This is a genomic window from Streptomyces sp. NPDC057302 (genome assembly GCF_042667685.1).
Classification (GTDB): domain Bacteria; phylum Actinomycetota; class Actinomycetes; order Streptomycetales; family Streptomycetaceae; genus Streptomyces.
In genome coordinates, this window is the sequence record NZ_JBHUZJ010000064.1 from 1 (window position 1) to 57372 (window position 57372).

Sequence of the window (57372 nt, forward strand, 5' to 3'; positions counted from 1 at the left end):
CAGACCCCTGCGCCGCAACTGCGCCGCCGCATCCCGCCCGGCGCCCGCGACCATGCCGCCACCACCCCACGGACCCCACGCCACCGCCGTCGCCGCCAGACCCGCCGCCCGACGATGCCCCGCCAACGCATCCAAATACGCGTTGGCCGCCGCATACGCACCCTGCCCACCACTGCCCCACACACCAGCAATGGACGAGAACAACACAAACGCATCCAACTCACGCTCACCCAACAACTCATGCAGGTTGCGCGCGCCATCCACCTTCGCCGACAACACCTCAGCAAACCCACCCAGATCCGCCGGATCCAGATCGGCAAGCACAGCCGAACGCTCAACACCCGCCGCATGCACCACCGCAGTGAGCGACGGGATGCTCCGCAGCAGCTCGGCGACGGACTCCTTGTCCGTCATGTCGCAGGCGGCGAACGTGACGCGCGCGCCGAGGTCGACCAGCTCGGCCTCCAGCTCCGCGGCTCCCGCAGCCGCGCTGCCGCGACGGCTGACCAGCACGAGGTGCTCGGCCCCGTGTCCCGCCAGCCAGCGCGCCACGTGACCGCCCAGGGCGCCGAGGCCACCGGTGACGAGTACGGTGCCGCGCGGCGTCCAGCCCGCGCCGGGGGCTGCCTCGCTCAGCGGGGCGGGCAGCAGCCTGCGGGCGAGGACTCCGTTGCCGCGCAAGGCGATCTGGTCCTCGCCGTTCGGTTCGGCGAGGACGGCCGCGAGAAGGTCTCCGGTCGTCTCGTCCTGCGCTTCGGGCAGGTCGATCAGGCCGCCCCAGCGGCCGGACTGCTCCAATGCGGCGACCCGGCCCAGGCCCCACAGCATCGACTGCTCGAACCCGGTGACCGCATCGTCGGCAGCCGCCGACACCGCGCCGGAGGTCAGGCACCACACCGGCACGTCCGCCTCGCCGAGCGCCTGCAACAGCGCGATGGTCGCCGCGACGCCCGCGGGCACGGTCGAGTCGCCCGCGTCGGCGAATCCCAGCAGCGAGACGACACCGTTCAAGGTGGAGAGTGCGGTGAACTGTCCGGCCCAGTCCGCTGCCTCCGGATCCACGTGCAGGACGCGCACGTCGTCCGCACCCTTCCGGACCAGCGAGTCGCACACCCACTCGGCACGCTCCTCACCAACCGGCGCGACAACCAGCCAGGCGCCGTCCAGGCGCCCGGACCCGGCCGCCAGCGACCGCCATTCGACCCGGTAGCGCCAGCCGTCCACCGTGGAGCGGCCCTGCTGCTCCTTGCGCCACGCGGACAGTCTCGGCAGCACCTCACTCAGCGGAGCATCCGACGACACGTCCAACGTGCGGGCGAGGTCGGCGATGTCGCCGTCCTCCACGACACCCCAGAAACGCGCGTCCACCGGCGACAGAAGTTCGAGGTCCAGGTCGGCGGGGCGAGCGTCCAGCCAGTAGCGCTCGCGCTGGAAGGCGTACGTCGGCAGGTCCACGTGCTGGGTGGTGCGCCCGGCGAAGAACACCTCCCAGTCCACGCGGACACCGCGCACGTGCAGGTGACCCGCGGCGGTCGTGGCGGCCACGGCCTCCGGGCGGTCGTTCCGCAGGACCGGGACGAAGCCGGCGTCCGGCGCGGACTGCTGCCCCAGGGCCGCCAGTGTTCCGCCCGGTCCCACCTCGACGAACGTGGTCACGTCGTCGTTCACGAGCGTGCCGACGGCGTCGGCGAACCGCACCGACTCGCGTACGTGGCGCACCCAGTACTCCGGGGATGCCAGCTCTTCGGCCGTCGCGCGGGCGCCGGTCAGCGTCGACACGATCGGGATCGCGGGAGCCTCGTACGACACGCTCTCAAGGACCTGGCGGAAGTCGTCCAGCATCGGGTCCATCAGCGGCGAGTGGAACGCGTGGCTGACCTTGAGGCGGGTTACCTTACGGCCCGCCTCGCGCCACCGCTCCGCGACTGTTTCGACGTCGTCGGCGGCGCCGGATATGACCACCGCGTTCGGGCCGTTGACCGCGGCGATGCTCACGGTCTCCGGGAGGTCCGGGGCGACCTCCTCCTCGGTCGCCTGGATCGCGACCATCGCGCCGCCGGACGGGAGCGCCTGCATCAGCCCGGCACGCGCCGAGACCACCTTCACGGCATCGGTCAGCGACCAGACACCCGCCACGTGGGCGGCCGCCAGCTCACCGATCGAGTGTCCGGCCAGGGCATCGGGCTGCACGCCCCAGGACTCGAGGAGGCGGAAGAGCGCGACCTCGACGGCGAACAGCGCGGGCTGCGTCACCCCGGTCTCGTTCAGCGCGTCGGTGTTCTCACCGAACAACACCTCGCGCACCGCAGGGTCAAACTCACCCAGCACAGCGTCCAGGGCGTCGGCGAACACCGGGAAACGGGCGGCCAGTTCGCGGCCCATGCCGAGCCGCTGCGAACCCTGGCCCGAGAACAGGAAGGCCAGCCGGCCGGGGGCGTCGGCCACGCCCGTGACCGCGGCGCCGGTCGTGCGGCCCTCGGCCACGGCCGCCAAGGCGGCCAGGAGTTCGGACCGGTCGGCGCCAGCCACCACCGCACGGTGCTCGAGCACCGCACGCGAGGAAACCAGCGCACGGCCGACGTCCGCCACGGCCAGATCCGGCGCCTCGTCGACGAAGGTCTCAAGCCGCGCGGCCTGCTCCCGCAGCGCTTCGGCACTCCGCGCCGACAGCACCCACGGCACAAGGCCGCCGGGCACCGGCTCCGCTGCTTCCGCCCGCTCCACCGCAGAAGCCACAGGAGCCTGCTCGACGATGACGTGCGCGTTCGTACCACTCACACCGAACGACGACACACCCGCACGCCACGGCTGACCCGTCTCGGGCCACGCACGCGCCTCCGTCAGCAGCTCGACGGAGCCCGCGGACCAGTCGACGTGCGACGACGGCTCGTCCACGTGGAGGGTCTTGGGCAGCACACCCTGCCGCATCGACATGACCATCTTGATCACACCCGCCACACCGGCGGCGGCCTGCGTGTGGCCGATGTTCGACTTCACCGAGCCGAGCCACAACGGACGGTCGGCGGGGCGGTCCTGGCCGTAAGCCGTCAGCAGGGCCTGTGCCTCGATCGGGTCGCCCAGCTTCGTGCCCGTACCGTGTGCCTCGACCGCGTCCACCTGGGCCGCGGAGAGCCGTGCGCTCGCCAGGGCCTGGCGGATGACCCGCTGCTGCGAGGGACCGTTCGGGGCGGTCAGGCCGTTCGACGCGCCGTCCTGGTTCACCGCGGAGCCGCGGATCACCGCGAGGACGGGGTGGCCGTTGCGCTCCGCGTCCGAGAGGCGCTCGAGGACGAGCAGGCCGACGCCCTCGCCCCAGCCCGTGCCGTCGGCGGCGTCGGCGAACGCCTTGACCCGGCCGTCCGTGGCCAGGCCGCGCTGGCGGCTGAAGTCGATGAACACGCCCGGCGTCGACATCACGGTGACGCCGCCCGCGAGGGCGATCGGGCACTCGCCGTGCCGCAGCGCGTGCACCGCGAGGTGCATGGCGACCAGGGACGACGAGCAGGCCGTGTCGATGGTCAGCGCGGGGCCTTCGAAACCGAACGTGTAGGAGAGCCGGCCGGAGATGACGCTCGCCGCGTTGCCGGTGCCGAGGTAGCCCTCGTAGCCGTCCGGAGCGCCGCTCAGCAGGCGTGCCAGGTAGTCCTGGCCGTTGGTGCCGACGAACACGCCCGACCGGCTGCCCCGCAGTGCGTGCGGATCGATGCCCGCCCGCTCGAACGCCTCCCAGGAGGTCTCCAGGAGCAGCCGCTGCTGCGGGTCCATCGCGGCGGCCTCGCGCGGCGAGATCCCGAAGAACGCCGGGTCGAACTCCGGCGCGTCGTGGATGAAGGCGCCCTCACGGGTGTAGCAGGTCCCCTGCCGGTCGGGGTCGTCGTCGAAGAGTGCCTCCAGGTCCCACCCACGGTTGGTGGGGAACTCGGAGACGGCGTCCTTGCCATCCTCCAGGAGTCGCCACAGGTCCTCCGGCGAGCGCACGCCACCGGGGAACCGGCAGCCCATGCCGACGATCGCGATCGGCTCGGCCTCGCGCTCCTCGGCCTCGCGCAGCTTGCCCCGCGCCTCCTGGAGGTCCACGGAGGCTCGGCGGAGGTAGTCGAGGTACTTCTCCTCGTTGGACGACATGTGTTCGGACCCTTCAGATGAGTTCATGAGCTCAAGACCTACCGAGTTGTTCGTCGAGCAGCGGGAGCGGCTCGTGCTCAGGAATTGCCGAGTTGTTCGTCGAGCAGCGCGAGCAGCTCATCCGCCGACGCGGTACGCGCGTCCGTTCCGGACTCGGCGGGTTCCGTGCGGTTGTGCGTTTCGTCCCACATGGACAGCAGGGCGCGGAGTCGGTCTCCGACGCCGGCGCTCTGCTCGTCGCCCGGTGTGAGGAGGGACAGCGTGGACTCCAGTCGGTCCAGTTCGGTGTCGATGGTCGGCGTCCCGCCTCCCGGCAACCCGTCGAGCACGTACGCGGCGAGCGCGGACGGCGTGGGGAAGTCGAAGACGAGCGTCGCGGGCAGGCTCAGCCCTGTGATGGCGTTGAGGAGGTTGCGGAACTCGACGGCGGTGAGCGAGTCGAAGCCCAACTCCTGGAAGGCGCGGCCGGGTTCGACCAGCTTGGTGCCCTCGTGGCCGAGGACGGCGGCGGCCGCCTCGCGCACCATGTCGAGCACGGCGCGTTCGCGCTCCTGCCCGGACAGTGCGGTGAGCTTGGCCACCATGTCGGCCGGGGCCGGTGCCTCGGCGGAGCCCTGGGCGCGGTGCACGCCGGGCAGTTCCTGGAGCAGCGGGCTCGGCCGCACCGATGTGAACGCCGGGGCGAACACACTCCAGTCGACGTCCGCCACCAGCGCCGTCGGGTCGCCCTGGCGGACGGCCCGGTCCATCGCGGCGACGGCCTGCTCGGGCTCGAGCGGGGCCAGGCCGCGGCGGCGCAGCTGTTCGCCGAGCTGTCCGTCGGCCATGCCGCCGCCGCCCCAGGGCCCCCACGCGACCGCGGTGGCGGGCAGGCCCGCCGCGACCCGCTGTTCGGCGAGTGCGTCGAGGAAGGCGTTGGCAGCCGCGTAGTTGCCCTGGGCCGCCGCACCGAAGGTGCCGGAGACCGAGGAGAACATCACGAACGCCGACAGGTTCAGGTCGCGGGTCAGCTCGTCCAGGTTGGCGGCGGCGTCCGCCTTCGGCCGCAGCACGGCGTCGAGCCGCTCCGGGGTGAGCGCGGACAGTACGCCGTCGTCCAGGGTGCCCGCCGCGTGGACGACCGCGGTGAGCGGGAACTCGGCGGGAACCGATGCCAGCAGGCCGGCCAGGGCGTCGCGGTCGGCCACGTCGCAGGCCGCGATGGTGACTTGGGCGCCCAGCGCCGTCAGTTCCGCGCGGAGCTCGTCGGCGCCCTCGGCGTCCGGCCCGCGCCTGCTGGTCAGGAGCAGGTGTTCGGCGCCCTTGGCCACCAGCCACCTGGCGACGTGCCCGCCGAGCGATCCGGTGCCGCCGGTGACGAGCACCGTGCCGGTGGGGTCCCAGTCGCTGAGGCGCGCCGAGGTCACCGGCATGAGCCGTCGGGCGTACAGCCCGCCGGCGCGGAGCGCGACCTGGTCCTCCCCCGGTGTTCCGGACAGGACGCCTGCCAGGCGTGCGGCGCCGCGCTCGTCCAGCGTGGCGGGCAGGTCGACGAGTCCGCCCCAGCGTTCGGGCTGTTCGAGCGCGACGACCCGGCCGAATCCCCACACCATGGCCTGGTCGGGCGCCGCGGGCGTGTCGGAGCCGCCGATGGCGACCCCGCCCCGCGTCGCGCACCACAGCGGGGCGGCGAGGCCGATGTCGCTGACGGCCTGGACGAGCGCGAGGGTGGCGTGCAGGCCGCCGGAGGGCAGTTCGGGGTCGAGGGCGAGCAGCGAGAGTACGCCGGCCACGGGCTCGCCGGTGGTAATCCGGGCCGCGAGGGACTCGCGGTCCACCGCGTCGCCGGTCCGTACGGGGACCACCCGCGCGCCGTGCCGGCTCAGCGCGGCGGCGACGGATTCCTCACCGGCGCCGTCCCGGCTGACCACGAGCCAGCTGCCCGTGAGCGCCGCGGTGGGATCGCTCACCGGCTGCCAGGTGACGCGGTAGCGCAGGCCGTCGACCGCGGAGTTCTCCGCCTGTTCCCGCCGCCACGACGACAGCCGGGGCAGCACCGCGCTGATCGGGTCGTCGAGGGACACGGCGAGCTCGTCCGCGAGCTCACCGAGGTCCCCGTCGGCCACGGCCGCCCAGAATCGTGCGTCGACGGACCCCGCGGCCTCGCCCACCGGGGCCTGGGCCAGGGTCGGCCAGAACCGCTGCCGTTGGAAGGCGTAGGTGGGCAGGTCGACGTGCGCGCCACCGGCGGTCAGCGGGGTCCAGTCGACGGCGACACCGAGTACGTGCAGCCTGCCCGCGGCCGTCGCCAGTTCGAGCGCCTCGGACCGGTCGGCGCGCAGCGTGGGCACGAACACGGCGTCGGGTGCGGTCTCCTGGCCGAGCGCGGAGAGCACTCCACCAGGGCCGATCTCCAGGAACGTGTCCACGCCCTGGTCCCGCAGCGTGCCGACGGCGTCGGCGTACCGCACCGAATCGCGCACGTGCCGCACCCAGTATTCCGGCGACGTCAGCTCTTCGACGCTCGCGCGGGCGCCGGTCAGTGTGGACACGATCGGGATGGCCGGAGCCTCGTACGACACTGCTTCCAGCACGCGGCGGAAGTCGTCGAGCATCGGCTCCATGAGCGGTGAGTGGAAGGCGTGGCTGACGCGAAGTCGCGTCACCTTGCGCCCGGTCCCGCGCCAGCGCTCGGCGATGGTCTCGACGTCGGCGGCCACGCCCGAGAGCACCACCGACGTCGGGCCGTTCACCGCGGCGATGCCCACGGTGTCGGTCAGCTCCGGCAGGATCTCGGCCTCGGTCGCCTGGACCGCGAACATCGCGCCGCCGGTCGGCAGCGCCTGCATGAGGCGGCCCCGGCTCGACACCACGGCGGCGGCGTCGGCAAGCGACCAGACGCCCGCCACGTGGGCGGCGGCAAGCTCGCCGATCGAGTGCCCGGCCAGGACGTCGGGCCGCACGCCCCACGACTCAAGAAGCCGGAAGAGCGCGACCTCGACGGCGAACAGCGCGGGCTGCGTCACCCCGGTCTCGTTCAGCGCGTCGGCGTCCTCGCCGAACAGCACCTCACGCACCTGCGGGTCGAACTCGTTCAGCACGTTGTCGATGGCATCGGCGAACACCGGGAAGCAGCCGTACAGTTCGCGGCCCATGCCCAGGCGCTGAGCGCCCTGGCCGGAGAACAGGAACGCCGACCGGTGCCCCGCCGCGACACCGGAGACGAGACCGCCTGCGGTCCGCCCCTGGGCGAGCGCCGTGAGGGCCGTGATCAGCCCGTCGCGGTCCTGCCCGACGACGACCGCACGGTGGTCGAGGGCGGCCCGTGTCTCCGCGAGCGTGGTGGCGGCGTTGAGCGGGTCGAGCTCCGGGTGCGTCACGAGGTGGGCGCGCAGCCGCTCGGCCTGCGCCCTCAGCGCGTCGTCGCCCCGAGCCGAGACCAGCAGCGGCACCGGCACCGGCAGCGCGGACGGTTCCGAGCCCGGGTTCGAAACCGGGGCGGCCTTGGATACGGCGGCGACCGGGGTGTCCGGCGCCTGCTCGACGATGGCATGCGCGTTGGTCCCGCTGAACCCGAAGGACGACACACCGAACCGGCGCGGTCGGCCGGTGTCCGGCCAGGAACGGGCCTCGGTGAGGAGCTCGATGTCGCCGGCCGACCAGTCGACCTGCGGGGTCGGCTCGGCGACGTGCAGCGTCTTGGGCAGCACCCCGTGCTGCATCGCCATGACCATCTTGATGACGCCGCCGACTCCGGCCGCGCCCTGCGTGTGGCCGATGTTCGACTTCAGCGACCCGAGCCACAGCGGCTGGTCGGCGGGCCTGTCCTGGCCGTAGGTGGCAAGGAGTGCCTGCGCCTCGATCGGGTCGCCCAGCTTCGTACCGGTGCCGTGCGCCTCCATGGCGTCCACATCGGCCGACTCCAGTCCCGCGCTCGCCAGTGCCTGGCGGATGACGCGCTGCTGGGACGGCCCGTTCGGTGCGGTCAGACCGTTGGACGCACCGTCCTGGTTCACCGCCGTGCCCCGTACGACGGCGAGCACGCGGTGCCCGTTGCGCCGGGCGTCGGACAGCCTCTCCAGCACGAGCATGCCGACGCCCTCGCCCCAGCCGGTGCCTTCGGCGTCCGACGAGAAGGGCCTGCACCGGCCGTCGGCGGACAGGCCGCGCTGGCGGCTGAAGTCCATGAAGGCGCCCGGCGTCGTCATGACCGCCACACCACCGGCGAGCGCCATCGAGCACTCGCCCGACCGCACCGCCTGTACGGCCAGGTGCAGGGCCACCAGCGACGACGAGCACGCCGTGTCCACCGTCACCGCGGGGCCCTCAAGACCGAAGGTGTAGGACAGCCGACCGGACGTGACGCTCGCCGCGTTGCCCGTACCGACGTAACCCTCGACGCTCTCCTCACTCGCCCCCAGCAGCGTGGCGTAGTCCTGGATGCTGGTACCGGCGTAGACGCCGATGTCGCGCCCCTTCACCGAGTTCGGGTCGATGCCGGCCCGCTCGAACGCCTCCCACGTGGTCTCCAGGAGGAGACGGTGCTGCGGGTCCATCGCCAGGGCCTCACGCGGCGAGATCCCGAAGAACGTCGGGTCGAACAGGTCGGCGTCGTGCAGGAAGCCGCCCTCACGGGTGTAGGTCGTACCCATGTGGTCGGGGTCCGGGTGGTAGATCGCGTCCAGGTCCCAGCCGCGGTTCGCGGGGAACTCGCTGATGGCGTCGCCGCCGTCGGCCACGAGTCGCCACAGGTCCTCGGGCGAGTTCACCCCGCCGGGGTAGCGGCAGCTCATGCCGACGATCGCGATCGGCTCGTCGCTCACGGAGACGGTCGTCCGGGTGCGTGCCGCGGTGACCGGGGCGCCCGCGAGCTCGGCGCCGAGGTGCTCGACGAGCGCGGCAGGAGTCGGGTAGTCGAAGACCAGCGTGGCGGGCAGCCGCAGTTCGGTGGCCGCGTTGAGCCGGTCGCGGAACTCGACGGCGGTCAGCGAGTCGAAGCCCAGCTCCTTGAACGCACGGTCGGGTACGACGGCGTGCGCCGAACTGTGGCCCAGCACCACGGCCACGTGACCGAGCACCAGGTCGAGCAGCGCCTTCTCCCGCTCCGCCGCGGTCAGCCCCGCCAGGGACTGCGCCAACGCGGACGCGGCGGCCCCTGATTCGGCGGTCCTTCGCATGGTGCCGCGCACCAGGCCGCGCAGCAGGTGCGGCACGGGCTGGGAGCGCGCCTGCCGGTGCAGGACCGGCAGGTCGAGGGGGATCGGCACCAGCGCGGCACGGTCCGTGGAGCTTGCCGCGTCGAACAGCGCCAGGCCTTCGGCCTCGCTGATCGGGGCCACACCGGTCCGGAGCATCGGCTGCACGTCGGCCTCGTCGAGGCTGCCGGCCGTGCCATCGGCCGGGGCCCACGGGCCCCAGGCGAGCGAGGTCGCGGGCAGGCCGGTGGCGCGGCGGTGTTGTGCGAGTGCGTCCAGGAAGGTGTTGGCCGCCGCGTAGTTGCCCTGGGCGGGGTCACCGAGGGTGCCCGCCGCGGAGGAGAACAGGACGAACGCGGCGAGGTCGAGGCCCAGTTCGCGGGTCAGCGTGTGCAGGTGCCAGGCCGCGTCGACCTTGGGCCGGAAGACCGTGTCGATCTGGTCCGGGCTCAGCGAGCCGATCGTGGCGTCGTCCAGCACGCCTGCGGTGTGGATCACGGCGGAGACTTCATGCTCGGCGAGCAGCGTCTTCAGAGCCTCGCGGTCGGCCACGTCGCATGCTGCGTACGTCACCTCCGCGCCCTGCGCCACCAGTTCGGCACGCAGCTCATCAGCACCCTCGGCAGCCGCACCGCGCCTGCTGACCAGCAGCAGATTACGTACGCCTCGTTCCGCGACCAGGTGCCGGGCCACGAGACCGCCCAGCGTGCCCGTGGCACCGGTGATCAGCACCGAGCCGGACCCAAACCCAGGGTCGTCGACCACGGACTGCCGGGCCCTGACCAGGCGCGGCGCACTGGCCGCTCCCGAACGCAGGGCCAACTGCGGCTCGCCCGTGGCCAGCGCGGACGGCAGTGCGTCGAGAGAGGCCGACTCGTCGTCGAGGTCGACCAGCACGATCCGGTCCGGGTTCTCCGACTGGGTGGACCGCACCAGACCCCACACCGCCGCCTGCGCGACGTCTCGTATGTCTTCATCGGCGGTAGTAGCTATCGCACCGCTGGTCACGACGACCAGACGGGATGCGGCGAACCGCTCCTCGTCGAGCCAGGACTGGACCGCGCGCAGGGCCCAATGTGCCGCCTCATGCGCTCCGGTGACCGGGGCGGAAGTGGCGGTGACCGGGCACGGCAGAACGACGAAGTCAGGCAGCTCAGCCGACCCCTCAAGAGCCTCCAAGCCGGCCAGGTCAGCCAAGTCAGCCAGTTCGGCCAGTTCGGTCCACTCGATCGTCGGTACGTCGCCTTCGGACGAAGGAGCCGACACCCAGTCGACGCCGAACAGCGACTCCGAGACCTGCCGCGACGGCTTCGCCGCCATGGGCCGCAGCACCAGCGAGTCGACCGTGGCCACCGGAGCACCGGAACCGTCGGCGACCGTCAGGGCCACTCCGTCCGCGCCTGTGGGCGTCAACCGCACCCGCAGCGCCGTCGCACCCGAGGCGTGCAGCCGCACGCCCGACCACGAGAACGGCAGACCGCCGGAGACACCGTCTCCGTCGCCCTCGCCACCCGCCAGGCCGATGGCATGCAGCGCCGCGTCCAGCAACGCCGGGTGCAGACCGAACCCTTCAGCCTTCACGCCGTCCGGCAGGGCGACGTCGGCGAACACCTCGTCACCCTTGCGCCAGGCCGACCTCAGCCCCTGGAACACCGGCCCGTAGCCGAAGCCACCCGCGACCATGCGGTCGTAGTGACCGTCCAGATCCACGGCCTCCGCACCGGTGGGCGGCCACTCGACCAGTGAGGACCCACCAGAACGGCCACCCTCGCGCAGCACGCCGGTGGCGTGCCGGGTCCACGAACGGCCGTCGTCGGTGTCACCCATGCTGGAGTGGAAGCTCAGCTCGCGTCGGCCCGACGAGTCCTCGGCACCGACCCACACCTGCACCCGCACCGAACCGCTCTCCGGCAGGACGAGCGGCGCCTCCAGCGTCAACTCCTCGACCAGGTCGCATCCGACCTGGTCCCCCGCACGCACCGCGAGCTCGACGAACGCGGCGCCGGGCAGCAGCACCGAACCCTGGACGAGGGAGTCAGCCAGCCACGGATGGGTCTGGAGCGACAGCCGACCGGTGAGCAGCACACCGTCCGTGCCACCCACGGTGACCGCCGCACCCAGCAGCGGATGCTCCGCCGAACCGAGCCCGACCGCCGAGACATCACCCATCATCGGCAGCACGTCGGGCCAGAAGCGCTCGCGCTGGAACGCGTACGTCGGCAGGTCCACCCGCCGCGCGTCACGCCCGGCGAAGAACATCTCCCAGTCCACGCGCACGCCACGCACGTGCAGTTGTCCCGCGGCGGTCGTAGCGGCTGCCGCCTCCGGGCGGTCGTTCCGCAGCATCGGTACGAAGGTGGCGTCCGGCGCGGACTCCCGTCCCAGCGCGGCTAGCGTGCCACCGGGGCCGACCTCGACGAACGTGCCGACACCCTCGGCGACCAGAGCCTCGACGGCATCGGCGAACCGCACCGACTCGCGCACATGCCGCACCCAGTACTCCGGCGAGGCCAGTTCCTCGGCTGAGGCACGGGCGCCGGTCAGCGTCGACACGATCGGGGTCGCGGGTTCACCGCACTCGATCCCCTCGACCACCGAGCGGAACGCGTCGAGCATCGGGTCCATCAACGGTGAGTGGAACGCGTGGCTGACCTTCAGCCGGGACACCTTCCGACCCGCCGCACGCCACCGCTCGGCGACCGTTTCGACGTCGTCGTCGACACCGGATATGACGACCGACGTCGGGCCGTTGACCGCGGCGATACCGACGGTCTCCGGCAGATCGGACGCGACCTCGGCCTCGGTCGCCTGGACCGCCACCATCGCGCCACCGGACGGCAGCGCCTGCATCAACGCACCTCGCGCCGACACCACCTTCACCGCATCGGCCAGCGACCACACACCAGCCACATGCGCGGCAGCCAGCTCACCGATCGAATGCCCCGCCAGCACGTCAGGGCGTACGCCCCACGACTCAAGAAGCCGGAAGAGCGCTACCTCGACGGCGAACAGCGCGGGCTGGGTCACCCCCGTCTCGTTCAGCGCATCGGCATCCTCACCGAAGAGGACTTCACGTACGGCCGGGTCGAACTCCGCGAGGACCTTGTCCAGGGCCTCGGCGAACACCGGGAAACGGGCGGCGAGTTCGCGGCCCATGCCGAGCCGCTGCGAACCCTGACCCGAGAACAAGAAGCCCACCCGACCAGGCTCGCCGGCCACACCCGTGACCGCGGCGCCGGTCGCCCGGCCCTCGGCCACAGCCGTCAGAGCGGCCAGGAACTCGTCCCGCTCACCGGCGACCACGACGGCACGGTGCTCCAGCCCCGCACGCGAGGAAACCAGCGCACGGCCGACGTCCGCCACGTCCAGCTCGGCAGTTGTGTCCACGAAGGTCTCAAGCCGTGCGGCCTGCTCCCGCAGCGCCTCGGCACTCCGCGCCGACAACACCCACGGCACAAGACCGCCGGGCACCGGCTCCACGACGTCCGCCTGCTCCACCACAGAAGCCACAGGAGCCTGCTCGACGATGACATGCGCGTTCGTACCACTCACACCGAACGACGACACACCCGCACGCCACGGCTGACCCGTCTCCGGCCATGACCGGGTTTCCGTCAGCAGTTCCACCGCACCGGCGGACCAGTCGACGTGCGACGACGGCTCGTCCACGTGCAGGGTCTTGGGCAGCACACCGTTCCGCATCGACATGACCATCTTGATGACACCCGCGACACCGGCGGCGGCCTGGGTGTGACCGATGTTGGACTTCACCGAGCCCAGCCACAGCGGCCGGTCCGCAGGACGGCCCTGGCCGTAGGTGGCGAGCAACGCCTGGGCCTCGATCGGGTCACCGAGCGTGGTGCCCGTGCCGTGTGCCTCCATGGCGTCCACGTCGGACGACTCCAGGCCCGCACTCGCCAGTGCCTGGCGGATGACCCGCTGCTGCGAGGGCCCGTTCGGGGCGGTCAGGCCGTTGGACGCGCCGTCCTGGTTGACGGCGGATCCCCGTACGACGGCGAGGACTTGGTGGCCGTTGCGTCGGGCGTCCGACAGGCGCTCGACCAGCAGCATGCCGACACCCTCACCCCAGCCGGTGCCGTCGGCGGCATCGGCGAACGCCTTGCACCGACCGTCCACGGACAGCCCGCGCTGACGGCTGAACTCGATGAACGCACCCGGCGTCGACATCACCGTCACACCACCGACCAGCGCCAGTTCGCACTCGCCCTTGTGCAGGGCCTGGCTCGCCCAGTGCAGGGCGACCAGTGACGACGAGCAAGCCGTGTCCACGGTGACGGCCGGACCTTCGAGGCCGAACGTGTAGGACAGCCGACCGGAGATGACACTCGCCGCGTTGCCGGTACCGGCGTAGCCCTCCACGCTCTCCCGCGAAGCCATCAGCAACGTGCCGTAGTCCTGGCCGTTGGTGCCCACGAACACACCGGACCGGCTTCCGCGCAGCGAGTTGGGGTCGATCCCCGCTCGCTCGAAGGCCTCCCAGGAGGTTTCCAGGAGCAGGCGCTGCTGGGGGTCCATCGCCAGGGCCTCGCGGGGCGAGATCCCGAAGAACGCCGGGTCGAAGTCCGCCACACCGTCCAGGAAGGCACCCATGCGGCTGTACGTGGTGCCCGACTGCTCGGGGTCGGGGTCGTAGAGCGAGTCCATGTCCCAGCCGCGGTCGGCGGGGAATCCTGCCACCGCGTCCACACCGGACTCGACGAGACGCCACAGGTCCTCGGGCGACTCGACGCCGCCGGGGAAGCGGCAGCTCATCCCGACAATGACGATCGGCTCGTCGGCCACCATCGCTACGGGCTCGTTGGCCACGACATCGACGACACCACCCAACAGCTCGGCGCCGAGATGCGCCGCGAGTGCGGCAGGAGTCGGGTAGTCGAAGACCAGCGTGGCCGGCAACGCCAGCTCGGTCGCCGCATTCAGCCGGTTACGCAGTTCGACCGAGCTGAGTGAATCGAAGCCGAGCTCCTTGAACGCACGGTCGGGTACGACGGCGTGCGCCGAACTGTGGCCCAGCACCACGGCCACGTGACCGAGCACGAGGTCAAGGAGCGCCTTCTCCCGCTCCGCGACGGGCAGGCCCACCAGCGACTGCGCCAACGCGGACCCGGCAACAACGAGACCGGACTCAACAGTCCTTCGCGTGGTGGCACGCACGAGGCCGCGCAGCAGGTGCGACACGGGCTGGGAGCGCGCCTGCCGGTGCAGGACCGGCAGGTCGAGGGGGATCGGCACCAGCGCGGCACGGCCGGTGGAACCCGCCGCGTCGAACAGCTCCAGGCCTTCGGCCTCGCCGATCGGGATCACACCACTCCGGGTCATGCGCCGCACATCAGCCTCGTCGAGGCTGCCGGCCATGCCATCGGCCGCGGCCCACAGACCCCACGCGAGCGAGGTCGCGGCCAGGCCCATGGCACGGCGGTGTTGTGCAAGTGCGTCCAGGAAGGTGTTGGCCGCCGCGTAGTTGCCCTGACCGGGACCACCGAGGGTGCCGGCCACGGAAGAGAACAGCACGAACGCGGCAAGTTCCAGGCCCAGTTCGCGGGTGAGCTCGTGCAGGTGCCAGGCCGCGTCGACCTTGGGCCGGAACACGGTGTCGATCCGCTCAGGTGTCAGCGAGCCGATGGTGCCGTCGTCCAGCACGCCTGCCGTGTGCACCACGGCGGAGACTTCGTGCTCGGTCAGCAGGTCCCTGAGGCCCTCACGGTCGGCCACGTCGCACGCTGCGTACGTCACCTCGGCGCCCTGCGCGAGGAGTTCATCACGCAGCTCATCGGCACCCTCGGCGGCAGCGCCGCGCCTGCTGACCAGCAGCAGGTTGCGCACGCCTCGTTCCGCGACCAGGTGCCGGGCCACGAGACCGCCCAGCGTGCCCGTGGCACCGGTGATCAGCACCGCGCCGGAACCAAAGCCGGGGTCGTCCGCGACGGAGTGTCGAACCCTCGCCAGGCGGGGCACGCGAACGTCGCCGGACCGCACTGCCAGCTGGGGCTCACCCGTGGCCAGCGCGGACGGCAGTGCGTCCAGTGAGGCCGTCTCGTCGTCGAGGTCGACCAGAATGATCCGGTCCGGATTCTCCGACTGGGCGGACCGCACCAGACCCCACACCGCCGCCTGCGCCACGTCTCGTACGTCTTCATCGGCGGTAGTCGCTATCGCGCCGCTGGTCGCGATGACCAGCCGTGATGCGGCGAACCGCTCATCCGCCAGCCAGGACTGCACCGTGTTCAGCACCCAGTACGCCGCCTCACGCGCACCGGCGGCCAGGTCGGAACCGGCGGTCACCGGGCACGGCAGAACGACGAAGTCAGGCAGCTCGGCGAACTCCGCAAGCGCCTCCAAGTCGGTCCACTCGACCGTCGGGACGTTGCCTTCGAACGAAGGAGTCGACACCCAGTCGACGCCGAACAGCGCATCGCTCTGACCGTCGGCGGCGACCTGCTCCAGCGACACCGGCCGAAGCACCAGCGAGTCGACCGTGGCCACCGGAGCACCGGAGCCATCCGCGACCGTCAGCGCCACTCCGTCTGCGCCCGCAGGTGTCAAGCGCACCCGCAGTGCCGTCGCACCCGAGGCATGCAACCGCACACCCGACCACGCGAACGGCAACCCCTCTGAAGCACCATCCGTCAGACCGACCGCATGCAGCGCCGCGTCCAGCAACGCCGGGTGCAGACCGAATCCCTCAGCCTTGACACCCTCCGGCAGCGCGACCTCGGCGAACACCTCATCGCCCGTACGCCACGCCGACCGCAACCCCTGAAACACCGGGCCATAACCCAAGCCCAGCTCCGCCAACTCACCGTAGAGCCGGTCCAGTTCCACGGCCTCCGCACCCACCGGCGGCCACTCGACCAGCGAGACTCCACCATCAGAACGGTTGCCTGCCGCCAGCACACCGGTGGCGTGACGGCTCCACGAACGGCCGTCGTCGGTGTCACCCATGCTGGAGTGGAAGCTCAGCTCACGACGGCCCGACGAGTCCTCGGCACCGACCCACACCTGCACCCGCACCGAACCGCTCTCCGGCAGAACGAGCGGCGCCTCCAGCGTCAACTCCTCGACCAGGTCGCATCCGACCTGGTCCCCCGCACGCACCGCAAGCTCGACGAACGCGGTGCCAGGCAGCAACACCGAACCCTGCACCACATAGTCAGCAAGCCACGGATGCGACTGAACCGACAGCCGCCCCGTCAGCAACACACCACCATCCGTGCCGCCGAGGGTGACGGTCGCGCCCAGGAGCGGGTGCTCGGCGGCACCGAGACCGGCCGCCGCGACGTTGCCGATCGCCGGCAGCACGTCGGGCCAGAAGTGCTCGCGCTGGAACGCGTACGTCGGCAGATCGATTCGGCGCGCGCCGCGACCGGCGAAGAACGCTTCCCAGGCCACCTGCACGCCGCACACGTGCAGCTGCCCCGCAGCCGTCGTGGCGGCCACCGCCTCCGGCCGATCGCCACGCAGTACCGGTACGAAGGTGGCGTCCGGCGCGGACTCCCGTCCCAGCGCCGCCAGCGTGCCACCAGGGCCGACCTCGACGAACGTGCCGACTCCCTCGGCGACCAGAGCCGCGACGGCATCGGCGAACCGCACCGACTCACGCACATGCCGCACCCAGTACTCCGGCGACGTCAGCTCTTCGGCCGTCGCGCGGGTACCGGTCAGGGTCGACACGATCGGGATGGCCGGAGCCTGGTACGACACACCATCAAGAACCCTGCGGAAGTCATCCAGCATCGGGTCCATCAGCGGCGAGTGGAACGCGTGGCTGACCTTGAGACGCGATACCTTGCGGCCCGCGGCACGCCAGCTCTCCGCAACCGTCTCGACATCGGCGGCAACACCGGAAATGACCACCGAGTTCGGGCCATTGACCGCAGCAATGCCCACGGTCTCAGGGAGGTCCGACGCGACTTCGTCCTCGGTCGCCTGGATCGCCACCATCGCGCCACCGGTCGGCAGCGCCTGCATCAAGCCGGCACGCGCCGACACCACCTTGACGGCGTCGGCCAGCGACCAGACACCGGCCACGTGCGCCGCCGCCAGCTCACCGATCGAATGCCCCGCCAGCACGTCAGGGCGTACGCCCCACGACTCAAGAAGCCGGAAGAGCGCTACCTCGACGGCGAACAGCGCGGGCTGGGTCACCCCCGTCTCGTTCAGCGCATCGGCATCCTCACCGAACAACACCGCACGCACCGCAGGGTCAAACTCACCCAGCACCGCATCCAGCGCCTCGGCGAACACCGGGAACTGGGCGGCCAGTTCACGGGCCATGCCGAGCCGCTGCGAACCCTGACCCGAGAAGAGGAAACCCACCCGGCCAGGCTCATCGGCGATCCCCGCAACCACCGCGCCGGTCGCCCGGCCCTCGGCGACGGCCGCCAAGGCGGCCAGCAACTCCGAACGATCGTCGGCGACGACCACTGCACGGTGGTCCAACGCCGAGCGCGTCGTCGCGAGCGAGTAGCCGACATCGACGAGCGCGTGCTCGTCCAGCATCTCCATCAGCCGCTCGGCCTGGCCGCGCAGCGCACCCTCGTCGCCCGCCGACAGCACCCACGGCACCAAGCCGTCACGTACCGGTTCCGGAGTTTCCTCCTGCTCTACTGCGGGGGCCTGCTCGATGATGGTGTGCGCGTTGGTGCCGCTGAAACCGAACGACGAGACACCGGCGCGCAACGGCTGGCCTGTCTCCGGCCAGGCGCGTGCCTCCGCGAGCAGTTCCACTGCGCCCGCGGACCAGTCGACGTGAGGCGACGGTTCGTCGATGTGCAGCGTCTTGGGCAGTACGCCGTGTCGCATCGACATGACCATCTTGATCACGCCCGCCACACCTGCGGCGGCCTGCGTGTGACCGATGTTGGACTTCACCGAACCCAGCAACAGCGGCTCACCGTCGCGGTCCTGGCCGTAGGTGGCGAGGAGTGCCTGGGCCTCGATCGGGTCGCCCAGCTTGGTGCCGGTGCCGTGTGCCTCGACCACGTCCACGTCGGCCGAGGTCAGGCCCGCGCTCGCCAGCGCCTGACGGATGACGCGCTGCTGCGAGGGACCGTTCGGGGCCGTAAGGCCGTTGGACGCGCCGTCCTGGTTCACGGCCGAGCCCCGCACCACCGCGAGCACCTGGTGACCGTTGCGCTGCGCGTCCGAGAGCCGCTCGACGAACAGCATGCCCACGCCCTCGCCCCAGCCCGTGCCATCAGCACCGGCCGCGAACGCCTTGCAGCGGCCATCCTCAGCAAGGCCGCGCTGGCGGCTGAACTCGACGAACGCACCCGGCGTCGACATGACGGTGACACCGCCCGCAAGCGCAAGCTCGCACTCACCGGACCGCAGCGCCTGCACCGCCAGGTGCAGAGCGACCAGGGACGACGAGCACGCCGTGTCCACGGTGACGGCCGGGCCTTCGAAGCCGAAGGTGTACGACAAGCGTCCCGAGGCCACACTGGCCGCGTTGCCGGTCGCCACGTAACCACCCACGTCATCGGCGGCTGCGCCGAGGACGAGACCGTAGTCCTGCACATTCGAGCCGACGAAGACGCCGACGCGCTCGCCACGCAGCGAGGCCGGGTCGACGCCGGCCCGCTCGAAGGCCTCCCACGAGGTCTCCAGGAGCAGGCGCTGCTGCGGGTCCATCGCCAGGGCCTCACGCGGCGAGATCCCGAAGAAGCTCGCGTCGAAGCCACCTACGTCGGTGAGGAATGCGCCCGAGCGCGAGTAAGAGGTTCCCACTCCGTCCGGGTCGGGGTCGTACAGCGCCTCCAGGTCCCAGCCGCGGTCGTTCGGGAACTCCGACACCGCGTCCCCGCCCGACAGCAACACCTGCCACAAGTCTTCGGGGCTGGTGATACCGCCGGGGTACCGGCAGGCCATCGCCACGATCGCGATCGGCTCGTCGATGACACCGGAGACAGTGGTGCGAGCGGAGGGTGCGGCCACCTCTGCACCGGAGAGTTCGGTGCGGAGGTATGCGGCAAGGACTGCCGCGTTGGGGTAGTCGTAGACCAGCGTCGCGGGCAACGCGACACCCGTGACCTCGCTCAACCGGGCACGCAACTCCACCGCCGTCAGCGAGTCAAAACCCAACTCCCTAAACGCACGGGACGCCGAGAACGCATCACCCGACACATGGCCCAGCACCGCAGCAGCCTCATAACGCACCAACTCGGTGAGCTGCCGCTCCTGCTCCACCTCATCCAGACCCGCAAGACGCTGCGCCAGCTCCGACATCCCACCATCAGTCGTGGTCGCCTCGAACGCGGCACGCACCTGCGGCAGTTCACCCAGCAACGGACTCGGACGCTGCGCCATGAACGTGCCCGCGAACCGCTCCCAGTCCACATCGGCAACCACCACACTGCCATCACCACGCTCCAAAGCAGCGGCCAGACCAGCGATCGCCACCCGCGGATCCATCGTCGGCAGACCCCTGCGCCGCAACTGCGCCGCCGCATCCCGCCCGGCGCCCGCGACCATGCCGCCACCACCCCACGGACCCCACGCCACCGCCGTCGCCGACAGACCCGCCGCCCGACGATGCCCCGCCAACGCATCCAAATACGCGTTGGCCGCCGCATACGCACCCTGCCCACCACTGCCCCACACACCAGCAATGGACGAGAACAACACAAACGCATCCAACTCACGCTCACCCAACAACTCATGCAGGTTGCGCGCGCCGTCCACCTTCGCCGACAACACCTCAGCAAACCCACCCAGATCCGCCGGATCCAGATCGGCAAGCACAGCCGAACGCTCAACACCCGCCGCATGCACCACCGCAGTGAGCGGGAACTCGGCGGGAACCGACGCCAGCACGTCCGCCAGGGCGTCCCGGTCGGCGACGTCGCAGGCCGCGATCGTGACACTGGCGCCCAGCGCGGTCAGCTCCGCCCGCAGCTCCTTCGCTCCATCGGCGTCCAGTCCGCGCCTGTTGGTCAACAGCAGGTGCTCGGCGCCCTTCGCCACCAGCCACCTGGCGACGTGCGCGCCCAGGGCGCCGGTACCGCCGGTGACCAGGACCGTCCCATGCGGCGACCAGCCCGTACCGGATGCCTTGCCCAGCGGCGCGGGCACCAGCCTGCGCCCCAGAACCTCGCCACCACGCAGCGCGATCTGGTCCTCGTCGCCCGACCCGGCAAGCACCGAGGCCAACAGGTCACCGGTCTCGTCGTCCTGCGCATCGGGAAGGTCGACCAGACCGCCCCAACGGCTCGACTGCTCCAGCGCTGCCACCCGGCCAAGGCCCCACAGCATCGACTGCTCGAACCCGGTGACCGCGTCGTCGGCGCCCGCGGAAACCGCGCCCGACGTCAGGCACCACAGCGGCGGTGCGGACACGTCCGCCTCGCCGAGCGCCCGCAACAGACCGACCGTGGCCGCGACACCCGCGGGCACAGTCGAATCACCCGCATCGGCGAATCCCAGCAGCGAGACGACACCGTCCAGAGGCGACAGCTCGTCCAACTGCTCTGTCCAGTCGCCCACTTCCGGGTCCACGTGCAGGATGTGTACGCCGTCCGCACCGTTCCGAGTCAGCGCCTCACCCACCCACTGGGCACGGTCCTCACCAAGCGGCGAGACAATCAGCCAAGCACCGGCGAGGCGTCGTCCGGACCCGGCAGCCACCGACCGCCACTCAATCCCATACCGCCAGCCATCCACCGTGGAGCGGCTCAGCTGCTCCTTGCGCCACGCGGAAAGCCTCGGCAGCACCTCACTCAACGGAGCATCCGACGACACGTCCAACGTGCGGGCGACGTCAGTGAGGTCACCGTCTTCGACGACCTCCCAGAAGCGCGTCTCCGCAGGCGAAAGCCTCTCGGCGCGCTCGCCGGCCGGTGCATCCAGCCAGTAGCGCTGGTGCTGGAACGCGTACGTCGGCAGATCGACGCGCTGAGCCCCGCTGCCCGCGAAGTACGCGGCCCAGTCGACCGTCACACCTCGCGTATGCAGGGCCGCCACCGTGGTCACCAGCGCGGGCTCCTCGGCCCTGTCCGCACGCAACGCGGGCAGGAACACCGCATCAGGCGCACAGCCAAGCCCCAGCGCGGACAGCGTCCCACCCGGACCGATCTCCACGAACACCTCGGCGCCCTGCTCGCGCAACGCCACCACCGCGTCGTGGAATCGTACGGACTCCCGCACGTGGCGCACCCAGTACTCCGCCGAGGTCAGCTCCTCGGCAGTGGCCAAACGGCCGGTCAACGTCGACACGATCGGGATCGCGGGAGCCTCGTACGACACGCTCTCAAGGACCTGCCGGAAGTCGTCCAGCATCGGGTCCATCAACGGCGAATGGAACGCATGGCTCACCTTCAGGCGAGACACCTTCCGACCCGCCTCACGCCAGCCCTCCGCAACCACCTCAACATCAGCATCAACACCCGAGATGACCACTGAGGTCGGGCCGTTGACCGCAGCAATGCCCACGGTCTCCGGCAGGTCGGCGGCGACCTCGTCCTCGGAGGCCTGGATCGCGACCATCGCGCCGCCGGTCGGCAGCGCCTGCATCAGCGCGCCTCGCGCCGACACCACCTTCACCGCGTCCGCCAGCGACCAGACACCCGCCACATGGGCCGCCGCCAGCTCACCGATCGAATGCCCCGCCAGCACATCGGGACGCACACCCCAGGACTGCAACAGCCGGAACAGCGCCACCTCTACCGCGAACAGCGCAGGCTGCGTCACCCCAGTCTCGTTCAGCGCATCGGCATCCTCACCGAACAACACCTCGCGCACCGCCGGATCAAACTCACCCAGCACCGCATCCAGCGCCTCGCCGAACACCGGGAAACGAGCCGCCAGTTCACGACCCATACCGAGCCGCTGCGAACCCTGACCCGAGAACAAGAACCCCAGAAGCCCACCGGCGATGGACCCCGTCACCACACCCGCCGCCGAACCGCCCTCGGCCAGCGCGGTCAACGCAGCCCGCCGCGACTCCGCGTCGTCCGCGATGACGACCGCGCGCTGTTCGAGCGACGCCCGCGTCGTCGCCAGGGAGAAGGCGACATCCACAGGGCTCAGGTCAGTCACACCGGAGAGCAACCGCGTCGCCTGTTCCCGCAATGCCCCGGCACTCCGCGCCGACAACACCCACGGCACGACACCGACCGGTGCGGAAGCCACAGCCGGAGCCAACTCCACGGTCTGCGGGGCCTGCTCGATGATGGTGTGCGCGTTGGTACCGCTGAATCCGAACGACGACACGCCGAACCGGCGCGGCCGGTCGGTGTCCGGCCAGGGGCGGGCCTCGGTGAGCAGCTCGACGTCGCCGGCAGACCAGTCGACCTGCGAGGTCGGCTCGTCCACGTGCAGCGTCTGCGGCAGCACTCCGTACTGCATCGCCATGACCATCTTGATCACGCCCGCGACGCCTGCGGCAGCCTGCGTGTGACCGATGTTGGACTTCACCGAACCCAGCCACAACGGCTCACCGTCGCGGTCCTGGCCGTAGGTGGCGAGCAGGGCCTGCGCCTCGATCGGGTCACCGAGGGTCGTGCCCGTGCCGTGTGCCTCCATGGCGTCCACGTCGGACGACTCCAGGCCCGCACTCGCCAGTGCCTGGCGGATGACCCGCTGCTGCGAGGGACCGTTCGGGGCCGTCAGACCGTTGGACGCGCCGTCCTGGTTGACCGCCGAACCCCGGACCACCGCGAGCACCTGGTGACCGTTGCGCCGGGCGTCCGACAGACGCTCCACGAGCAGCATGCCGACGCCCTCGCCCCAGCCCGTGCCGTCGGCCGCGTCGGCGAACGCCTTGACCCGGCCGTCCACGGCGAGGCCCCGCTGCCGGCTGAACTCGATGAACGAGCCCGGTGTCGACATCACCGACACGCCACCCACCAGGGCCAGTTCACACTCACCCTTGTGCAGCGCGTTCACCGCCAGGTGCAGCGCCACCAACGATGACGAGCACGCCGTGTCCACCGTGACCGCAGGGCCTTCAAAGCCGTACGTGTACGAAAGGCGGCCGGAGATGACGCTCGCCGAGATGCCGGTGCCCGCGTACCCCTCGACCTCCTCCTGCGCGGCCATGAGCAGCGCCGCGTAGTCCTGGCCGTTGGTGCCGACGAAGACACCCGAACGGCCGCCGCGCAGCGAGTTGGGGTCGATGCCCGCCCGCTCGAACGCCTCCCAAGAGGTTTCCAGGAGCAGGCGCTGCTGCGGGTCCATCGCGAGGGCCTCGCGGGGCGAGATCCCGAAGAAGGCCGGGTCGAAGTCCGCCATGCCGTCCAGGAAGGCACCCATGCGGCTGTACGTGGTGCCCGACTGGTCGGGGTCGGGATCGTAGAGGGATTCGATGTCCCAGCCACGGTCGGTCGGGAACTGCGACACCGCGTCCCCGCCACCGGCCACCAGGCGCCACAGGTCCTCGGGCGACTCGACGCCGCCGGGGAAGCGGCAGCTCATCCCGACGATCACGATCGGCTCATCGGCGACCATCGCTACGGGCTCGTTGGCCACGGCATCGACCACGCCGCCCAGCAGCTCCGAGCCCAGATGCGCCGCGAGTGCGGCAGGGGTCGGGTAGTCGAAGACCAGCGTGGCCGGCAACGCCAGCTCGGTCGCCGACTTCAGCCGGTTGCACAGTTCGACCGAGCTGAGTGAATCGAAGCCGAGCTCCTTGAACGCGCGGTCGGGCGCGATGGCCTGCGCCGAGCCATGCCCCAGCACCACCGCCACGTGACCGAGCACGAGGTCGAGGAGCGCCTTCTCCCGTTCCGCGACGGGCAGGCCCACCAATGACTGTGCCAACGCAGACCCGGAAGCCACCGGTCCGGCCGCGACAGCCCTACGCGCGCCGCCACGGACCAGACCACGCATGAGGTGCGGCACGGGCTGGGAACGCGCCTGCCGGTGCAGCACCGGCAGGTCAAGAGGAATCGGCACCAGCGCGGCACGCCCCATAGAGCCCGCCGCATCGAACAGCGCAAGACCCTCGGCCGCGCCGATCGGGATCGCGCCACCGCTGGTGATGCGCCGTACGTCAGCCTCATCGAGGCTGCCGGCCATGCCGTCCGCGTCAGCCCACAGGCCCCAGGCCAACGACGTGGCGGAGAGTCCGGCCACCCGACGGTGCTGGGCGAGGGCGTCCAGGAAGGCGTTCGCCGCCGCGTAGTTGCCCTGCCCCGCGCCACCGAACACACCGGCGGCGGACGAGAACAGCACGAACGCGGCGAGTTCCAGGCCCAGTTCGCGGGTGAGCTCGTGCAGGTGCCAGGCAGCGTCGACCTTGGGCCGGAACACGGTGTCGATCCGCTCAGGTGTCAGCGAGCCGATCGTGCCGTCGTCCAGCACACCTGCCGTGTGCACCACGGCGGAGACGTCATGCTCGGCGAGCAGGTCCCTGAGGGCCTCGCGGTCGGCCACGTCACATGCCGCGTACGTCACTTCGGCGCCCTGCGCCTCCAGTTCGGCACGCAGCTCATCGGCGCCCTCGGCAGCCGCACCGCGCCTGCTGACCAGCAGCAGATTACGTACGCCTCGTTCCGCGACCAGGTGCCGGGCCAAAAGACCGCCCAGCGTGCCCGTGGCACCGGTGACCAACACCGCACCCGAGCCGAAACCGGGGTCGTCGACCACGGACTGCTGGGCCCTGGCCAGGCGCGGCGCACTGACGACGCCGGAGCGCACCGCCAACTGCGGCTCACCAGTGGCCAGCGCGGACGCCAGTACTTCGCGCGACGCCGTCTCGTCGTCGAGGTCCGCCAGCACGATCCGGTCCGGGTTCTCCGACTGAGCGGACCGCACCAGACCCCACACCGCCGCCTGGGCCAGGTTCGGCGCATCCTCCTCAGGCGTGACAGCTATCGCGCCGCTGGTCGCGATGACCAGCCGTGATGCGGCGAACCGCTCATCCGCCAACCAGGACTGCACCGCGCCCAGGGCCCAGTGCGCGGCCTCACGCGCACCGACAACCGGGGCGGACCCAGAAGTGACCGGGCACGACAGAACAACAAAAGCAGGCAGGTCCGCCGACCCCGAGAGCGCCTCAAGATCGGTCCACTCGACCGCCGCGGGAGCACCCTCGTCGGCCAGGGGCACCGACACCCAGTCGACGCCGAACAGCGCATCGCTCTGACCGTCGGCGGCGACCTGCTCCAGCGACACCGGACGCAGCACCAGCGAGTCCACGGTCGCGACCGGGGCACCCGCCCCATCCGCCACGACCAACGACACCCCGTCAGCGCCCGCAGGCGTCAACCGCACCCGCAGTGCCCTCGCGCCCGAGGCATGCAACCGCACACCCGACCACGCGAACGGCAACCCCTCGGCAGCACTATCCGTCAGACCGACCGCATGCAGCGCCGCGTCCAGCAACGCCGGGTGCAGTCCGAACCCTTCAGCCTTCACGCCGTCCGGCAGGGCGACCTCGGCGAACACCTCATCGCCCTTGCGCCAGGCCGACCGCAACCCCTGGAACACCGGGCCATAACCCAAGCCCAGCTCAGCCAACTCACCGTAGAACTCGTCCAGTTCCACGACCTGCGCGCCCACCGGCGGCCACTCGACCAGCGAGACCCCACCAGACCGGCCACCCTCGCGCAGCACGCCGGTGGCGTGCCGGGTCCACGAACGGCCGTCGTCGGTGTCACCCACGCTGGAGTGGAAGCTCAGCTCACGACGGCCCGAATCGTCCGCCGCACCGACCCACACCTGCACACGCACCGAACCGCTCTCCGGCAGAACGAGCGGCGCCTCCAGCGTCAACTCCTCGACCAGATCACACCCGACCTGATCCCCCGCACGCACCGCCAACTCGACGAACGCAGCACCAGGAAGCAACACCGAACCCTGCACCACATAATCAGCAAGCCACGGATGCGACTGAACCGACAACCGCCCCGTCAGCAACACACCATCTGTGCCACCCACCGTGACAGCCGCACCCAACAACGGGTGCTCCGCCGAACCCAGTCCGGCAGCCGTGACATCGCCGACCGAGGGCAGCACGTCCAGCCAGAAGCGCTCGCGCTGGAACGCGTACGTCGGCAGATCGACGCGCTGGGCCCCGCTGCCTGCGAAGTAGGCGGCCCAGTCCACATGAGCGCCCCGTACGTGCGCCTCCGCGAGCGCGGCGGTCAGCGCCACCTGCTCCGGGCGGTCGTTCCGCAGCACCGGCACGAACCCGGCCTCCGGCGCGGACTCCTGGCCCAGTGCCGACAGCGTGCCACCCGGCCCGACCTCGACGAACGTGCGCACACCCTCGGCGACCAGAGCCTCGACGGCATCGGCGAACCGCACCGACTCCCGCACGTGGCGCACCCAGTACTCCGCCGAGGTCAGCTCCTCGGCAGTGGCCAAACGGCCGGTCAGCGTCGACACGATCGGGACGGCCGGAGCCTCGTACGACACACCATCCAGAACCCGGCGGAAGTCCTCCAGCATCGGGTCCATCAACGGCGAATGGAACGCATGACTGACCTTCAGGCGAGACACCTTCCGGCCCGCCTCACGCCAGCCCTCCGCAACCGCCTCAACATCAGCGGCAACACCGGAAATGACCACGGAGGTCGGGCCGTTCACCGCGGCAATGCCCACGGTCTCCGGCAGGTCGGCGGCGACCTCGGCCTCAGAGGCCTGGATCGCGACCATCGCACCACCGGACGGCAACGCCTGCATCAACCCAGCACGCGCCGACACCACCTTCACCGCATCAGCCAACGACCACACACCAGCCACATGCGCGGCAGCCAGCTCACCGATCGAATGCCCCGCCAGCACGTCGGGACGCACACCCCACGACTGCAACAGCCGGAACAGCGCCACCTCAACCGCGAACAGCGCAGGCTGCGTCACCCCAGTCTCGTTCAGCGCATCAGCATCCTCACCGAACAACACCTCACGCACCGCCGGATCAAACTCACCCAGCACCGCATCCAGCGCCTCGCCGAACACCGGGAAACGAGCCGCCAGTTCACGACCCATACCGAGCCGCTGCGAACCCTGACCCGAGAACAAGAACCCCAGCAGCCCACCGGCGACAGAACCCGTCACCACACCCGCCGCCGAACCGCCCTCGGCCAGCGCGGTCAACGCAGCCCGCCGCGACTCCGCGTCGTCCGCGATGACGACCGCGCGCTGTTCGAGCGACGCCCGCGTCGTCGCGAGGGAGAAGGCGACATCCACGGGGTCCAGGCCCAGCACCCCGGAGAGCAGCCGCGTCGCCTGTTCCCGCAGTGCCTCGGCGTTCCGGGCCGACAGCATCCACGGCACCGTGCCGATCGGTACGCCGCTGCCTACGGCGGCGTCAGCAGAGGTCGGTTCCTCGGGCTCCGGGGCCTGCTCGATGATGGTGTGCGCGTTCGTGCCGCTCACGCCGAACGACGACACGCCCGCCCGCCACGGCTGTCCCGTCTCCGGCCACGCGCGCGCCTCCGTCAGCAGTTCCACCGCACCGGCGGACCAGTCCACGTGCGACGACGGCTCATTCACATGCAGCGTCTTCGGCAGCATCCCGTACTGCATCGACATGACCATCTTGATCACGCCCGCCACACCGGCGGCCGCCTGCGTGTGACCGATGTTCGACTTGATCGAGCCCAGCCACAGCGGCCGGTCGGCGGGGCGGTCCTGGCCGTAGGTGGCGAGCAGCGCCTGGGCCTCTATCGGGTCGCCCAGCTTCGTGCCCGTGCCGTGTGCCTCCATGGCGTCCACGTCGGCCGGGGTCAGGCCCGCACTCGCCAGTGCCTGGCGGATGACGCGCTGCTGCGAGGGGCCGTTCGGGGCGGTCAGACCGTTGGACGCGCCGTCCTGGTTGACCGCCGAACCCCGGACCACCGCGAGCACCTGGTGACCGTTGCGCTGCGCGTCGGACAGGCGCTCCACGAGCAGCATGCCGACGCCCTCGCCCCAGCCCGTGCCGTCGGCGCTGTCCGAGAACGCCTTGCACCGGCCGTCGGGGGCGAGGCCACGCTGCCGGCTGAACTCGATGAAGGAGCCCGGTGTCGACATCACCGTCACACCGCCGACCAGCGCCAGCTCGCACTCGCCCTTGTGCAGTGCCTGCACCGCCAGGTGCAGCGCCACCAACGATGAAGAGCACGCCGTGTCCACCGTGACCGCGGGGCCTTCGAGGCCGAACGTGTACGAAAGGCGGCCGGAGATGACGCTCGCCGAGATGCCGGTGCCCGCGTACCCCTCGACCTCCTCCTGCGCGGCCATCAGCAGTGCCGCGTAGTCCTGGCCGTTGGTGCCGACGAACACGCCCGAGCGGCTGCCGCGCAGCGAGTTGGGATCGATGCCCGCCCGCTCGAAGGCCTCCCAGGAGGTTTCGAGGAGGAGACGCTGCTGCGGGTCCATCGCGGCGGCCTCGCGCGGCGATATCCCGAAGAAGCCGGGGTCGAACTCCGTCGCGCCGTACAGGAACCCACCTTCACGGGCGTAGGTGGTGCCCGTGTGGTCGGGGTCCGCGTCGTACAGCGAATCCAGGTCCCAGCCGCGGTCGGCGGGGAACCCGGCCACCGCGTCCGCGCCGGACTCGACCAGACGCCACAGGTCCTCGGGCGACTCGACCCCACCGGGGAAGCGGCAGCTCATGCCGACGATCGCGATCGGCTCGCTGTCCTTCTCCTCGACCTCGCGGAGACGTTGCTTGGTCTGCCGCAGGTCCGCCGTCAGGCGCTTCAGATAGTCGAGGACCTTGTCGTCGTTCGACATGTGCTTTGTACCCCTCTGGGTGAGAGCCCGTACCCCGTGTTGATGAGAGTCCGTACCGGCTGGTCAGGTTGGTGAGAGTCCGTAATCGCTGGTCAGGACTTTCCGAGTTCCTCGTCGATGATGTCGAAGACGTCGTCGAGGGTTGCCGAGATCAAGTCGTCCTTCTCGGGCTCGGGTTCGCCCTCGTCCCAGGCGGACAGGAGCGAGCGGAGCCGCAGGCGGATGTCGCCGGCCAGGGCGTCGTTCGGGTCGAGCTTGGAGATGGTGACCGTCAGCTTGTTCAGCTCGCCGAGCACCGCGGCGGCGGGCGTGCCGTCGCCGGAGAGCACCGTCGTCCGCAGGTGGGCCGCGAGTGCCGTCGGGTTCGGATGGTCGAACACCAGGGTGGCGGGCAGCCGCGATTCGACCTCGGCGTCGAGCCTGTTGCGCAGTTCGACGGCCGTGAGCGAGTCGAAGCCGAGCTCCTTGAACGCCCGTTCCGCCTCGACGGCCTCCGGGCCGGGGAAGCCGAGCACGGCCGCGGTGTGGGTGCGGACGAGCTGCACCAGGGCCCGGTCCTGCTCCGCCTCGGTGAGGCCTGCGAGCCGCTGGGCGAGCGGGACCGTGCCTGATCCGTCGCCGTCGCCGGAGCGTGCGGACCGGCGGTTGGGCGTCGGGATCAGACCGCGCAGCAGCGGCCTCACCTGCTCCGGGTTGGCTCGTAGCGCGGCCAGGCTGAGCGCGGCGGGTACCGCGGTCGCGGTGCCGGTCGTGTGGGCCGCGTCGAACAGCGCCATGCCGTCCGCCGAGGACAGGGGGGTCATGCCGCCCCTGGCCATCCGCTGTACGTCGGCGTCGTCGAGGTGCCCGGTGATGCCGCTCGCCTCGGCCCACAGACCCCAGGCGAGCGAGGTCGCGGGCAGCCCCGCGGCCCTGCGGTGCTGGGCGAGGGCGTCGAGGAACGCGTTGGCCGCCGCGTAGTTGCCCTGGCCGGGGCCGCCGAACACACCGGCGGCCGCGGAGAACAGGACGAACGCCGTGAGGTCCCTGTCCAGGGTCAGCTCGTGCAGGTGCAGCGCCGCGTCTGCCTTGGGGCCGAACACCGCGTCGACGTGCGCCGGGGTCAGGGACTCGATCACGCTGTCGTCCAGGACGCCCGCCGTGTGGACGACGGCGGTCACGGGGTGCTCCGCGAGAAGCGCGGCGACCGCGTCACGGTCGCTGACGTCGCATCGGACGACCGTGACGCGTGCGCCCAGGTCGGCCAGTTCCCGGCGCAGTTCCTGCGCGCCCGGTGTCTCCGGGCCGCGCCTGCCGGTCAGTACGAGGTCACGTACTCCGTGGCGGGTGACGAGGTGCCGTGCGGTCACGCCGCCGAGGACGCCGAGGCCACCGGTGATGAGCACGGTGCTTTCGGGGGTGAAGGCCGGCTGCCGCTCGGGGGCGTCGGCCGGTGCGGTGAGCCGTGCGAGCCTGGCCACCGTGGCGATGCCGTTCCTGACGGCGACCTGCGGTTCTCCGGTCGCCACGGCGGCGGGGAGCCTGCGCAGCGACTTCTCGTCGCCGTCCACGTCGGCGAGCACGAACCGTTCCGGGTGTTCCGACTGGGCCGAGCGCACCAGGCCCCAGGCGGGAGCGCGCACCAGGTCCGGTACGGCGTCCTCCGGCCCGGCCGGTACCGCGCCGCTCGTCAGGAAGACGAGTCGCGATGCGGCGAACCGGTCGTCCGCGAGCCACTTCTGGAGCAGGTCGAGGGTGTGGTGCGTCGCCTCGCGAGGGGTTGTCGCACTCTCACCGGGCGTCACGGTCACACACCGCGGTACGGGCGCTCCGGCGTCGACGGCGGCCAGGAGTGCGGCCAGGTCGGCGTGTTCGTCGACCGGTTCGCCGGCCGCGGTGAGCGCGTGGGCGAGGAGGGCGGTGTCGCCGCCGATGACCGCCCAGCTGCCGGTCTCGGGAGCGGCGTCCGGCATGGGCACCCACTTCACCTCGAACAGCGAGTCGCGGTGGGCGGAGCGCGCCGCGTTGAGCTGGTCGGCGGAGAGGGGGCGCAAACTCAGTTCGTCGATGGCGGCGACCGGTTCGCCGGTCCCGTCGGTGACGAGCACCGCCACGGCGTCCACACCGACCGGCGTCAGCCGAACCCGCAGCTCCGTCGCTCCGGTCGCGAGGAGTCGCACTCCGGCCCAGGAGAACGGAAGCCCGTCCGCGCTCACTCCCAGCCCGACGGCTTGCAGCGCGGCGTCCAGGAGTGCCGGGTGCAGGCCGAAGCCTTCGTCGGCGAGTCCGTCGGGCAGCGCCACTTCGGCGAACACGGTGTCGCCCTTGCGCCAGGCGACCCGCAGGCCCTGGAAGGCGGGGCCGTGGCCGAGGCCGGAAGCGTGGGCGGTGGCGGTGGCGTAGTGATCGTCCAGGGCCACCGGTTCTGCTTCGTTCGGCGGCCAGGCGGCGAGGTCGTCGGTGACCGGGTGCGCGTCGGCCGTCAGGGTGCCGGTGGCGTGACGCGTCCACTCGCCGCCCTCGTCCCCTCGGGAGTCGACGGTGAACGCCCGCGTGCCCGACGCGTCGGGACCGTCGAGGCTGAGCCGTATCTGGACGCCGTCCCGTTCGGGCAGCACCAGGGGCGCTTCGAGGACCAGGTCGTCCAGGGAGGCGCAGCCGACGTGGTCGCCGGCGCGCAGCGCGAGGTCCACGTAGGCCGCTCCGGGGAGCACGGCGGTGTCCCGTACGCGGTAGTCGGCGAGCCAGGGGTGGGTGCGCAGCGACAGCCTGCCGCTGAACACGAGGCTCTCGGAGTCGGCGAGTTCGGTGACGGCGGCGAGCAGGGGGTGCTCCACGCGGCCGAGGCCCGCCGAGGTCACGTCGCCGGACGCGGTGGGGGACGTGGTGGGCCAGAACCGCTTGCGCTGGAACGGGTACGTGGGAAGGTCCACGCGCCGGGCGTCGGGCAGCGGCCAGTCCACCCGGCCGCCGCGTACGAACAGTCTGCCGGCCGAGTTCAGGAGCCGGTCGAGGCCGCCGTCGCCGCGCCGCAGCGAGCCGACCACCAGGCCGTCGGAGCCGGCCAGTTCACCGAGTCCGGCCACCAGGACCGGGTGCGGGCTGACCTCGACGAAGGTGGTGAAGCCTTCCGCCACCAGGGTGGAGACGGCGTCCGCGAACTCCACCGTCTGCCGCAGGCTGCGATACCAGTAGGCGGCGTCCAGGCCACGGGTGTCCAGCCAGCCGCCGGTCAGCGGCGAGTAGTACGGCACGTCGCCGGAACGCGGCGTCACGTCCGCGAGGCCTGCCAGGATCTCCGCCTCGACGCGCTCGACGTGGTGGGAGTGCGGGGCGTAGTCCGCCTGGACCCGCCGCGCCCACACGCCTTGTTCGGCGCAGACCTCCATCAGTTCGTCCAGCGCGCCGGCGTCACCGGAGACGACGACCGATGCGGGGCCGTTCACCACGCCGACGGCGAGCTGTCCGTCCCACCTCGCGAGGAGTTCCCGTACGTCGTCCGCACCGAGGGCGACCGAGACCATGCCGCCCTGGCCCGCGAGGGCGGTCAGTGCCTTGCTCCGCAGGACGGCGAGGCGCGCCGCGTCCCGCAGGGAGAGGGCGCCCGCGACGCATGCCGCGGCGATCTCGCCCTGGGAGTGGCCGAGCACGGCGCTCGGCTCGACGCCCCAAGACCGCCAGGTGGCGGCGAGGGACACCATCACCGCGAACAGGGCGGGCTGGACCACGTCGAGACGCTCCATCAGGTCCGGGTCACGGATCGCGTCGAGGAGCGACCAGTCGACGTGCTCGCCCAGCGCCTGCGCGCACTCCTCCATCCTCGTACGGAACTCCGTTGAGGTGTCGAGCAGTTCGAGGGCCATGCCGAGCCACTGCGTGCCGTGGCCGGGGAAGACGAACACCGTGCCGGTGCCGCGGTTTCCGGTCGCGCCGGTCACGAGGTTCGGTGCCTCGCGGCCTTCGGCCAGGGCGCTCAGGCCGGTGCGGAACTCTGCCGGGTCGAGCCCGACCACCACGGCCCGGTGGTCGAACACCGAGCGGGACCGCAGCGAGTGGGCGATGTCGGCGACCGACACGTCCCCGTCGGCTCGGCCGCACTCCTCGCGGAGTCGGGCCGCCTGTTCGCGCAGCGCTTCGGGGGACCGCGCCGACAGCACCCACGGCACGACTCCGGGTTCGCCGGGCTCCCCCGACGCGATCTCGGAGGGTGACGCCTCGGGGGCCTGCTCGATGATGGTGTGCGCGTTGGTTCCGCTGAACCCGAACGACGACACACCCGCCCGCCAGGGCCGGTCCACGTCGGGCCACTCGTGCAGGTCGGTGAGCAGTTCCATCGCTCCCGCCGACCAGTCCACGTGCGACGACGGCTCGGTGACGTGCAGCGTCCTTGGCAGTACGCCGTGCCGCATCGCCATCACCATCTTGATGACGCCCGCGACGCCCGCGGCGGCCTGGGTGTGGCCGATGTTGGACTTCACCGAGCCCAGCCACAGCGGCCGGTCGGCGGGGCGGTCCTGGCCGTAGGTGGCGAGCAGGGCCTGGGCCTCGATCGGGTCGCCGAGGGTGGTGCCGGTGCCGTGTGCCTCGACCGCGTCCACGTCGGAGGGTGCCAGGCCCGCACTCGCGAGCGCCTGGCGGATGACGCGCTGCTGCGAGGGGCCGTTCGGGGCGGTCAGGCCGTTGGACGCGCCGTCCTGGTTGACGGCGGATCCGCGTACGACGGCGAGGACTTGGTGGCCGTTGCGCCGGGCGTCGGAGAGACGCTCGACGATCAGCATGCCGATGCCCTCGCCCCAGCCGGTGCCGTCGGCGCTGTCGGAGAACGCCTTGCACCGGCCGTCCACGGAGAGGCCGCGCTGGCGGCTGAACTCGATGAACGCGCCCGGCGTCGACATCACCGTCACGCCGCCCGCGAGGGCCAGTTCGCACTCCCCCGACCGCAGTGCCTGCGCCGCCAGGTGCAGTGCCACCAGGGACGACGAGCACGCCGTGTCCACGGTGACGGCCGGGCCTTCGAGGCCGAACGTGTACGAAAGACGGCCGGACATGACGCTCGCCGCACTGCCCGTCGCGACATGCCCGCCCACGTCCTCGACGGCATCGCCGAGGAGCATCCCGTAGTCCTGCACGTTCGAGCCGACGAATACGCCGACGCGCTCGCCGCGGACCGAGTTCGGCTCGATGCCCGCGCGCTCGAAGGCCTCCCAGGAGGTTTCCAGGAGCAGTCGCTGCTGCGGGTCCATCGCGAGGGCCTCGCGCGGCGAGGTCCCGAAGAAGGTCGCGTCGAAGTCCGCCACCTGGTCGAGGAAGGCGCCCCTGCGCGAGTACGTCGTGCCGATGCCCGCGGGGTCCGGGTCGTACAGGGCCTCCAGGTCCCAGCCCCGGTCGGCCGGGAAGTCCGTCACCGCGTCACCGCCCGACAGGAGCACCTGCCACAGGTCCTCGGGGCTGGTGACGCCTCCGGGGTACCGGCACGCCATCGCCACGATCGCGATCGGCTCGTCGGTCACGGCCGGCCGTGCGGTGTCCGGCGTCAGGGGTGCTGCGCCGTGCGGTTCCAGGACCGCCGAGAGCAGGTGGTCGGCGAGCGCGGCGGGGGTGGGGTAGTCGAAGACCACGGTCGCGGGCAGGGTCAGGCCGGATGCGGCCGCGAGGCCGTTGCGCAGTTCCACGGCGGTCAGCGAGTCGAAGCCCAGGTCGCGGAAGGCCCGGTCGGGGTCGACGGCGCCGGCCGTGGTGTGCCCCAGGACGGTGGCTGCCTGCGCCACCACCAGGGCGCGCACCAGTTCGCCCTGCTTGGCCGCGTCCAGGCCGGTGAGCCGGCCCCGGAGCTCCGCACCCTCCTGGTCGGATCCCTGCGACCCGGTGGACCCGCCGGTGGACCCGTCGGCTCCGGTGGTACGGCCCGCGACCGCGTCACGTGCTTCGGCGAGGTCGGCGAGCAGCGGGCTCGGCCTGCCGATGGTGAACGCGGGGGCGAATCGCTCCCAGTCGACGTCCGCCACGACCGTGCTCGCCATGCTGCCGCCGACCGCGTCGGCGATGGCTCCCACCGCGAGCTCGGGCGCCAGGGCCAGGAGGCCGCGCCGGGAGAGCTGGCGCTGTGCCTCGTCGTCGGCCATCCCGCCGCCGCCCCAGGGGCCCCAGGCCACGGCTGTGCCCGGCAGGCCGTGCGCGGTGCGGTGCTCGGCGAGCGCGTCGAGGTAGGCGTTGGCCGCGCTGTAACCGACCTGGTTGCCGCTGCCCCAGATGCCGGCGATCGAGGAGTACGAGACGAACGCGTCGAGCGGCGTGTCGGCGAGCAGTTCGTGCAGGTGCGCGGCGCCCGCCACCTTGGCGCCGACCACGTCGGCGAAGCGCGCGAGGTCGGTCTCCTCCACCGGGGTGCTGTCGTTGAGTCCTGCGGTGTGTACGACTGCGGCGACCTGGTCCCCGGCGGCGGCAAGGCCGTCGAGCAGGGCGGCGAGCCCGTCCCGGTCCGCGATGTCGACGGCGGCGATCGTGACGCGTGCGCCGAGGCCGACCAGCTCGGCCTCCAGCTCGGCGGCGCCCTCGGCCTCGCTGCCGCGACGGCTCACCAGGACGATGTGGTCGGCGCCGTGCGCCGCCGACCACCGGGCGGCCCTTGCGCCCAGGGCGCCGAGACCGCCGGTCACCAGGACCGTCCCGCGCGGCGTCCAGCCGGAGCCGGAATCCGTCGCGGCCGGGTCGGCGCGGCGCAGGCGGCGTGCGAACACGTCGCCCCCGCGTACGGCGACCTGGTCCTCGGCCCCTCCCAGAAGCCCGCACAGCCGTGCGGCCGCCTGCTGGTCCACCGTCTCCGGCAGATCGGCCAACCCGCCCCAGCGAGAGGTGAGTTCGAGCGCCGCGGCCCGGCCAAGACCCCACACCATCGACTGCCCGAAGCCTGCAACCGTGTCACCCTCGGCCGCCGCCACCGCATTGAACGTCACGCACCACAGCGGCGCCTGTACGTTCGCGTCGCCGAGCGCCTGGATCAGCGCGAGGGTGGCTGCCACCCCGTTCGGCACCGCGGGGTGGTCGGAGTGCGGCGACTCGTCGAAGGCCAGCAGCGACAGGACTCCGCCGACCTCTTCGTCCCGCGCGGCAACCCGTTCGAATGCCGTCCGCAGTGCGTCGGCGAGGCTCGCGCGGTCCGTGCCCTCGGCCTCGACCACGGAGAGTGCCAGGCCGCTGGCCTTGAGCAGCTCGCTCAGGGCGTGGGCGCGCTCGTCACCGGTGGGCACGACGACCAGCCAGGTGCCCGAGGGGGGCGTCGTCGCCGGGACTCCGACGGACTTCCAGCCGACGGTGTAACGCCACTTGTCCAAGGTGGACTTCTCGTGGCTCCGGCGCCGCCACGACGTCAGGAGCGGCAGCACGGCGCGGAGCGAGTCGGTCTCGCCGTCGTCGGTGATGCCCAGGGACGACGCGAGCGCGGTCGCCTCCTCGCTCTCCACCGCGGCCCAGAACCGCGCCTCGTCCGCGTTCGGCGCGGCCTCGGCGACGACGGCGGGCGCGGCGTCCATCCAGTAGCGCCGACGCTGGAACGCGTACGTCGGCAGATCGACGCGCTGAGCCCCGCTGCCCGCGAAGTACGCGGCCCAGTCGACCGCCACACCTCGCGTATGCAGGGCGGCCACCGTGGTCACCAGCGCGGGCTCCTCGGCCCTGTCCGCACGCAACGCGGGCAGGAACACCGCATCAGGCGCACAGCCAAGCCCCAGCGCGGACAGCGTTCCGCCCGGACCGATCTCGACGAATACCTCGGCGCCTTGCTCGCGCAACGCCACCACCGCGTCGTGGAATCGTACGGACTCCCGCACGTGGCGCACCCAGTACTCGGGGGAGGCGAGTTCTTCGGAGGTAGCGAGCACGCCGGTCAGCGTGGACACGATCGGGATCGCGGGAGCCTCGTACGACACACCGTCCAGAACCCGGCGGAAGTCCTCCAGCATCGGGTCCATGAGCGGCGAATGGAAGGCATGGCTGACCTTGAGACGGGACACCTTCCGGCCCGCCTCGCGCCACCGCTCGGCGACCGCCTCCACGTCGGCGGTGACACCGGAGACGACCACCGAGTTCGGGCCATTGACCGCAGCAATGCCCACGGTCTCCGGCAGGTCGGCGGCGACCTCGGCCTCAGAGGCCTGGATCGCGACCATCGCGCCACCGGACGACAACGCCTGCATCAACCCCGCACGCGCCGACACCACCTTCACCGCATCAGCCAACGACCACACACCAGCCACATGCGCGGCAGCCAACTCACCGATCGAGTGCCCTGCCAGCACGTCGGGCCGCACACCCCACGACTGCAGAAGCCGGAAGAGCGCGACCTCGACGGCGAACAGCGCGGGCTGCGTCACACCGGTCTCGTTCAGCGCATCGGCATCCTCACCGAAGAGGACTTCGCGCACCGCCGGATCGAACTCCGCGAGGACCGCGTCCAGGGCCTCGGCGAACACCGGGAAACGAGCCGCCAGTTCGCGGCCCATGCCGATCCGCTGCGAACCCTGGCCCGAGAACAGGAATCCCAACCGGCCGGGCTCACCCGCGACTCCCCCGACCACGGCACCGGTCGTCCGGCCGTCGGCCACGGCCGTCAGGGCCGCCAGGAACTCGGACCGGTCGGCGGCCACCACCACGGCACGGTGGTCCAGTACCGACCGTGACGCGAGCGAATAGCCGATGTCGATCGGTGCGTGTGCGTCCACCAGGGGCAGCAGGCGCTCGGCCTGGTCGCGCAGGGCGGCCTCGTCGCCCGCCGACAGCATCCACGGCACCAAGCCGTCACGTACCGGCTCCGGAGCCTTCTCCGGTTCGGCTGTCGGGGCTTGTTCGATGATGGCGTGGGCGTTGGTGCCGCTGAATCCGAACGACGACACACCCGCTCGCCACGGCCGGTCCGCGGTGGGCCACTCGCGCTGATCGGTGAGCAGCTCCACCTCGCCCGCCGTCCAGTCGACGTGCGGTGACGGCTCGTCGGCGTGGAGGGTGCGGGGCAGTACGCCGTGCCGCATCGCCATGACCATCTTGATGACGCCCGCGACTCCTGCGGCGGCCTGGGTGTGACCGATGTTGGACTTCACCGAGCCCAGCCACAACGGCCGGTCGGCGGGGCGGTCCTGGCCGTAGGTGGCCAGCAGTGCCTGCGCCTCGATCGGGTCGCCCAGCTTCGTGCCCGTGCCATGTGCCTCGACCGCGTCCACGTCGGACGGCGTGAGGCCCGCACTCGCGAGCGCCTGGCGGATGACGCGCTGCTGCGAGGGCCCGTTCGGGGCGGTCAGGCCGTTGGACGCACCGTCCTGGTTGACGGCTGAGCCACGGATGACGGCCAGGACCGGATGCCCGTTGCGTTGGGCGTCCGAGAGCCGCTCGACGAAGAGCATGCCGACGCCCTCGCCCCAGCTGGTGCCGTCGGCGCCCGCTCCGAATGCCTTGCAGCGGCCGTCCAGCGAGAGGCCGCGCTGGCGGCTGAACTCGATGAAGGCGCCCGGCGTCGACATCACCGTCACACCACCGGCAAGCGCCAGCTCGCACTCCCCCGTCCGCAGCGCCTGCACCGCCAGGTGCAGCGCCACCAGGGACGACGAGCACGCCGTGTCCACGGTGACGGCCGGGCCTTCGAAGCCGAAGGTGTACGACAGTCGTCCCGAGGCCACACTGGCCGCGTTGCCGGTCGCCACGTAACCACCCACGTCATCGGCGGCTGCGCCGAGGACAAGGCCGTAGTCCTGGGCGTTCGACCCGACGAACACGCCGACGCGTTCACCGCGCAGTGACGCCGAGTCGACGCCGGCGCGCTCGAGGAGTTCCCAGGAGGTTTCGAGGAGCAGGCGCTGCTGGGGGTCCATGGCAAGGGACTCGCGCGGCGAGATCCCGAAGAAGCCCGCGTCGAACCCGCTCACGTCCGACATGAACGCGCCGGAGCGCAGGTAGGTGGTCCCCACCGAGTCCGGGTCGGGGTCGTAGAGCGCCTCCACGTCCCAGCCGCGGTCGGTCGGGAACTCCGTCACGGCGTCCCCGCCCGACAGGAGGAAGTTCCAGAGGTCTTCGGGGCCGGTCACGCCGCCGGGGTAGCGGCAGGCCATCGACACGATCGCGATCGGCTCGTCGGTCACACCGGAGACGGCGACCGAGGCGGAAGCGGTGGGTGTCGCGTCCGCTCCGCACAGCTCGACGCGCAGGTAGGCAGCGAGGGCGGCGGCCGTGGGGTAGTCGAACACCAGGGTCGCGGGCAGGGCGATGCCGGTGGCGTCGCGGAGCCGGGAGCGCAGCTCAACGGCCGTCAACGAGTCGAAGCCGAGCTCCTTGAACGCACGTGTCGGAGAGAAGGCGTCACCGGACACGTGACCCAGCACGGCGGCAGCCTCGTACCGCACGAGATCGGTGAGCTGTCGCTCCTGCTCGGCCTCGTCGAGGCCCGCAAGGCGCTGCGCGAGAGCCGATGTGCCGCCCTGTTCGGCGGGAGCGGCGGCGAACGCAGCCTGGACGTCGGGCAGTTCGCCGAGGAGGGAGCTCGGGCGCTGCGCCATGAACGTACCCGCGAACCGGGTCCAGTCGACGTCGGCGACGACGACGTTCCCTTCCCCGCGCTCCAAGGCCGTGGCCAGGCCCGCTATCGCCACATCAGGGGCCATCGTCGCCAGGCCCCAGCGGTGCAGCTGTGTCGCCTGCTCGGCGGTCGCGACCATGCCGCCACCGCCCCACGGGCCCCATGCGACGGCCGTGGCAGGCAGGCCCGCGGCTCGGCGGTGGTCGGCGAGTGCGTCGAGGTAGGCGTTGGCAGCGGCGTAGGCACCCTGCCCGCTGCTGCCCCACACGCCGGCGATGGACGAGAACAGCACGAAGGCGTCCAACTGCGTGTCGGCGAGCAACTCGTGCAGGTTCCGCGCGCCGTCGACCTTGGCGGTCAGTACGTCGCTGAACTCGGCGAGGTCGTCCGGATCGAGGTCGGCGATGGCGGCCGAGCGCTCGATGCCTGCCGCGTGGACGACCGCCGTGAGCGGAAGCTCGGCGGGCACGGACGCGAGCACGTCCGCCAGCGCGTCCCGGTCGGCCGCGTCACAGGCCGCGATCGTGACCCGGGCGCCCAACGCGGTCAGCTCCGCGCACAGTTCCTCCGCGCCTTCGGCCTCAAGGCCGCGTCTGCTGGTCAGCAGCAGGTGCTCGGCGCCCTTGCCCACCAGCCACCTGGCGACGTGGGCGCCCAGGGCGCCGGTGCCGCCGGTGACCAGGACGGTGCCGCGCGGCGACCAGCCGTCGACGGGCGCCTTGCCCACCGGGGCGGTGAGCAGCCTGCGGCTCAGGAGCTTGCCGCCGCGCAGCGCGACCTGGTCCTCGCCATGTGTTCCTGCGAGCACCGAAGCCAGCAGATCGCCGGTCCCGTCGTCGAGCGTCTCGGGCAGGTCCACGAGGCCGCCCCAGCGGCCGGGCTGCTCCAACGCGGCGACTCGGCCAAGGCCCCAGAGCATCGACTGCTCGAACCCGGCGACCTCATCGTCCGCACCGACGGAGACCGCACCCGACGTCAGGCACCACAGCGGCACCTCCGCCCCACCGAGGCCCTGCAACAGCCCCACCGTGGCCGCGACACCCACGGGCACAGACGATGCCGTGTCCGCGTCGGCGAACCCCAGCAGCGACACCACGCCACTCAGAGCCGACGGGTCGGTCAGCAGCTGTGCCCAGTCGGCCGCCGCCTCCGGGTCCACCTCCAGGACGCGGACGTCGGCACCATTGCGGGTCAGCGCGTCGTCGAGCCAGCTGGCGCGCTCCTCACCGGCGGGGGTGACGATCAGCCAAGTCCCGTTCATTTGAGCGGACTTGGCGGTCAGGGGACGCCAGTCGATCCGGTACCGCCAGCCATCGGCGGTCGACATGTCCCGCTGCTTACGACGCCACGCGGACAGGCGGGGCAGTACCGCACTGAGCGGGTCGTCGGACGAAACATCCAGCGTGCGGGCGAGATCCGCGATGTCGCCCTCTTCCACGACCTCCCAGAAACGTGCCTCCACCGGCGATATTCGCTCGCCGCCCTTGTCGGCATCGGGAGTGTCCAGCCAGAAGCGTTCACGCTGGAACGCGTACGTCGGCAGGTCGACCCGCCGCGTGCCACGGCCGGCGAAGAACGCCTCCCAGTCCACGTCGGCGCCACGTACGTGCAACTGCCCGACAGCCGTAGTGGCGGCCACCGCCTCCGGGCGATCGCCACGAAGAGTCGGTACGAAGGCCGCTTCCGGAGCGGACTCCTGGCCCAGCGCGGACAGCGTCCCACCGGGGCCGACCTCGACGAACGTGGTCACGCCCTCGTCCCGCAACGTGCTCACCGCGTCGGCGAATCGCACGCATTCCCGCACGTGGCGCACCCAGTACTCCGGCGACGTCAGCTCTTCGGCTGTGGCACGGACGCCGGTCAGCATCGACACGATCGGGATCGCGGGAGCCTCGTACGAGACGTCTTCCAGTACCCGGCGGAAGTCATCCAGCATCGGGTCCATCAGCGGCGAGTGGAAGGCGTGGCTCACCTTCAGGCGAGACACCTTCCGGCCCGCCGCACGCCAGCCCTCCGCAACCGCCTCAACATCAGCGGCAACACCCGAGATGACCACCGAGGTCGGGCCGTTGACCGCGGCGATGCCGACCGTCTCCGGGAGGTCCGACGCCACCTCGGCCTCGGTCGCCTGGATCGCCACCATCGCGCCACCGGACGGCAGCGCCTGCATCAGCCCGGCACGCGCCGACACCACCGCAGCGGCGTCCGCCAAGGACCACACACCGGCCACGTGTGCGGCGGCCAGCTCACCGATCGAGTGCCCGGCAAGGACGTCGGGACGCACACCCCACGACTCAAGGAGCCTGAACAGCGCCACCTCGACCGCGAACAACGCGGGCTGCGTCACCCCGGTCTCGTTGAGTGCCTCGGCGTCCTCACCGAACAACACGCCACGCACCGCCGGGTCGAACTCACCCAACGCGGCGTCCAGTGCATCGGCGAACACCGGGAAACGGGCGGCCAGTTCACGGCCCATGCCGAGCCGCTGCGAGCCCTGACCCGAGAACAGGAAGCCAAGCCGGTGCGGCGACGCCTCGCCGGTCATGACACCCGCGCCGCCACGCCCCTCGGCGAGAGCGGTCAGAGCCGACCGGAAGTCGTCGGGCTCCGCGGCGACCACCACCGCGCGGTGCTCAAGCGCTGCCCGCGAGAAGACCAGCGCGCGGGCCACGTCCGCCACCGCCACGTCCGGCGTTCCGTCCACGAAGGACGTGAGCCGCGCGGCCTGCTCCCGCAGCCCTTCGGGGCTCTTGGCCGACAGCGTCCACGGGACGACCGTGCCGGCCGGAAGCGGCTCCGGGGCCTCTTCCTGCTCGGCCTCCACGGTCCGCGGGGCCTGCTCGATGATGGCGTGCGCGTTCGTGCCGCTGAAGCCGAACGACGACACACCCGCCCGCCACGGCTGCCCGGTCTCCGGCCACGGCCGGGTCTCCGTCAAAAGCTCCACCGCACCGGCGGACCAGTCCACGTGAGGTGAGGGTTCGTCCGCGTGCAGGGTGCGCGGCAGGACGCCGTGCCGCATCGCCATGACCATCTTGATCACACCCGCCACACCGGCGGCCGCCTGCGTGTGACCGATGTTGGACTTGATCGAGCCGAGCCACAACGGACGGTCCGCGGCGCGGTCCTGGCCGTATGTCGCGAGGAGGGCCTGCGCCTCGATCGGGTCGCCCAGCTTGGTGCCGGTGCCGTGGGCTTCGACCGCGTCCACGTCGGACGGCGCGAGGCCGGTGGCCTCCAGCGCGGCCCGGATGACCCGCTGCTGCGAGGGGCCGTTCGGTGCGGTCAGGCCGTTGGACGCGCCGTCCTGGTTGACTGCGGATCCCCGTACGACGGCGAGGACTTGGTGGCCGTTGCGCTGGGCATCGGACAGGCGCTCGACGAGCAGCATGCCGATGCCCTCGCCCCAGCCGGTGCCGTCCGCGTCCGCCCCGAAGGCCTTGCAGCGGCCGTCGACCGAGAGGCCGCGCTGCCGGCTGAACTCCACGAACGCGGCGGGCGTGGACATCACCGTCACGCCACCCGCGAGCGCCAGTTCGCACTCGCCCTTCCGCAGGGCCTGTACCGCGAGGTGCAGGGCGACCAGGGACGACGAGCACGCCGTGTCCACGGTGACGGCCGGGCCTTCGAGTCCGAACGTGTACGACAGGCGGCCGGAGATGACACTCGCCGCGCTGCCGGTGCCGAAGTAGCCGTCGACGCTGTCCGGCGCGGCCATCATCAGCGTTGTGTAGTCCTGGCCGTTCGTACCGACGAACACGCCCGACCTGCTGCCCCGCAGCGAGTCGGGGTCGATGCCCGCGCGCTCGAAGGCCTCCCAGGAGGTCTCCAGGAGCAGTCGCTGCTGCGGGTCCATCGCGAGGGCCTCACGCGGCGAGATCCCGAAGAGCGTCGGGTCGAAGTCCGCCACGTGGTCGAGGAACGCTCCCTTGCGGGAGTACGACGTGCCGATGCCCGCCGCGTCCGGGTCGGGGTTGTACAGCCCCTCGATGTCCCAGCCTCGGTCGGTCGGGAAGTCCGTGACCGCGTCCTCGCCCGAAAGGAGCACCTGCCACAGGTCCTCCGGGCTCGCCACACCGCCGGGGTAACGGCAGGCCATCGCCACGATCGCGATCGGCTCGTCGGTCACACCGGAGACGGCGGCGGGGACGGCGGCGGTGGGGGCCGCTCCGGACAGTTCAGTGCGCAGGTATGCGGCCAGGGTGGCGGCCGTCGGGTAGTCGAACACCACGGACGCGGGCAGGGCGACGCCGGTGGCCTCGCTCAGCCGGGCACGCAGCTCCACAGCCGTCAGCGAGTCGAAGCCGAGCTCCCGGAAGGCGCGCGTGGCGGAGAACGCGTCGGCGGAGGCATGGCCGAGCACGGCGGCAGCCTCGTACCGGACAAGATCGGTGAGCTGGCGCTCCTGTTCAGCCTCGTCGAGACCCGCGAGGCGCTGTGCGAGAGCCGACGCGCCGCCCTGCTCGACGGGAGCGGCCTCGAACGCGGCCTGGACCTCGGGGAGTTCACTCAGGAGCGCGCTCGGGCGCTGGGCCATGAAGGTGGCGGCGAACCGGGTCCAGTCGACGTCGGCGACGGTGACCTTGCCGTCGCCCTGTTCGACGGCAGAGCCGAGTGCGGCGAGCGCGGCGTCGGGGGCCATCGTGGTCAGGCCCAGGCGCTGGAGGTGGGTGGCCTGCCCGGAGTCCTCGACCATGCCGCCGCCGCCCCACGGGCCCCATGCGACGGCGGTGGCGGGCAGACCCGCCGCCTTTCGGTGGTCCGCGAGGGCGTCCAGGTAGGCGTTGGCCGCTCCATAGGCGGCCTGGCCGCCGCTGCCCCACACGCCGGCGATGGACGAGAACAGTACGAATGCGTCCAACTCCGTGTCGGCAAGCAGTTCGTGCAGGTTCCGCGCGCCGTCGACCTTGGCAGCGAGGACCTCGGAGAACCCGGTGAGGTCGGCCGGGTCGAGGTCGGCGAGGGCTGCCGAGCGCTCGACGCCCGCCGTGTGCACGACGGCGGTGAGCTGCGGGACGCTCTCCAGCAGGGCAGCGACGGCGTCCCGGTCGGCCACGTCACAGGTGGCGAACGTGACCTGGGCGCCCAACTCGACGAGCTCGGCCTCCAGTTCCTCCGCCCCTGGGGCGGCCCGGCCGCGGCGGGCGGCCAGCACGATGTGCTCGGCTCCGTGCGTCGCCAGCCAGCGCGCCACGTGGCCGCCGAGGGCGCCGGTGCCGCCGGTGACCAGGACCGTGCCGCGCGGCGACCAGCTCTCTCCGGAGGAGTCGCCCAGCGGGGCGGGCACCAGCCTGCGGCCGAGGATCTCGTTGCCGCGCAGGGCGATCTGGTCTTCGCCGGTCGCCGGGGCGAAGCCGGGCTCAAGGACGGAGGCGAGGAGGTCTCCGGTCGTCTCGTCGTACGTCTCGTCGTACGTCTCGTCCTGCGTCCCGCCGTCCTGTGTGGGCAGGTCGATCAAGCCGCCCCAGCGGCCGGGGTGTTCCAGCGCGGCGACTCGGCCAAGACCCCAGAGCATCGACTGCTCGAACCCGTCGACCTCATCGTCCGCACCGACGGAGACCGCACCCGACGTCAGGCACCACAGCGGCACATCCGCCGCACCGAGAGCCTGCAACAGCCCCACCGTGGCCGCGACACCCACGGGCACAGACGATGACGCCGTGTCCGCGTCGGCGAACCCCAGCAGCGAGACGACTCCACCCAGAGACGGCAGCCCGCCCAACTGCTCCGCCCAGTCGACGGTCTCCGGGTCCACCTCCAGGACGCGGACGTCCGCACCGTTCCGGGCCAGCGCGTCGCCGACCCACCCCGCACGCCCCTCACCGGCAGGGGTGACGACCAGCCAAGAACCGTCAAGGCGGCGTGACTTGGCCGTCAAGGGACGCCAGTCGACCCGATACCGCCAGCCATCGGCGATCGACATGTCCCGCTGCTTACGACGCCACGCGGACAGGCGGGGCAGTACCGCACTGAGCGGGTCGTCGGACGACACACCCAGCGTGCGGGCGAGATCCGCGGGATCGCCCTCCTCCACGACCTCCCAGAAACGTGCTTCCACCGGCGATATTCGCTCGCCGCTCTCCTCGGCGACCGGCGCGTCCAGCCAGTAGCGCTCGCGCTGGAACGCGTACGTCGGCAGGTCGACCCGCCGCGCGCCGCTGCCGTCGAACAGGGCGGGCAGGTCCACCGGCACACCGCGTACGTGCAGTTGGCCGATGGCGGTGGTCAGTGCGACGAGTTCGGGGCGGTCGCCGCGCAGGGCGGGTACGAAGGCGGCCTCCGGGGCGTTGAGCTGCCCGAGACCGGAGAGGACGCCACCGGGGCCGATCTCCAGGAAGACATCGGCGCCCTGCTCGCGCAGCCCCACGACCGCACCGTGGAACCGCACGGCCTCGCGCACGTGCCGTACCCAGTACTCCGCCGAACCCAGTTCCTCCGCGGAGGCCGCACGGCCGGTCAGCGTCGACACGATCGGGATCGCGGGAGCCTCGTACGACACACCATCGAGAACCCTGCGGAAGTCCTCCAGCATCGGGTCCATCAACGGCGAGTGGAAGGCGTGGCTGACCTTGAGGCGAGACACCTTGCGGCCCGCCTCGCGCCACCGCTCGGCGACCGCCTCCACGTCGGCGGTGACACCGGAGACGACCACTGAATCCGGTCCGTTGATCGCAGCAATGCCCACGGTCTCAGGGAGGTCCGCCGCGACTTCATCCTCGGACGCCTGGATCGCGACCATCGCGCCACCAGAGGGCAGCGCCTGCATCAAGCCGGCGCGCGCCGACACCACCTTCACGGCGTCAGCCAGCGACCAAACACCAGCCACGTGCGCGGCAGCCAACTCACCGATCGAGTGCCCCGCCAGCACGTCAGGGCGTACGCCCCACGACTCAAGAAGCCTGAACAGCGCCACCTCAACCGCGAACAGCGCGGGCTGGGTCACCCCGGTCTCGTTCAGCGCATCAGCATCCTCACCGAACAACACCTCACGCACCGCCGGGTCGAACTCACCCAGCACCGCATCCAGCGCCGCCGCGAACACCGGGAAACGAGCCGCCAGTTCACGACCCATGCCGAGCCGCTGCGAACCCTGACCCGAGAACAGGAAACCCAACCGGTGCGGCGATGCCTCGCCCAGGACCACGCCGGGGCCGCCGCGCCCCTCGGCGAGAGCGGTGAGGCGGTCGGTGGTGGTGGTCCTGTCCTCGGCGAGGAGTACCGCGCGGTGTTCGAACAGGGACCGGGTCGTGGCCAGTGAGAGGCCGACGCCCGCGGGGTCGAAGTCGGCGGAGGCCGCCACCGCGGACCGGAGGCGGTCGGCCTGCGCGCGCAGTGCGTCGGGGGTCCGCGCGGACAGCACCCAGGGCGTGACGGCGGGGGCCGGCAGCTCGGCGGTAGCTGTGGGTGCCGGAGTGGCGGTGTCGGCCGTGGGCGCCGGTTCGGGGGCGGGCGGCTCCTCCAGGATGACGTGGGCGTTCGTGCCGCTGACGCCGAACGAGGACACGCCGACGCGGCGCGGCTCGTCGGCCTGCGGCCACGGCCGGCCCTCGGTCAGCAGCTCCACGGAACCCGCCGACCAGTCGACGTGGCTGCTTGGCTCGTCGACGTGCAGGGTCTTGGGCAGCACTCCGTGCCGCATCGCCATGACCATCTTGATGATGCCGCCGGCGCCGGCCGCCGCCTGGGAGTGGCCGATGTTCGACTTCAGCGAACCCAGCCACAGCGGCCGGTCGGCTGCCCGCTCCGCGCCGTAGGTCGCGATGAGGGCCTGCGCCTCGATCGGGTCGCCGAGCGTGGTGCCGGTGCCGTGTGCCTCGACCGCGTCCACCTGCGCCGCCGTCAGACGCGCGCTGGCCAGGGCCTGGTTGATCACCGTCTGCTGGGCCGGGCCGTTCGGCGCGGTCAGGCCGTGGGACGCGCCGTCCTGGTTCACCGCCGAGCCGCGGATGACCGCGAGGATGGGGTGGCCGTTGCGCTGTGCGTCGGAGAGCCGCTCCACCAGGAGCATGCCGACGCCTTCTCCCCAGCCGGTGCCGTCGGCGCTGTCGGAGAACGCCTTGCAGCGGCCGTCGACGGAGAGGGCGCGCTGCCTGCTGTACTCGACGAACGTGCGCGGGGTGGACATGAAGGTGGCACCGCCCGCGAGGGCCAGCGAGCACTCGTCGCGGCGCAGCGCCACCATCGCGAGGTGCAGGGCGACGAGGGACGACGAGCACGCCGTGTCCACCGTCACGGCGGGTCCGGTGAGGCCGAGCGTGTAGGCGATCCGGCCGGAGGCGATGCTGCCCGCGCTGCCGTTGGCGAGGAAGCCCTCGAACCCTTCGGGCGCCTGCGGCAGGCGCGTCGCGTAATCGTTGTACATCACGCCCGCGAACACGCCGGTTCTGGTGTCTCTGGCCTGCGCCGGGTCGATGCCCGCCCGCTCGAACGCCTCCCACGACGTCTCCAGAAGCAGCCGCTGCTGCGGGTCCATCGCGGCGGCCTCGCGCGGGCTGACCCCGAAGAACGCGGGGTCGAAGCCGGTGGCGCCTTGCAGGAATCCGCCGTGCCGGGTGATGGAGGTGCCCGCGTGGTCGGGGTCGGGGTCGTAGAGGGATTCGACGTCCCAGCCGCGGTCGTCGGGGAACTCGACCACGGCGTCGCGGCCCTCGGAGACCAACTGCCAGAGGTCTTCGGGTGATTCGACGCCACCGGGGTAGCGGCAGCTCATCCCGATGATGGCGACGGGCTCGTTCTCCCGCTCCTCGACCTCGCGCAGGCGTCGGCGTGCGGTGCGCAGATCGGTGGTGGCCCGCTTGAGGTAATCGCGGAGCTTGTCCTCGTTCTGCTGCATCTGGCGTGTGCTCCTTACGGCGGTGCGGGGGAGATCGTTGCGGTCCGACACGGTCACGAGGTCTCAAGTTCGTCGTCGAGGTAACCGAAGAGTTCGTCGTCGGTGGCCGAGGTGAGGTCGGACTCGACGTCCTCGTCGATGTCGTCGGCCCGCGCGTCGCTCCACTTGGCGAGCAGGGCCCGCAGCCGCAGGTCCACCTTGGTGGCGGCGCCGTCGTCGTTGGTGAGGGCGAGCAGGGTGTTCTCGAGGCGGTCGAGCTGGTCGAGTACGCCGGTCTCCGGCTCGGGCTCGGTGCGCGGCAGGAGCGTGAGTACGTGCCGGGTGATCGCGGCGGCCGACGGGTGGTCGAACACGAGCGTCGAGGGCAGCCGCAGCCCGGTGGCCTCGGTGAGCCTGTTGCGCAGTTCCACCGAGGTCAGTGAGTCGAACCCGAGGTCCTGCAGCGCGCGGCCGGGATCGACCTGGGCGCCGGCCGCATGGCCGAGCACCGCCGCGACCTGGGCGCAGACCAGGTCGAGGACCGTCTGTTCGCGGTCCGCGGCGGACTGTGCCGCGACGGTGTCGGTGAACGTCGTGCCCGCGGCGGCGGTCGCCGTCGTGACGCGACGGGCGGGGGCGCGAACCAGGCCCCGCAGCATCGGGGGCAGGGTGCCGTCCGCCGCCTGGCCGCGCAGCGTCGTCGTGTCGAGGAGGAGCGGTACGAGTGCGGCGCGGTCGTCCCGCGTCGCGGCGTCGAACAGCGCGAGGGCGTCCTCGGTGGGCAGTTCGAGGATGCCGGAGCGGCCGAGCCTGGCCCGGTCCTCCGCGTCGAGGCCCGCGGTCATGCCGCTCGCGGCCGCCCACATGCCCCACGCCAGTGAGACGCCGGGCAGGCCGAGGGTGTGGCGGCGCCGCACGAGTGCGTCCAGCGCCGCGTTCGCGGCGGCGTAGCTCGCCTGGCCCGCGCTGCCGATGATGCCGGCCGCCGAGGAGAACACGACGAACGCGGACAGGTCGGCGTCCCGGGTCAGTTCGTCCAGGTGCAGCAAGCCGTCGACCTTCGGGCCGAAGACGCGGTCGATCCGCTCGGGCGTCAGCGATTCGAGGACGCCGTCGTCGACGACTCCCGCCGCGTGCACGACCGCGCCGAGCGGCCGGTCGAGGGAGGCGAGGAGCGCGGCCACCGCGTCACGGTCGGCGATGTCGCACGCCGCGACGGTCACTTCGGCGCCCATTGCCGCCAGTTCGTCGCGCAGTTCCTGTGCGCCGTCGGTCGCCGGCCCCTTGCGTCCCGCGAGGACGAGGTTGCGGACGCCGCGGTCGGCGACCAGGTGCCGGGCCACCAGCGCGCCGAGCGTGCCGAGTCCGCCGGTGACCAGGACCGGGCGGTCCGGGTCGAGCGGGGCGGGCACGGTCAGGACGACCTTGCCGCGGTGCGGTTCCCGGCCGAGGTGGTGGAAGGCCTCGGGCGCGCGGCGGACGTCCCAGGCGCGCACCGGCAGGGGGCTCAGCACGCCTGCCGCGAACAGTGCGAGCACTTCGGCCAGCATGTCCTGGAAGCGGTCGGGGTCCACCTGCGTCCGGTCGAACATGGCGTACTTGACGCCGGGCGGCAGGTCGTCGGGCTCGGGTACGTCGTCCTTGCCGAGCTCGATGAACCGGCCGCCGTCGGAGAGCAGCTCCAGGGACGCGTGCACGAACTCCCTTGATTCCGGGGCACTTTCGACGCGTTCCGGCTTCTGCGGCGATGCGGCGGGCAACTCCCGTACCGGCGAGTTCAGGACCACCTCCACGCCACGGCCGCCGGTCTCGGCGGCGAAGTCCGCCGTGAAGCCGGTGTCGAGCGAGGACGCCAGGTGCGCGTCGGGCACGCCCGCCGCCCGTACGGTGTCCCGCTCGGCGGGGCTCACGGTCGCGAACACCTCAGCGCCCCAGTGCCGGGCGAGCTGGACGGCCGCCATGCCGACATCGCCTGCCGCGTCGTGCACGAGGAGGGACTCGCCGCGACGCAGGTCTGCCAGGTCGTGCAGGGCGTAGTAGGCGGTGAGGAACGCCAGCGGTACGGACGCGGCGTGCGCGAAGGTCCATCCGGCGGGCATCGGGGCGATCATCCTGCGGTCGGTGACCGCGAGCGGCCCGAAGCACTTGGTGGCCATGCCGAGCACGCGGTCGCCGACGGCCAGGTCCGTCACGGCCGCGCCGACCTCGGTCACGATGCCGGCGACTTCACCGGCCGGCTCGCCCGCGCTCCGGTGGGCGCCGAGAGCGATCAGCACGTCACGGAAGTCCAGGCCCGCCGCGCGGACGGCGATGCGTACGTCGCCGGGTGCGAGGGGCGCGGTCGCCTCGGGGTGCGGCACCAGGGCGAGGTCGTCCAGCGAGCCCCGCGCATCGACGTCGAGGCGCCACGGCCCGTCGGTGGGCTCGGGGAGCAGCTGGTCGGTGGTGGCGCGGGTGAGCCGGGGCTGGGTCACCAGGCCGGCCCGTACCGCCGATTGGGGTTCGCCGGAGGCCAGCGCGGCCGGCACGGCGATGGCGGACTCCTCGGTGTCGTCGAGGTCGACCAGGGCGAACCGGCCGGGGTTCTCGGTCTGCGCCGACCGCACGAGCCCCCATACGGCGGCCTGCGCCGGGTCGGGAGTTTCGGTGTCGACGGCGCCGCGGGTCACGAACACCAGGCGGGCGTCGGCGGTCCGTTCGTCGGCGAGCCAGTCCTTGGCCAGTTCCAGTGCCCAGGAGACCGTCTCGCGCGCTGCCGATCCGTCCGTGCCCGACGGCCGGGGGGAGAGTGCGAGCAGGTCGCTCACGCCGTCGAGGGCGCCGAAGTCGGGCACGACGGGCACATCGATACCGAGGTCTCCCCCGCCGAGCAGGGCAAGGCGGACAGGCCTGTCCCCGGTCGCGTCGGAAGGTGTCCACTCCAGCGCGAACAGGGCGTCGGTGGCCGGGGACGCGGCCTTGTGGAGTTCCACCGGTCGCATCACCAGCGACTCGACGCTCGCCACGGGCCTGCCCGTCGGGTCGGCGACGGCCAGCGACATCTGGTCCTGCCCGGTGGGCGACCAGCGCACCCGCAGCGTCGAGGCGCCGACGGCGTGCAGCCGTACGCCCGAGAAGCTGAACGGCAGCCGGGGGCCGCCGCCGATCTCGTCGAGGGCACGGAGGACCGGCGCGTGCAGGGCGGCGTCGAGCAGGGCGGGGTGCACGCTGAAGCCCTCGCCGCCGGTCCCGTCGGGCAGGGACACCTCGACGTACACGTCGGAGCCCAGGCGCCAGGCGGCGCGCAGCGCGCGGAACACCGGGCCGTAGCCGTAGCCGAGGTCGGTGAGGCGGTCGTAGACGTCGTCGGCGTCCATCGGTGTGGCGCCCTGCGGCGGCCACACGGACAGCTCGGTCGCCGGGGCGTCGCCCAGGGTGAGCGTGCCGCTGGCGTGCTCGGTCCACGGTGCGTCCCGGTCGGCGTCCTCGTCCCGCGAGTGCACCCGGATCGTGCGCCGGTCGTCGCTCTCCGCGCCGACCGCGACCCGCAGGACGCGGGCGCCGCGCTCGGGCAGGGCCAGCGGGGCGTGCAGGGTCAGTTCCTCGACGGTGTCGAGTCCGCAGTGGCCCGCGGCGTGCAGGGCGAGGTCGAGGAAGCCCGTGCCGGGGAACAGCACCCGGCCGCCGACACCGTGGTCGGCGAGCCACGGCTGGGTCCGCGTGGACAGCCTGCCGGTGAAGACGACGCCGTCGGCGTCGGGCAGTGCGACCGCGGCGCGCAGCAGCGGGTGGTCGCCGGTGGCGACGCCGAGGGCCGCCGTCGCCCCGTCGCCCGCGGGGGCGACGGCCGCGGTCAGCCAGTACTGGTCGTGCTGGAAGGCGTAGGTGGGCAGGTCGACGCGCGTGCCCTGGCCGCCGAGCACGGCCGCCAGGTCGAAGCGTGCGCCCCGGACGTGGAGTTGCGCGGCGGCAAGGGTCAGTGTGTCCGCTTCGGGCCGGTCGGTACGCAGCGTCGGCACGAAGACGGCGCCGGGGGCGCTGTCCTGGCCCATGGCGGCGAGCGCGCCGCCGGGTCCGACCTCCATCATGGTCGTCACGCCCTGTGCGACGAGGGCCGTGATGCCGTCGGCGAACCGCACGGGCCGGCGCACATGCCGTACCCAGTGGTCCGGTGACGTCAGTTCCTCGGCGTCGACGGGTGCGCCGGTCAGCGTGGACACGATCGGCAGTGCGGGCGGGTTGGCGCTCACGCCTGCCACGACGCGGCGGAACGCGTCGAGCATCGGCTCCATCAGCGGCGAGTGGAACGCGTGGCTGACCCGCAGTCTGGTCACCTTGCGTCCCTGCGCCTTGAGCCGGTCGGCGAGGTCGAGCACTTCGAGCTCACTGCCGGAGAGGACCAGCGAGTTCGGGCCGTTGATGGCGGCGATGCCCACGTTCTCGGAGCACTCCGGTGTGATCTCGTCCTCGGTGGCCTGTACCGCGACCATGACGCCGCCGGCGGGCAGCGCCTGCATGAGCGCGCCGCGTGCGGCGACGATCGTGCAGGCGTCGGCCAGGGAGAAGACGCCCGCCACGTGCGCGGCGGCCAGTTCGCCGACCGAGTGGCCGGCGAGCGCGTCGGGCGCCAGGCCCCAGGACTCCCACAGCCGGTAGAGCGCGACCTCGACGGCGAACAGCGCGGGCTGGGCGTACTCGGTGCGGTCGAGCGCGGTCTGGTCGTCGCCGAAGACGACGTCGCGCAGCGGCACGTCGAGCAGCGGGTCGAGGTGGGCGAACACCTCGTCGAGCGCGTCGGCGAACGCGGGGTGCGCCTCGTAGAGGCCGCGGCCCATGCCGATGCGCTGGGAGCCCTGGCCGGAGAACAAGACGGCGAGCCTGCCGCCGTCGGGGGCTCCACGCACCGTGCGGGGAGTGACGGCGCCCTCGGCCAGCGCTTCGAGACCGGCGCGCAGTTCGGGTGTGCCGGTGCCGAGGACGACGGCGCGCTGGTCGAGCGCGGCCCGCCCGGTCGCGAGCGTCGCGGCGATGTCCACCGGCGACAGTTCGGGCCGTGCGTCCACGGTGGCCACCAGCCGGGCGGCCTGCTCGCACAGTGCGGCGGTGTCGCGGGCGGACAGTGCCCACGCCAGGGTGCGGTCGTCGGGCTGCTCGACGGGGGCCGGGGCCGCGGGGGCGGGTTCGGCCTGTTCGAGGATGATGTGGCCGTTGGTGCCGCTGACACCGAACGCGGAGACGGCGGCCCGCCGCGGCCTGCCCGCCTCCGGCCACGGCCGCTGCTCGGCGAGGAGCTCCACGGCGCCGGTCGTCCAGTCCACGTGGTCGGACGGGCGGTCGAGGTGGAGGGTGCGCGGCAGTACGCCGTGGCGCATCGCCTGCACCATCTTGATGACGCCCGCGATGCCCGAAGCCGCCTGGGTGTGGCCGATGTTGGACTTCAGCGCGCCGAGGAACAGCGGCCGTTCGGCGGGGCGGTCCTGGCCGTAGGTGGCGAGCAGTGCCTGCGCCTCGATGGGGTCGCCGAGCCGGGTGCCGGTGCCGTGGCCCTCGACGGCGTCGACGTCGGCGGTGGACAGGCCCGCGTTCGCGAGCGCCGCGCGGATGACCCGCTGCTGCGCGGGACCGCTCGGTGCGGAGAGGCCGTTCGACGCGCCGTCCTGGTTGGTCGCGGAGCCCCGGACGAGGGCGAGCACCTCGTGGCCGTTGGCCCGTGCGTCGGAGAGCCGTTCGAGGAGGATCAGTCCCGCGCCCTCGCCCCAGCCGACGCCGTCGGCGGCGTCGGCGAAGGGCTTGCACCGGCCGTCGGGTGCCAGGCCGCCCTGGAGGCTGAACTCGGCGAAGGGCGTCGGCGTCACCATGATCGCCGTACCGCCCGCCAGGGCCATCGAGCACTCCCCCGACCGCAGCGCCTGCACCGCGAGGTGCAGGGCGACCAGGGAGGACGAGCACGCGGTGTCCACGGTGACGGCGGGGCCGCGCAGACCGAGGGAGTAGGCGATCCGCCCGGATACGACGCTCAGGGCGTCGCCGGTGAGCCGGTAGCCGTCCATTTCGGGGGTGGCCTGCTCCAGGGAGCCCGCGTAACTCTGCGATGAGGCACCGACGTACACGCCGGTGAGACTCTCGCGTACGGAGGTGGGGTCGATGCCCGCCCGCTCGAAGGCCTCCCAGGCCAGTTCGAGCACCTGCCGCTGCTGGGGGTCCATCGCGAGGGCTTCGCGCGGGGCGATGCCGAAGAAGCCCGCGTCGAACCCGCCCGCGTCGTCGAGGAAGGCGCCCTCCAGGGTGCGGCTGCGGCCCTGGGCCTCGGCATCGGCCGGGTACAGCCTGTCGGGGTCCCAGCCCCGGTCCTCGGGGAACGGCCCGATGGCGTCGTGCCCGTCCAGGACGAGCGACCACAGGTCCTCGGGGCCGCGTACGCCGCCGGGGTAACGGCAGCTCATCGCCACCACCGCGATCGGATCGTCGGCGGTGCGGGCCGCGGCCTGGGCCGGCGCGGTGGTCTGCCGCTCGCCGAGGACCACGGAGTACAGGTGGTCGGCGAGCGCCTCCGGCGTCGGGTGGTCGAAGACGACGGTCGCGGGCAGCCGTACGCCGGTGGCGGTGTTGAGGCGCTTGCGGAGCTCGATGGCGGTGAGGGAGTCGAAGCCCAGCTCGCGGAAGGCGCGGTCCGGCGTGACGGTGCCGGGTCCTTCGTGGCCGAGCACCGTCGCCGCGTGGCCGCGGACCAGGTCGAGCAGGAGCCGGTGCTGGTCGGCGTCGGCGAGCCCGGTCAGCCGGTCGGCGAGCGCGCCGCCGGAGGCGGGCTGTTCCACCGCGTCCTGTGCGGCGAGGGCGACGACGTCGGGTATCTCGCTGATCAGCGGGCGCGAGCGGGCCGCCGTGAAGCCGGGGGCGAAGCGGGCCCAGTCGATGTCCGCGACCGTCACGGTCGTCTCGCCCGTCGCGAGGGCGGTGGCGAGCGCGCCGACGGCGAGCTCGGGCCGCATGGGACGCAGGCCCCGGCGGCGCAGCTGGTCGTCGAGGTCGCCGGTCACCATGCCGCCGCCCGCCCACATGCCCCAGGAGACCGAGGTGGCGGGCAGCCCTTCGGTACGGCGGCGCTGTGCGAGGCCGTCGAGGAAGGCGTTGGCGGCGCCGTACGCGCCCAGTTCGCCGCTGCCCCACACCGCGGAGCCGGAGGAGAACAGCACGAACGCGTCCAACTCGCGTCCGGCGCACAGCTCGTCGAGGTGGGCCGCGCCGACGGCCTTGGCCGCCAGGGCGTACGCGAGGTCCGAGGTGTCCGTGTCGGCCAGCGGCAGGGACGGGACGGTGCCCGCGGCGTGGAAGACCGAGCGGACCGGGGTGCCGTCGGCGTCGAGCCGGGCGAACAGGTCGGCGAGGGCGGCACGGTCGGCGGCGTCGCAGGCGGCGACGGTGGCCTTGACGCCGAGCCCGGTCAGCTCGGCCGCCAGCTCCTGTGCGCCGGGGGCGTTCGCGCCGCTGCGGCTGGTCAGGACGATGTGCTCGGCTCCGTTGCCCGCGAGCCAGCGGGCCACGTGGCCGCCGATGGCGCCGGTGCCACCGGTGATCAGTACGGTGCCCTGGGCGCGCCAGGCGGCTGTCGCAGCCGGTGCGGGGGCCGGGGTGAGGCGTCGCACGGACACCCCGGATGCCCGGACCGCCAGTTGGTCCTCGTCCGCCTGCCCGGCCAGGGCTGCGGCGAGCCGCGTCGCGGTCCTGGCGTCGGGGGTCGCGGGCAGGTCGACGATGCCGCCCCAGCGGTCCGGGTGTTCGAGGCCGACGGCGAGGCCCAGGCCCCATGTCTGGCTCTGCGTCGGGTGGGTCAGCGGGTCGGACCGGCCGACGGACACCGCGCCGGTCGTGGCCAGCCACAGCGGCGCGCCGATTTCGGCGTCACCGAGTGCCCGCACGAGCGCCAGCGTGCCGGAAAGGCCGTTCGGGACGGTCGGCGCCGCGGGGTCGGGCCGTTCGTCGAGGGCCAGGAGAGAGAGCACACCACTGGGTACGCCGTCCAGGGCGCGCAGCGAATCGGCGGAACCGTCGGTCTCCAGGACGTCGGCTCCGTGGGCGCGCAGCGCGTCGACGGCCGCCGTCCGCCACGGGTGCTCGGCCTCGGACGGGGAGCCGATCACGAGCCAGGTGCCGGTCAGGGCGGGGGTCGTGGCGGTGGCAAGCGGGTTCCAGGTGACGCGGTAGCGCCACGCGTCGAGGGTGGAGCGCTCCTGACTGCGGCGGCGCCAGTCGGCCAGGCTGGACAGTACGTCGGTGAGCGGCGCGTCGGCGGGCACGTCCAGGGTCGTGGCGAGGTCGCCGCGCTCCACCGAGGACCAGAATTCCTCCAGGGCGGGGTCGCCGGCCGCGGACGGGCGGGCCGTCTCGTCGAGCCAGAAGCGCCTGCGCTGGAAGGGGTAGGTGGGCAGGTCCACATGCTGCCCGGCGGGCACCACGGCACGCCAGTCGAACGGCAGACCCTCCACGTACGCCTCGGCGGCGGACAGCAGGAACCGGTCGAGTCCGCCGTCGGTGCGGCGCAGCGTGCCCACGACTACGGCGTCGCCGCCGGTCGCGTCCAGCGTCTCGCGGACCCCGAAGGTGAGGACGGGGTGCGGGCTGCACTCGACGAACGCGCCGAACCCCTGGTCGAGCAGGCCGCGCGTGGCCTCTTCGAACCGGACGGTGTTGCGCAGGTTCTGATACCAGTACTCCGCGCCGACCTCGGCCCCGGTCAACCACTCCCCGGTGACCGTCGACAGCATCGGCACCTGTGCGGGCAGCGGCTCAACACCCGCCAGCACACCGGCCAGTTCTTCCTGGATGCGCTCGACGTGCGGCGAGTGCGAGGCGTAGTCGACGGGGACCCGGCGGGCGCGCACCTCATCGGCCGCGCAGGACTCCATCAACTCGTCCAAGGCGTCGGCGTCACCCGCCACCACCACGGAGCGCGGACCGTTCACGGCAGCAAGCGAAATCCGCCCCTCCCACCGCGCGATCCGCTCACGCGCGGCCTCCACCGTCACCGCCAGCGACACCATGCCACCCTGACCCGACAGCGCCAG

At 72.1% G+C, this 57372-nt stretch carries 4 protein-coding genes; all 4 read right to left on the reverse strand.

Translation table 11 applies throughout. The features are described 5' to 3' along the window. A partial coding sequence (locus ACFUPX_RS32640; RefSeq protein ID WP_383330922.1) for a type I polyketide synthase occupies positions 1–4125 on the reverse strand: 4125 nt, incomplete at its 3' end. Between the two features lie 77 nt (positions 4126–4202). Continuing rightward, positions 4203–28952: a type I polyketide synthase gene (locus tag ACFUPX_RS32645; RefSeq protein ID WP_383330931.1), complete on the reverse strand. Its 24750-nt coding sequence runs from the start codon at positions 28950–28952 to the stop codon at positions 4203–4205. Between the two features lie 122 nt (positions 28953–29074). Further along, positions 29075–48352, reverse strand: coding sequence for a type I polyketide synthase (locus ACFUPX_RS32650; RefSeq protein WP_383330925.1), 19278 nt, complete (start codon positions 48350–48352; stop codon positions 29075–29077). 53 nt (positions 48353–48405) lie between these two features. Further along, a complete protein-coding gene (locus ACFUPX_RS32655) occupies positions 48406–57372 on the reverse strand; it encodes an SDR family NAD(P)-dependent oxidoreductase (protein WP_383330928.1) in 8967 nt (2988 codons plus the stop codon).

Bases quoted from the DNA above. Each gene is read 5' to 3' on its own strand.
- ACFUPX_RS32650 (WP_383330925.1), bottom strand. From the start codon at position 48,352: ATGCAGCAGAACGAGGACAAGCTCCGCGATTACCTCAAGCGGGCCACC.